We start from the raw sequence: 55754 nt of genomic DNA on the forward strand, positions 1-55754 counted from the left end.
CGCAATTGTGCTGACACCAATCACCAGATTTACCCTCTGGATAGGAAACTACCCTCCAATTTTACAATTTATCCCTACGGTAATTGTTTTTATATATGTGGCCTCATTGATCGTAGTTGCCAGTGCAAGTATCTTACTGATTATATATCGTTTTTACAGGAGTATGGTAACGGAGGAAGGTTATTTAATGCATACCCTGCCGGTTTCTACAGAGAGTCATATATTTTCAAAGCTGACAGTCGCCAGTATATGGACCATCAGCAGCTGGCTGGTAATCTTCTTATCTATATGCGGTATGTTTTTTACACAGGAACGTTTTTCCACTGTAACCCAAAAAATATCCTATGTCTGGTACCAGATTCAGACTACGGTAAACAGCTCCCTGCTGGTCCTGTTTATAATAGAGATTGTTTTTTTGTTATTACTGGGCGTATTTACGGCACCTTTAATTTATTATGCTTCCATAGCCATCGGTCAGGTGATCAGTAAAAATAAAATTTTAGGTTCCATTATTGGATATTTCATTATCCAGATTGTCTCCCAAATCGTTGGTGTCATTATAATGGTTCCCCTTGGTTTTTATGGTGACAGGATCAGCGATACAGCAAATTCCCTGGGATTTTTTGCGAATTTCTTTTTCCCGTTTACGATTCTGTTTGCTGTTATTACTCAATTAATCCTTTTCGGGATCACTGATTATATATTTAAAAAGAAACTCAATCTGGAGTAGTGTTTCAAATTATGTATTTTTTTATGAAAGAAGGCATTGATTCATTTTAGCGAATCAATGTCTTCTTTACAGTGTATCAAGTTTTTATTCCAAATTCTGCAGTTTTAGTAAATAGTGTTGCTTAATCCTGTAAAGTATTTTATAATTAAACTTTGTGATGATTGTTGGTATAATTATGTTTTACAGTAACTTTTCCAATAACACAGACTCTATAATAATGTGCATCTGGCACAATATAAAAAGGAATAAATATGAAAAAATTAGCTTTATCAGATGAAATACTTTTAAGTATTGAAAAGCCTGCCCGTTATATTGGGAATGAGGTAAACATGGCAAGAAAGGATCCTGATCTGGTAGATATCCGTTTTGGTATGTGTTTTCCGGATGTTTACGAAATTGGAATGTCCCATCTTGGAATGCAGATTTTATATGATATGTTTAACAGAAGAGAAGACATCTACTGTGAACGTATTTTTTCCCCATGGACCGATTTAGACAAAATTATGAGAGAGAAAAAGATCCCTCTTTTTGCATTGGAATCACAGGATCCCATAAAGGAATTTGATTTTATCGGAATTACACTTCAATATGAAATGTGCTATACGAATATTCTGCAGATCCTTGATCTGGGCCAGATTCCCCTTCATGCCTGTGAGAGACAGGAGAGCGACCCGATCATCATCGGAGGAGGTCCCTGTGCTTATAATCCTGAGCCTCTTGCAGAATTTTTCGATATGTTTTATATTGGCGAGGGAGAAACCGTTTATTTTGAACTGATGGACCGCTATAAGGAGAATAAGAAAAATGGCGGCAGCCGCAGAGAATTTCTGGAGATGGCTGCTGAGATTGAAGGAATCTATGTTCCTTCTTTTTATGATGTGTTCTACAATGAGGATGGCACCATCAAAAGCATGGCTCCCAACAATCCCCATGCAAAAGCAACTGTTACGAAACAGCTGGTTGTCAATATGGATGACGCTGCCTACATTGAAAAACCAGTAGTTCCCTTTATAAAAGCAACCCAGGACCGTGTCGTTCTGGAAATCCAGAGAGGCTGCATACGTGGATGCCGTTTCTGCCAGGCTGGCAATGTCTATCGGCCGATGCGGGAACACAGCCTTGCGTATTTAAAAGATTATGCCTATAAGCTGTTAAAAAATACCGGACATGAGGAAATCTCATTAAGTTCCTTAAGCTCCAGTGATTACAGTGAACTGGAAGGCATCGTTAATTTTCTTATAGACGAATTTAAAGGAAAAGGAGTCAACGTCTCCCTTCCGTCTCTTCGAATTGATGCGTTTTCCTTAGATGTTATGAGCAAAGTCCAGGACATCCGTAAGAGCAGTCTGACATTTGCACCTGAGGCAGGATCCCAGAGACTTCGGGATGTAATCAACAAAGGACTGACGGAAGAAATCATCTTAAAAGGCGCAAGTGAAGCCTTTAAGGGCGGCTGGAACCGGGTTAAACTATATTTCATGCTGGGTCTTCCTACGGAAACAGTAGAAGATATGGAAGGAATTGCAGAGCTATCGGAGAAAGTGGCGGAAGTTTACTATGAGATTCCCAAAGACCAGAGAAACGGAAAGGTCCAGGTCATTGCCAGTTCTTCCTTTTTTGTACCAAAGCCATTCACTCCGTTTCAGTGGGCAAGAATGTGCACAAAGGATGAATTTTTACAGAGAGCTTATCTAGTGAAAGATAAGTTCCGCACAATGCTCAATCAGAAAAGCCTAAAATACAATTATCATGAGGCAGATTTAACAGTACTGGAAGGTGTTCTTGCAAGAGGCGACAGAAAAATATCGGCTCTGATTGAAGAAGTTTACAAAAACGGGGCTCTCTATGATTCATGGTCTGAGCATTTTAAAAATGATGTGTGGATGAAAGCCTTTGAAACCTGCGGACTGGATCCTGATTTCTATACAGTCAGGGAAAGATGCTTAGATGAGATATTCCCCTGGGATTTTATCAATGCAGGGGTATCAAAAGAATTTTTAAAGAGAGAATGGCAGAATGCCATTGGAGAGAAAGTCACCCCCAACTGCCGCATGCAGTGTATTGGCTGTGGTGCCAAGAGTTTTAAAGGAGGTGTCTGCTATGAAGGTCAGAATTAAATTTACCAAACAGGGACCTGTTAAGTTTATCGGTCATCTTGATGTGATGCGCTATTTTCAGAAGGCCATGAGAAGAGCGGACGTAGATATTAAATACAGCGAAGGTTTCAGCCCTCATCAGGTTATGTCCTTTGCAGCTCCTCTTGGAGTTGGCCTTACCAGCAACGGGGAATACATGGATATCGAAGTCAACTCCATGGCAGACTGCAATACCCTGATGAATCAGTTAAATGACGTCATGGCGGAAGGGATAAAAATTACCGAATGCCATCGTCTGAATGATAATGCAAAGAATGCCATGTCTCTGGTTGCTGCCGCAGACTACACAGTAACCTTCCGGGAAGGGAAGGAACCTGAAGACAGAAAGGGATTTTTTGACGGCCTTCTTGCATTTAAAGATCAGGAACATATCCTGATCACCAAAAAGTCAAAAAAGGGAGAGAGGGAAGTAGATTTAAAGAATTACATCTACCAGCTTTCCGTATGTGACAATAAAATTTTTATGAAAATATCAGCAGGAAGCGCAGATAATTTAAAACCCGAACTGGTCATGGAAGCCTATGACCAGTGGAGAGGGGAAGCCAGTCCTGAATTTGCATTTTGTATCCAGAGAGAAGAAGTCTACGGGAATACAGGTGATGAAGCGAATCCTGTTCTTGTCCCTCTGGGACTCATAGGAGAATCCGTTGAATAAATTGATCATAACCAGATGGAATGGGTGTGTTCTTACACTCCTGCAGTCCGGCAAGGAAACCCTGCAGATTGACATTGAACCGGAAGAAAACCATTCTTTCTTAGGAAACATCTATATTGGCAAAGTAAATAATATTGTAAAAAACATCAATGCTGCATTTGTTGATATTGGAAATGGACAAATGGGGTATTTAAGTCTTACGGATTCAACCGTCCATTTCGCCGATGGGCGGCCGTTTGACGGAAAGCTGCGCCAGGGGGATGAAGTTCTCGTTCAGGTGGAACGGGATGCAGTAAAGACAAAAGCACCTGTTCTGACAGGGAACTTAAATATAACTGGCAGATATTTCGTTCTCACTTCCGGAAAGAAGCAGATTGGTTTTTCCGGTAAAATCCAGGACTCCGGGTGGAAACAGCAAATGAAAGAGTATCTGGAGGGTATAAAAGGAAACTGGGGAATCATTGTCAGAACAAACGCTTATAACGCGCCTGTGGAATCCTTAAAAGAGGAATTGGATCAGTTAAAGGAACGGCTGACCGGCATCCTTACTCATGCCGGTCACAGAACCTGTTATAGTTTATTATACAGTTCCACGCCTTCCTATTTAAACGGTCTGCGCGACAGCTTTCAGTCTTCTCTGGAATCAGTAATTACCGATGAACAGGATATTTACGGCGCAGTAAAAGAATATTTAAATGAACATCAGAAGGAAGACCTGCATCTGCTGGCTTATTACGAAGATCCTCTGCTTCCGTTAAAAAAACTGTACCGGATTGAAAAGACCATGAATGAAGCCCTTGGAAAAAAAGTATGGATGAAATCCGGAGGCTATCTGGTCATTGAACCTACCGAAGCCCTGGTGGTAATTGATGTAAATACCGGCAAATATTCGGGCAAAAAGGCGCTTCGGGAAACGATCATGAAAATTAATCTGGAAGCTGCAGAAGAAATCGGGCATCAGATCAGGCTTAGAAATTTATCCGGCATTATTATTATTGATTTTATTGACATGGATAAAGAGGAGGATAAAAAACTTCTTCTAAAGCGTCTGGAAGAAATTGTTTCAAGAGATCCGGTTAAAACCGCAGTCGTTGAAATAACGAAATTGAATCTCGTTGAAATAACAAGAAAAAAAATCAGAAAGCCCCTTTACGAGCAGGCGTTACAGATGAAGGAGAAGATTTCATTATGAAAATCATTATAGTGGGTTGCGGAAAAGTTGGAACAACCCTGGCAGAACAGTTAAACAAAGAAAACCATGATATCATCGTTATCGATAAGAATGCAGGTGTAGTGAATTCTATTTCAGAAAGAATTGATGTCATGGGAGTGGTAGGAAACGGTGCGGTAAATAAGGTTCAGATGGAAGCAGGGATCGAAGATACCGATCTTTTGATAGCAACCACAAACTCTGATGAGCTGAATATGCTTTGCTGTCTGATTGCAAAAAAAGCGGGTAACTGCCACACCATTGCCAGAATCCGAAACCCGGAGTATGATTCTCAGATCAGCTATATCCGTGAAGAATTAGGCCTTTCTCTGGCCATTAATCCTGAAATGGCGGCTGCCATGGAGATTTCCAGACTGCTGCGTTTTCCATCTGCCATTAAGATTGATACATTTGCAAAAGGGAAAAAAGAAATATTAAAATTTATTGTTCCGGAGCATTCCGTTCTTAATGACATGAAGGTCAGGGATGTTTTAAAAAGGCTTAACTGCAATGTCCTTATCTGCGCCATCGAGCACAACAGCGAGGTCGTTATACCCAGCGGAGATTCCGTTATAAAAGCAGGAGATAAGATATCCTTCATTGCGTCTCCCGTTGAATCCAATGAATTTTTCAGGCAGGTTGGCATTGACAATACGATTATTAAAACTGCCATGCTGGTAGGCGGCGGAAAAATCACATACTACGTAGCCAAGATGCTGGAAAACACCAAAATTAAAGTTAAAATTCTGGAACAGAATGCACAGCGCTGCAACGAACTCAGTGAATTGCTTCCAAAAGCCATGGTGATTCACGGCGATGCCTCTGATCAGGAACTGCTTTTACAGGAAGGAATCGGACAAACTGATGCATTTGCCTCCCTCACCGGTTTCGATGAGGAAAATATTATGCTGTCTCTTTATGCAGCCAGCCAGTCAAAGGCCAAACTGATTACAAAAATAAACAGAATTGCATTTGAAAATGTCATAGACTCCATGAATCTGGGAAGTATTATTTATCCAAAACTGATTACAGCCGAAACGATACTTCAGTATGTCCGTGCCATGCAGAATTCTATGGGAAGCAATGTGGAGACACTTTATAAAATCGTAGCGGACCGTGCTGAAGCTCTGGAGTTTAAGGTGGTTAATGAACCCTGTATTGTGGGGATTCCATTAGAAAAGCTGGAACTGAAAGAGAATCTGCTTATAGCCTATATCATGCGCAAAGGACGCTTTATCAGTCCTCGCGGAAAGGACATCTTGGAAGAGGGGGACCGGGTTATTGTTGTAACTACGGTAACCGGTCTCAATGATTTGAAAGATATACTAAGGTAGAAAAGGCGACATAGCTATGAATAAAAAAATTATCATTTATGTTTTAGGCTGGATCTTAAACATGGAAGCTTTATTTATGCTTCCCCCCTGTGTTGTTGCTTTGATTTACAGCGAAGCAAGCGGCATCTGGTTTCTCGCCGTATCGCTGGTATGCGGAGGAATCGGTTTCTTATGTACCCGTAAAAAGCCCTCCAATATGGTCTTTTTTGCAAAGGAGGGATTTGTTTCAGTCGCATTAAGCTGGATCGTTCTCAGCTTTTTCGGAGCCCTTCCCTTTTATCTCAGCAGAGAAATTCCTTTGTTTGAGGATGCCATGTTTGAGGTTATATCCGGATTTACCACAACTGGTGCGAGCATCCTACCTGATGTAGAAGTGCTCTCCAAATGTATGCTTTTTTGGCGAAGTTTCACTCACTGGATCGGAGGGATGGGGGTTCTTGTATTTATTCTGTCCATTCTGCCTCTCGCAGGCGGCTACAATATGTATATCATGAAAGCGGAAAGCCCGGGGCCGTCCGTCGGCAAGCTGGTTCCAAGAGTCCGGACGACTGCAAAGATTCTATATGGTATTTACCTGTTTATGACAGCATTGGAAGTGGTTCTTCTTATGATTGGCGGCATGTCGTTATTTGATTCCCTGACCATCAGCTTCGGAACAGCCGGTACCGGTGGATTTGGTATTAAAAATAACAGTATGGCATTCTATGACAGTTATTATTTACAGGGAATTGTTACAGTATTTATGATTCTCTTTGGAGTAAACTTTAATGTGTATTATCTCTTTTTAACCCGCCATCCCAAAGAGGCCTTTTATAGCGAAGAAGCCAGAGCCTATTTAGGAATCATCGGTATCTCCATATTGCTGATTACAGTCAATATTTATCGGGGGTTCGGAAGTGTTTTTGCTGCATTTCATCATGCTGCATTTCAGGTGGCGTCGATTATTACAACTACAGGCTATTCCACTGTGGATTTTGATTTATGGCCTGAATTTTCCAAGGGAATTCTGGTTGTGCTTATGTTTATCGGAGCCTGCGCCGGCAGTACAGGCGGAGGTATCAAAGTTTCAAGAGTTGTCATATTATTAAAAGCTGTTAAAAAAGAGCTTGATTCTCTCATTCATCCCAGAAGCGTAAAGGTGCTGAAGCTGGAGGGAAAGCCCATTGAGCATCAGGTGATGAGGTCGATTAACACGTTCCTGGGTGCCTACATAGTCATTTTTATCTGTTCTGTTTTAATTGTCAGTCTTGATAATTTTGATTTCACAACAAATTTCACAGCCATTGCAGCGACCTTTAATAATATCGGTCCTGGTCTGGCAGGTGCAGGACCAGCCAAAAACTTCTCCCTGTTTTCCCCATTGTCCAAGTATATTATGATGTTTGATATGCTGGCCGGACGACTGGAGATATTTCCCATGCTTCTTTTATTTGCACCATCCACATGGAAAAAAAGTTAAGTATATAAAAAATCCCCCGGAATGTTTACTCTATTTTATAAACGAGAGATAACATTCCGGGGGATTTTTATACTTCCTGCCGGAGCGGATAATCAGACTGCTTTTTTCTGATGCCACACTTTGAAATTGACAGCTGAAAGAATAATAACAAATGCCACGTTAAATACCAGAATACTGATTGCTGCAACAATCCCCACACGGTCAGCCACACCGCCTACGATCTGAGGGGTGATAATTCCACCCATGGCAGATATCGCAGTGAGAAGAGACATTCCAAAGGTAGATCCCTGGATCAAAGGTCCTGCGTTCGCAATACAGGTAGGATAAATTCCCGACAGGAAAAAGCCGAGTCCCAGAAGAGAAGCTGTTACCAGAGGTAAGCTGTTTACTTTTATTAAAATAAAAAAGCAGACAGCACTTCCGATCGAATTGATCAGTAAAATCGTGCTTCTATGTATTTTCTTTGACATGGCAGCACAGATTAAACGGCCGCCCATTATAACCAGCCAGGTAAGAGAAACGAGGGTTGTAGCGAATTCAGCGCTCATAACACCTGTATTCTGAAGATAAGTGACAAACCAGCCGTTAATACAGTTTTCAACTCCAAGGTAAAAAAACAAAATAAAGGCAATGCAGTAAAATGCAAAGGAACGAAGAAATCCCTTATTTCCGGATGCAGTACTGTTTAAGCTGTTTTTCCGCTTTTCAATTGCTTTCTGAGCTTCATTGATTAAATCATAATTCATGGTTCCGTATGAGATTGCGGATATAATAGTAAGAACAACGATCATATAGAGCGTCACTCTCCAGCCAAATCCCAGTTTCATCATCATCGCTGTAAGCAGGGGAGCAAGAAATGCCCCGATTGCAAATGAGCAATGAAGAATATTCAGCTTTCCGGTTGCGGTATCACCATAAATATCATTGACTGCCGCATTATTTAAAATTGTAATGCATCCCCTTGTAAAGCCATACAGCAGTATAACTGCGTACATAACGGGGAGAGGAGGTAAAAGGCTTAATACCAGCAGAGACGATGGAACAAAAAGAGTGACCAGGATAATGGATCTCTTTTTTCCCATAAGCGGAACCATAACAGGGAAAATGAAGCTGGAAGAAAGATTCCCGATGGCCATAACTGATAAAAGCCCTCCGGCTGCAAGAAAGCTGATTCCTGCCTCCTTTATAATGGATGGAAGTATGGCTCCTATCACTAAAACAGCCATACCGCTGACTGCATATCCGTAGCAGCAACGGATAAAAATTGAACTTCTTGGATCTGATTTCATTGGTATTACCCCCTTTTATGATCAAACATTGACCATTATACTAAGAGATATGGAAAAATACAAGGATAAGTCATAAAAACGCTGTTTTTTCTGATTATTTTCCATAAAAAAATATTGACATAACAGTTAAGGAATGCTATATTTATACAGTATGCCGCACAATGAGGTTAGAAAGTTTCTGTTTTACAGAACACCACAGTTGGCGAGTAATGATAATAGGAGGTGCCATATGTACGCGATTATTGCAACAGGTGGTAAGCAGTACAAAGTAGCGGAAGGCGATATCATTAAAGTTGAAAAGCTTGGTGTTGACGCTGGTGAAGCTGTCACATTTGACCAGGTACTTGTTGTAAACAATGGTGAATTAGCAGTAGGCTGCCCGACCGTAGCAGGTGCTACCGTAACAGGTACAGTTGTAAAGGAAGGCAAAGCTAAGAAAGTTATTGTTTACAAGTATAAGAGAAAATCTGGATACCATAAGAAGAATGGTCACAGACAGTCTTATACTCAGGTTAAGATCGAAAAGATCAATGCTTAATCATGATAAGAGTAACCGTATTTGTTGATTCAGAACAACGTTATACAGGAATTGATATGTTAGGACATGCAGGTTTAGCTGATGATCATCAGGATGGACAGGAACTGGTCTGTTCAGCTGTTTCAGCTCTGACTTTTAATATGGCCAACAGTGTGGAGCAATTCACAGAGGATTCTTTTGAAGTGAATCAGGAAGAAAAGACAGGATCTTTTCAGTTTCGGTTTACCTCTGACATAAGTTCCGGGTCGCAGCTCCTTATGAATTCTCTGGTATTCGGATTACAGGATATTGAGGAAGAATATGGAGAACCATATATTAAAATCCGATTTAAGGAGGTGTAAGTGATGTTAAAGATGAACCTTCAATTTTTCGCTCATAAAAAGGGTGTTGGTTCTACAAAGAACGGCAGAGATTCCGAGTCTAAGAGATTAGGTGCTAAAAGAGCTGATGGTCAGTTCGTATTAGCTGGTAATATTCTTTACAGACAGCGTGGAACTCACATTCATCCAGGCATCAACGTAGGCCGCGGCGGTGATGATACATTATTCGCTTTAGTGGATGGCGTTGTGAAATTTGAGAGAAAAGGCAGAGACAAAAAGCAGGTTTCTGTTTATCCAAAAGCAATTAACGAATAATTGGACCGGCTTCATACCTTGACGTATGGAGCCGTTTTTTACGATACGCCCATTTGTCTGAATATCGGATAATGGGATTGCGTTTTTTTATCATAAGAAAGGAAACAGGTGAATGAATGTTTGCCGATAGAGCAAAAATATATATAAGATCCGGAAAGGGCGGCGACGGCCATGTCAGCTTCCGGAGAGAACTTTATGTTCCCTGCGGCGGTCCTGACGGCGGCGACGGCGGCAGAGGCGGTAATATTATTTTTGAAGTGGATGAAGGGCTTAATACTTTAAGTGACTTCAGACACATTCATAAGTATACTGCACAGGATGGAGAACCGGGCGGTAAGCGCAGATGCCATGGAAAAGATGGCAGCGACTTAATCATAAAAGTTCCGGAAGGTACTGTTTTAAAAGATTTTGAATCAGGAAAAGTCATTGCCGATATGTCCGGAGAAAATCGCCGTGAAGTTATTTTAAAAGGCGGCAGAGGCGGACAGGGCAACATGAATTTTGCAACCCCTACCATGCAGGCTCCAAAATACGCACAGCCGGGACAACCAGCTCAGGAACTCTGGGTTCAGATGGAATTAAAAGTAATCGCCGATGTAGGCCTGGTTGGATTTCCCAATGTAGGAAAATCAACCCTTTTATCAAGAGTCAGCAATGCAAGACCTAAAATTGCCAATTACCACTTCACTACATTAAACCCGCACTTAGGCGTTGTTGATATAGATGGAGGAAAAGGATTTGTCATGGCAGATATCCCCGGACTGATTGAGGGGGCTTCTGAAGGCATAGGGCTTGGACATGATTTTCTTCGCCATATTGAGCGGACAAGAGTGCTGGTTCATGTTGTTGATGCTGCATCAACGGAAGGCCGTGATCCGATCGCTGACATCAAAGCCATTAATAAAGAGCTGGAAGCCTATAATCCGGATCTGATAAAGCGTCCCCAGATTATAGCTGCTAACAAGATTGATGCCATTTATGAAGACGGTGAGAGTCCGATTGATAAACTGAAAGCTGAATTTGAACCCCAGGGTATCAAGGTTTATCCGATCTCTGCTGTCAGCGGCCAGGGTATTAAGGAACTCCTGTATGCAGTGTATGATCTGCTTAAAACAGTTAATTTAAGTCCTTTGGTCTTTGAAAAGGAATTTGACTTAACGAGTCTGTCAGGCGTATTGCTGCCTTACTCAGTGGAAGTAACAGAAGACGGAGTCTATGTAGTAGAAGGACCTCGTATTGAAAAAATGCTTGGTTATACCAATCTGGAATCAGAAAAGGGCTTCAGCTTCTTCCAGAAGTTCTTAAAAGACAACGGTATATTGGAAGAACTGGAAAATGCCGGCATAGAAGAAGGCGATACGGTCCGCATGTATGGTCTTGAATTTGACTATTACAAGTAACAAGGAGAATAATATGACAAGTAAGCAGAGATCCTATTTAAAGGGACTGGCGATGAATATAGATCCGATCTTTCAGATCGGCAAATCCAGCTTAACTCCTGAGATCACAAATGCGATCGCAGAAGCATTAGAAGCAAGAGAATTAATCAAAATAACCATTTTAAAAAATTGTGCAGATGATGGAACCAGCGTCGCTTCAATACTGTCTGAACGGACCCATTCTGAAGTAGTTCAGGTAATTGGAAGAAAAATTGTCCTTTATAAGCAGGCAAAAGACGAAACAAAAAGAAAAATTGTTCTTCCTAAATAAAGAAGCCTGATTGTTGGGCCAGGGAGTCGATAATTATGGGTAATATAGGGATTATGGGCGGAACATTCGATCCGATCCACAATGGTCATCTGATGCTGGGAGAGCAGGCATATCAGGAATATCAGCTGGATGAGGTATGGTTTATGCCCTCCGGACATCCGCCTCACAAAAATGACCGGCATATAACAAATCCTGAAATCCGCCTTGCGATGACGAAACTTGCCATTCAAGGAAAATCAGGACTGGTCTGTTCTGATTTTGAAGTGAGAAGAAACGGAAGTACCTATACCGCTCAGACCTTAAGACTGCTGCGTAAAGCATATCCACAGCATCAATTCTTTTTTATCATAGGAGCTGATTCGCTTTATGAAATTGAGAACTGGTATGAACCGGATCAGGTTCTGTCTCAGGCTGTATTTTTAGCTGCGAGGCGGGAATATGAAGATGCGCATCCTTCTATGGAGCAGCAGATTGCCTACCTCTATAACAAATACAACGCAGATATTCGTATTCTTCATTGTGAAGAGATGGATATTTCTTCCGCCATGCTGCGGGAACGAATTGCAAAAGGTCTTTCTGTTTCGGAATATGTACCCCAGGAGGTACTGTTATATATTAACGATCAAGGCTTATATCAGGAGAAGGATAAAGCATGATAGATGTTATAATGGAATTGAGAAATGATTTAAAGGAAAAACTGAATCCTTTAAGATATGAACACACCTTAAGTGTTTCTTTTATCTGTACCGCATTGGCTATGCGTTACGGTTGTAATTTAGATCAGGCAGAGCTTGCGGGTCTGCTGCACGATTGTGCAAAGCATTACGGAAACGAAGACATTATAAAAAAGTGCCGGAAACAGAATATTCTACTAACTGATGATGAACTTAAGGCCCCAGTCGTGCTGCATGCCAAATATGGGGCATGGCTGGCGGAGCATAAATATAATGTTACTGACCAGAAGGTTTTAAATGCCGTACGGTGGCATACAACAGGTAGACCAGAGATGTCCCTGCTTGAAAAAATCGTATTTACGGCAGATTATATTGAACCAAGACGGGAGAGAGCGCCGGATCTGCTTCATATTCGTTCTCTTGCATTTACAGATTTGGATGAATGTGTTTATCAGATTCTTAAGAATACTCTTGAATATCTGGAAAGCAAAGGAAGTTTTGTGGATTCTGTTTCTAACCAGGCATATGCTTATTATAAACAGGTTCACAACGAAAAGAAGGGAGAAACAAAATGAATCAATCCATGGATATGGTAAAAACTGCTTATGCAGCTTTATCTGATAAAAAAGGCGAGGATGTCAGCATCATAGATATTCGAAACGTCTCAGTTCTTGCAGATTATTTTATTATTGCCAGCGGTACGAATTCCAATCAGGTACAGGCAATGGTAGACAACGTTGAAGAGGAACTGGGTAAAAAGGGTTATATATGCAAGCAGGTGGAAGGCTACCAGACAGCCAATTGGATTCTTATGGATTATGGCGATATTATCGTGCACGTATTTGACAAAGAAAACCGTCTTTTCTATGATCTGGAAAGAATCTGGAGAGATGGAAAGATAATCGCCGTAGAAGATTTAGATGCAAAATAAATTTAAGATATAATGAGATTGCAGATGAACGGCTTAACAATTATTTTTATTGTGAGCCGTTTTTTATTTTTATAAGCTTGAAGTTGACATAAATTAATTATGTCAACTTCAAGCTTTGTTTTTAATGAATCCCCAAACGGAACAAACCAATCACTTTTCCAAGAATCTCAACATGATCTACAATAATAGGATCCATAGAATCATTCTCAGGCTGAAGACGATAATGGCCGTTTTCTTTAAAAAACCTCTTTACCGTAGCGGAGTCATCTACAAGAGCTACAACAATCTCTCCATTCTGAGCAGTAGGACAGTGTTCCACAATAATCTGATCCCCTTCCAAAATACCTGCATTAATCATGGAATTGCCCCTGACCTTCAACATGAACGTCTCTGCGTTTGGCAGAAGATCGGAGGGTATTGGATAATAATTTTCAATATTCTCTTCCGCATATAAAGGCTGCCCGGCAGCAACGGTTCCCAGTATGGGAACGTTCACGACTTCCCTGCGGGTAAGGTTAAAGCAGTCATCAATAATCTCAATCGTGCGGGGCTTAGTCGGATCTCTTCTTATATATCCTTTTTCCTCAAGAGTCTCCAAATGAGAGTGTACCGAAGATGTGGATTTAAGATTAACCGCTTCACAGATCTCTCTGACTGCAGGGGGATATCCCTTCTTTAAAATAGTCTCTTTTATATATTCTAAAATTTCCTGCTGTTTGGGTGTAATTTTCTCTTGCGCCATAACACAGCCTCCTCATTCCTATTCATTAAAACTATAGTAACATATGTTCGGGGAAAATGCAAACCTTTGTTCGAAAAAATGCAAAACAGATTGACAAACATATGTTCTTAGTGTTATGATAATTTCAGTGAAAGGAACGTATGTTCTTATATTTGAGGAGGTATGCATATTATGAAACAGTTAATCATGTTAACCCTGGCAGTCCTGCTTGGAGCTCATTTTTGCGGACATTCCCTGATGAATGCATTGGCCGGTGAGGTAGGAACACCACTAATAGAGAAGTATTATACCAGTATAGAGATCAGGAACGGAGACAGCCTTTGGAGTATTGCTGATCAGTATGTTGAGAACAGCGGTATGTCTACCGCTCAGTATGTACAGGAACTAAAGAATATGAACAGATTAAGGGAAGATACCATTCATTCCGGTCAGTATCTGACTGTAGCCTATTTCGTTCAGAGCCAGGATAAGTAACCTGTCTAAGAATTATTCAGAACGTCTGTCCTGTATAACGGGATATCCAATAGAGTCAGTACACGACTATTTAATGCCAAATAATTTATGTTGTATATTTAAAAAGCAGGTGGTATACTTATTTGCAAGTTTAGATACGGTATCACCGTGTCTTTTACAGAGTAGGAATTTATGCGTAAAGTGTTTCCTGAACGGGGAGTTGTCAGGAGAACGAAAGGGTAAGCCCTGCGGTATAAATTTTGCATCCCGCTGTTATTAAAGTTTATATGTTTGCGGGATAGGCTTATTGCCTGTCCTTTTTTTATATAGGCTTCTCTGGCTGCGCTACTCTATTTGTAAAATAGAAAGGAATATATTTATGGTGAATTTACAGAAAGCGGAACAGGCCATTGCCCTTTTGCTGGAAGCAATAGGAGAAGATCCAATGAGGGAGGGGCTTGCAGACACACCTGCGCGTGTGGCAAAAATGTATGAGGAGCTTACTCAGGGTTACGATATGAACGCCTCAGAACTTTTATCGGTTGTATTTCATTCAGATAACAATGACGTGGTATTGGAAAAGGATATTGAATTTCATTCCCTGTGTGAGCATCACCTTGCTCCTTTTTTTGGTAAGGTGCATATTGCCTACATTCCAAACGGCAAAGTAGTGGGATTAAGCAAGCTTGCCAGAGTAACTGAAGTATTTGCCCGTCGCCTGCAGATACAGGAACAGATGACAAACCAGATTGCTGATAGTATCTATACGAGTCTTGACCCATTAGGGGTAATGGTAATTGTGGAAGCCACTCACACCTGCATGACCATGCGAGGGGTGAAAAAAATTGGCACTAAAACAGTAACGGTTGCAACCAGAGGCATACTGAAAGGAGATCTTGCACTGCAAAAAAGCATACAGGATTTAATAAAGTGATGGAAAGAATAAATAAAATTATAAATAGTCAAGAATACATTGATTGGTTATCTAAGATTAATCAATCTGAGAAAAACAGAATTTTTTGTGGACACAGCTTTTCCCATTTATTGGATGTAGCCAGAATTATGTATCTGGAAACTTTGACCAAAGGGTATGATTATTCCCAGGAATTAGTGTATTCGGCAGCATTGCTGCACGACATTGGCAGGAGTATCGAATACAGCGCAGGGGCGGATCACGCCCGGGAAGGAGCAGTAATTGCAAAAAAGCTGCTGGAAGACGCGGGATTTAGCCGGCATGAAGTCGATGAAATTACCCTTGCAATCGCAAATCACAACGCGAAAGACACTTCCCATACACTTTCACAGCTTTTGCAGTTTGCAGATAAAAAAAGCCGTAATTGCTTTTTATGCAGCGCCCAGGCACAGTGCAACTGGAAACAACAGGATAAAAATATGGAGGTCACCCTTTGATTATAGGCAATAAAGTATTTGACACGCAAAACAATGTATATATTGTAGGAATATTAAACGTTACACCAGATTCCTTCTCTGACGGAGGCCAGTATAATGCCTTAGATGATGCCCTGATGAAAGCGCAGGAAATGATCTGTCAAGGTATAGATATTATTGACGTTGGCGGAGAGTCAACTCGTCCTGGGCATACAACAGTATCTTCAGAGCAGGAAATTAGTCGGGTTGCTCCTGTGATTGAAAAGCTGAAGGAAAACTTTGACATTACAATTTCATTGGACAGCTATAAATGGCAGGTTGTCCAGGCCCTAAGCAATAAAATTGATATGGTAAATGATATTTGGGGCCTGCAATATGATGATAAGATGGCACAAGTGGTTGCAACATCCGGTCTGGCTTATTGCCTGATGCACAACCGCCGCAGCAATCAATATAAAAATTTTTCGGAAGAATATTTGTCAGACATCAATGACAGCCTTGAAAAGGCAGAGAAAGCAGGCATAGAAAAAGGAAAAATCATTTTGGATGGAGGTGTGGGCTTCGCCAAGGATTACAATCAAAACCTGCATGTTATTAATAATACCGACCGCCTGTGCAGTCTGGGATATCCTGTTATGATAGCCACCTCACGCAAATCAGTAATTGGACTAACTCTTGAAAAACCTACCGATCAACGACTCTATGGTACACTTGCCACAACTGCCGTTGGTGTTATGAAGGGTGCAAGTTTTGTAAGAGTACATGACATTGAACAAAATCTCGACACTATAAAAATGGTAAAATCTATAATGAAGGAAGATAAATGGATAAAATAACACTGACCGGTATAGAATTTTTTGCTTATCATGGAGTATTGGAAAGTGAAAAGCAACTAGGCCAAATGTTTGCAATTGATTGCGAATTGGTCTTAGACACATCCTTTTGCAATGATGAGATTGAAAAAACAGTAAATTACGGAGACGTAGCGCTCAAGATAAAAAGCTTTGCCTGCAGCAATCGATATGATCTCCTTGAAAGCCTTGCTAACAATCTTGTGTCATATTTAATGTATGAGTACCCTTTAGTTGAGGAGATATCCCTGACTGTACACAAACCGCATGCGCCTATTGCTACAAAATTTTCTGATGTTTCACTTTGCATTACCAGGAAACGGGAAATCTGTTACTTGGCAATCGGTTCTAATTTAGGAGATAGAAAGGCATATCTGGACACTGTAAAAGCGGCAGTTGTACAGGATAAAAACTGTCAGTTTATGGCAATTTCAACTTATACTGAAACTCCGCCCTATGGGGTAACTGATCAACCTTCTTTTTTAAATGCAGTAATCAAGATAAGAACTTTTTATACCCCCAATCAGCTGCTGCAGTTTTGCCAGCGCCTGGAGCATGCTGCAGGTAGGGTTCGACTGCGCCATTGGGGAGAGCGTACCCTGGATATAGACATTCTAATGTACGGAGACAAAATCATTTATACAGAAGATTTGATTGTTCCTCACCCGGAAATGGATATAAGAGATTTTGTTCTTGCACCTTTATGTGAAATCGACCCGCATTTGATACACCCAATTCGCAAAATGAGCGTCAAAAGATTGCTTGCAGCCCTTTCATAATCATTATTAATTTAATGTGGTTCCTTAGGGAGCATATTGACTGGTGTGTTGCACTAACAGAAAGGGGGCGTGTTTTTTATGACTAACATGGTAGATATGTCTGTGATGGACAAGCTGAATTCCATTGCAAAATACGGTATAAATTTAGGTCTTGAGCGTATTGGGAAATTGTTAAACAATATGGGAAATCCGCAGGAGAAGTTAAAATTTATACATGTAGCGGGAACAAATGGCAAAGGATCCACCTGTACTATACTGTCCTGTATTTTAAAAGAGAGCGGTTATAAAACAGGGCTTTTTATCAGTCCTTATATTTTGAATTTTAATGAAACCATGCAGATCAATCATCTGCCTATTCCTTATAATCAGCTGGAAAGCTGTGGGGAATATGTATTTTCCTGTTGGGAGGATTCTTGTGTAGAAGGAGAGTATCCAACACAATTTGAGGTAATTACAGCGATAGCCTTTGAATGGTTTTACCGCAGTGGCTGTGATTTTGTTTGTCTGGAATGTGGCCTTGGGGGAAAAGAGGATTCCACAAATATCATTCCTCCCGCTCTTTTGCAAATTATCACCTCGGTAAGTTTGGACCATATGGGGATTTTGGGAAATACGCTGGAAGAGATAGCGGTGCATAAAGCTGGGATTATAAAAGGGGGGATCACGATATGCTATCCACTGATGCAGCCCGAAGCTATGAATATAATTAAACATAGATGCAACGAAGCACATGGCAGACTGATCGTGCCTTCTCTGCAACATCTTAATGTGATGGAGGACACCTTCCCGGAGAACAGCTTTCTCTATATGGGGCAGCAATACATAAAGTCCATGACTGGCAGGTTTCAGATTTATAATTGTATTACTGCAATAACTGCAGCCTTTACTCTTGCAGAAATGGGATTTTCCATTCAGCAGAGAGCAATAACCGAAGGAGTAAAAAACGCTAAAATACCTGCACGCCAGGAGATAATCAGAACCTCGCCTCTTGTATTATTGGACGGTTGTCATAATCCGGAAGGGGCAAAGGCACTTCAGGATAGTCTGTATAAACTACCCAGTCAACGGCTGACGGTGATAATGGGAGTATTAGCTGATAAAGATTATAATGTTATGGTTAAAGAAATTGCCAGACTTGCTCATCATTTTATAGCTGTTACCCCACATAATCCAAGAGCACTGGCATCTCAAAGTCTTGCAAAGACGGCAAAAACTTATTGCAGTAATGTATACACTTTTGATGAGATACAGCAAGCACTTGATTTTGCCACAGAGATCACTATACCTTCTGACCCCATTTGTGTTTGTGGCTCGCTTTATCTTGCACAGCAAATTCGACCTTTGCTTTTGCGGCAATTTGGTAATGGGGACAGTAAAGTGCCAGGAGGCGTGACATAAGTAGAAAAATTGAAAGATACCTTTCAGGCTGGCTTGCCGTTTCATAATAAGAGTGTATTAATTTTCCCGCAGTTTTACTTTATTTCTAGCACTGCGACGACGTTCGTCTTCCAACGCGGCATAATGTTTTTTTGTGGTATTTACATCAGAGTGCCCCAAAACATCTGCCACTAAATAGATATCACCAGTCTCTTTATAAAGGGAGGTTCCATAGGTGCTGCGTAATTTATGCGGAGTAATCTTTTTTAAAGGTGTCACCAGCCTGGAATATTTTTTAACCAGATTTTCTACACTGCGAACAGCAATTCTCTTTTTCTGCATGGATAAAAAGAGTGCATTCTCATTACCTTCATCAGGAATAATTTGATTTCGTTCTTCCAGATAATCCAGGAGTGCATCCTCAACCTCAGTTCCAAAGTAGACAGTTACCTCTTTTCCTCCCTTTCTATGTATGCGTATGCCTCCATTTTTAAAATCAATGTCATTAAGATCCAAACCTACGCATTCGGAAACACGTATTCCTGTTCCAAGTAAAAGTGTGAGCAGCGCCAGATCCCGAACTTTTGTTTTCTCGTGATAGGCTTTTTGTTTCTCTGTTAAAGATTCTCCTTTTTCTACTTCATCGAGAAGCAGCGCAACTTCATCTATGTCCAAACGTATAATTTCTTTCTCGTGCAGCTTAGGAAGCTGAATTAAAGCAGCCGGATTGTTTTGAAGCCTTTCATTTCGGTAATAATAATTATAGAAGCTTTTCAAGCAGGAGATTTTTCGCATGACTCCACGCTCTTTGTTGGTTATTTCCTGATTTTTATCATTAAACCGGTACTTTAAATACTCCATATATTCCTCTATATCTACAACCTTAAGTGTATTCAAAAAGTCCAATGGGATTTCTTTCATCTCAAGCTTACGAATGACCGGATTTTCCTTTTGCAAAAAGTCAAAAAACACCTTTAAATCATAGGCGTAGGCAATCCTGGTACGGGAAGATGTTCGTGGTTCAATGCCTCGGAAAAAATCACCGCAGAAATGGGGCAGTTCTTTGATCAACTCACGCAGATGCTTTACGTTTTCAATATCTTTTTGTTGATGGTAGGAGAGCGTAGCTTTCATGAATTCACCTCTTGTTTATGTATAAATTATTTTATATATGCCATAGTTTTACTTTATCCGGAATTCTTACATATGAATAATTTGAAATAATAAGATCCCTAATTACAGTAATTGCAATTTGAAACCGCATTTATCAATCGAGCAATAGCATAATAGTAATATAACGGTAATGTTAAATATAAATTAAAGTTGAAGCTTTAGTAAACTGTATAAATTTTATGTGAATGTTATTATTCTATAATTTTTCCACAAAACTATTCGTTAAACTAGACTTTCGCGAATAGTTGAAACCGTCACTTACTCTTAAAACCGCCACGCATAATTATATCATAATTCCAACACCTTTTACAAGTTGTTGGTTTTTTTATATTCGGGAGGAAATTTATATGCAGTTCTACATCGCTACTGCTTCGGATGCAGATTCCGCTGACATAGAATGGGAATCTACGATGCAACGTAAGCAGAAAATAACCATTTTATCATCTTCACAGGTGTTTACTCGTGTTGCAAAACCTCTCCGGGAACAATGTTATGACGTTATGGAATGCCGTACATTCTTCGGACGTTGGACACGGGTAAAATGCTATGATGCGGATGACTATTGCTCTGTTATAGATAATTACAGTCCGGAGAAGAAATTCAAGCTTCCGAAACGTTGGGTACGCTCTTTTATCCAGACTGATGATCTTAGGGAATCCTATGATACGTATGAAAAGGTTCAGCGGTTGTCCAGACAGGGATTTGCCCCAAAAGTGGTACGATAGTTATCTCTGTTGGGGGTCAAATTATTATCCGCTCTTCTGCTCTTCTGGGGGGGCTGTCTGCTCATTCATGGAATATGGTCTAGCGTCAGCGCCCCCGGCGCGACGCTAGACCATTACTTGACAGTATAAACACTTAAGCGTAATTTTTGATAAAAACAGGGGTGAAAATCGTTAAATTAGGATTTGATGAATTACTGTACATTGAGAACTTAATATTGATAGTTGGGGAAATTTAATGTAAAATATCATTATAGATTTTATTCTATTTAATTTTATTAAGAATAGAGGTATTTATGAAAATACTCATATTTGGTAGTGTTGCAAGTGGGAAAACAACGTTAGCAATAAAAATATCGGAAGAATTAAGTATAATCTATTATGAAGGAGATTGTATTGCATGGGGATTTCCTAATGAAAAAAGATATAAACGTTCTGATCAAGAGCAAAAAGAAATCATTGATAAAATAGATGAAAATAGTTCATGGATTATAGAGGGAACTTATAGAGAAAGCCAAAAAATCTTATATGATTTAGCAGATAAAATTATTTTTTTAGACACACCATTGTATATTAGGATATATCGAATAATTTTCAGATTTATAAAGCAAAAAATCGGATATGAAAAAAGTAACTATAAGCCTACCTATGATATGCTAAAGCATATGTTTAAATGGACAAATGATTTTGAAAGAAATCGTAATTTTCATAAAAACAGGCTCATTAAGTATGAAAAAAAGCTTATTTGGATAAAGTCTCCAAACCAGTTAAAGGGAAAAATTTAAATTTTATATTTGTATTCCAAGACCTACTAGCTATCAATATTTAATGTTAGTAGGTCTTTTTGTGTGGTTATTTAATCAAGTAAACTGAAATTTGCATGAGTAACCATATTGCCAATGCTGGCAAAATGGTCAAATAAAAGAAAGGAGCCGGAACCTTCCCGGGAATAAGGCGCGCCGGGTTCCTTTTAGAAAAGATGAAAGATTTAATTATAGATTGCTTCGCTGGTGGAGGCGGTGCAAGCGTTGGAATTGAAATGGCATTGGGTAGACATATTGATATTGCTATTAATCACGATCCACAGGCTATACGGATGCACAAAACCAATCACCCAGATACATTACACTTGACTGAGGATATTTTCAAGGTGGATTTGCAGAAATACGTAAAAGGCCGTCACGTTGCTTTGATGTGGGCCAGTCCAGATTGCACAAGCCATAGCAAAGCAAAAGGAGGACAGCCGAGAGAAAAGGGGCTGCGTATACTTCCGTGGGCAGTATATAAACATGCAAAAGCAATTCTTCCTGATGTGATCCTTATGGAGAATGTAGAAGAAATACAACAATGGGGACCACTGGACAGCAGTGGACACCCGATTAAGGAACGCAAAGGGGAGGATTACAACCGTTTTATTACTGCTATGAAATCACTTGGATATGAATTTGATTGTAGAGAGCTTGTGGCGGCTGATTATGGCGCGCCGACAACAAGAAAACGCTGGTATGCAATACTCAGGCGCGATGGGAAGCCAATAATATGGCCTGTACAAACTCATAGCAAAAATGGAGAAAATGGATTTAATTCATGGGTTCCGGCTTCATCCGTTATAGATTGGTCAGATTTTGGAAAATCAATTTTTGACAGAAAGAAACCACTTGCAGAGGCAACGCAAAAGCGAATTGCAAACGGAATTAAAAAATACATAATTGACAATAAAAATCCTTTCATTGTTCCAGAAAAGCAAGCTGCAGCATTTCTGATCCAGTATCACGGTGAAACAAAAGAAGGGGATTCCAGGGGACAGAATTTAGATGAACCACTAAAAACCATTGATACAAGCAATAGGTATGGATTGGTAACTGCATTCATCACAAAATTTTATAAAACCGGAATAGGTCAAGGCTGTGAAGAACCGTTACACACAATAACAACCTCACCTGGACATTTTGGCCTCGTATCCGCTTTCCTTGTTAAGTACTACGGTCAGGGAGTAGGGCAGAAAATAAATTCTCCACTTGGGACAATTACAACAAAGGATCGTTTCGGGCTTGTGAATGTGGTTTTTGAAGTCAATGGAGAACAATACATTATCCATGATATTTTCCTGCGTATGTTAAAAGCAGAGCCGGAGCTTAAACTGGCGCAGGGATTTCCTATGGATTATATCATTGATAAGGATTATGAACGAAAAACATATCCGGTGAAAGAACAGGTTGCCAGAATTGGAAATAGCGTAGTCCCGATAATGGCAAAAGCTCTGGTATCTGCAAACTGCCCGTATCTGAGAATAGGAGAACGGATGCCAAATATGAAAATAGATTATAGCGGATCACAGCTTAGATTTGCATAAAAAGAAAGGGAAAAGATGAAAGCAGTAATGAAATATCCGGGAAGTAAATGGAGTATTGCAGACTGGATTATAAGTTACTTCCCGGAACACCATAGTTATTTAGAAGCTTTCTTCGGTAGTGGAGCCGTACTATTCAATAAGCCAAGGTCAAACATTGAAACAGTGAATGACCTGGACGGTAATGTTGTAAACCTTTTCGAATGGATTCGTAAGGACCCGGAACGACTGGCCAGAGAGATATATTTAACTCCTTACGCAAGACAAATTTATGATGATGCCTTTAAAACGGTACCAAAGGACAGTTTTGGTAAGGCAGTTAATTTCTACATAAGGCTGAATATGGGCCACGGGTTCCGCACTACTGGGGAAAAGGTAGGCTGGAAGAATGACGTACAGGGACGTGAAAAAGCCTATGCTGCAACAGATTGGTGCAATCTACCAGATAAGATAATGAAAGCAGCTGAACGGATCAGAGGGGTACAGATTGAAAATCGCCCGGCTGTAGAACTGATAGAACGGTTTAATAACCAGAAGGTTTTAATCTACGCTGATCCTCCGTATGTACTGAGCACAAGACACGGAAAACAATACCGCCATGAAATGGACGATAAACAGCAAAATGACTTGATAGACGTTTTGCAGGCACATAAAGGCCCTGTGCTGTTAAGCGGATATGACAGTGATTTGTATAATGATCGTTTATCCGGCTGGTACAGGGAAGAAACAACATGCTATTCACAGGTTTGCAGTAAGAAAAGAGAAATATTGTGGATGAATTTTGAGCCTGCAGGACAGACAAATATATATGACTTCATAGGCTAAACGAAGATTTAAGAAGGAGATTGATAAAATGAGAAAAGTAATTCTAATAATAGCTTGTGTTGTTATTATGACATTGGCAGGATGCAGCGAATCTGCAAGAGTTTCATATAATCTATCGAAAGAAGCTGATAACTTTAATGTGATACGGCAACTTACCGTTATTAATTGTATTGAAGGAGATGTATTGTTTCAAATGACTGGAAAAATGTCTATTACGGCAGACCGGGGTGATAATCAACTTGAAATTATCGTAGAAAATGAAAATGGTAAATATGAGAAACACTTTGTGGGATTAAGCGATAATGTGACTTATGTTGTGGAAGATATGGGAGAAAGCAAAGTGAACAAATATAAATATACTCTTAACTTTAATCCTAAAATGTGGATTCCGGTAGAAGCAGATACTATTGACTAAACAGAAACAATGCTTTTCATGGCAGCAGGAGAATACATGAAACTTGAATGGGAATATACAAAAGATGGTAAGCCAGTAGTACCGATAGTTCCAGTAATGGTATTGCCAGAGAAAAGATTCGGTGAATTGATCGGAACCAGTGAAAATCTGATAGGTATTCTTCTTAATACCGGGGAATATGTTGACGTTCCGGGGAACAGGGTTAGGAGGATACATAGACCGCGAAAGGGGTGATGCTATGATGGAAACAGCAGCAGAAATGAAGAATGAGAATGAGTATTTCAGAATGAAAGCAGCTGAATTAGAAAAGGTTGAGATCGTGAAAAATAAAATCATGGATCTCATAGATAATTCAAAACAAAGCTATGGGGACATAGCGGGATTGAGCCATGATGATAAATTGAGAGCAGTGGCACAAAATAAATGGGTTGCGTTAGATGATTTACAAAAACAAATCAATCAACTTGGGTTGTGAGTCTGCCGTAAGGCAGACAGGGCAGCAGGAGAAGGAGGTATTATGGTTGAGTCACCTGTAAGAAAACGGGATATTAAATTGAGTGATTATAATATCTCGCGTGCAAAGTATAATGAATTAAAATACTTCTGTATGCAGTATGGAGAAAAGAAACAGGAACTATATAAAAACTATGGTGTTGGATCAAGTGCTAGTGATGGACTTCCAAAAGGAAATTTACCGGGGAACCCAACAGAAAGGGCAGCAATTAGAAATTCATCACTTAAAAAAGACATTGATTTAATAGAACGGGCAGCTATGGAAGCTGATTCAGAAATTTATAGTTGGCTTATTAAAAATGTTACAGAAGGAATACCATATGAATTTATGCAAGTTCCTTTATCAAGAACAAAGTTTTATGATTCAAGAAGGTATTTTTTCTATCTTTTAGCACAGAGAAGATAAAATTTTAAAAAGTGGGGAACTAGAAGGGGGTACTTCCGTGTTATTATGATATCATGCAAAAGGTAATAAATACCAATTGCAACATGCTTTCTCCCCTCCGGAAAGTTACACAATATTTCCCCCTGAAAGAAAATACCTATTTATTGATAGGTATTTTCTTTTGCGTAGATATGTTATATACTGGTATATAAGGAGGGGAAAATATATGAACGATGAAAAGAAAAAAGGTCTTTACTTGCTTTCAATTGTTGCATCATCATTAATAATTATATTTAGCATCACAACTCTTATCAAAATGTCAAGTCATAAAGTTGATTATGATTCCATGAATAAAGAAATTATGGAATACGTAAGCAAGCTTGATAATATAAAGGATATAAAGTCTAATGGTGACGGAATATACAAGATTATGCTTGAAAGCGATTCATGGTATGCCGGCATGGAAAGAGATAAGATGGTGTTTTGTAAGAATGTGAATGAAACATTGACAGTGATTTGTCAGAAATACAAAGCAATTAGAGATACGCAGGCAGTAGATGTTTATTATTATGACGAGGACGGTATAAAGGTTGCGGAGCCAGGAAAAGGCGTAACACTGGAAAGCAAAATATTACATTAAACGCAAGCACTGAGGTAATTACCTTGGTGCTTTTTATATGTTAAAAATCAAACCACGGGAGGGAAAACGATATGAATACAACAGCAATTATCATAACAGCAATGATATGTGCAACATTGATCATTTTAAACGTGATCTGGATATTTAAAGACAGGTCAGAAAAGGCAAGGATACAAGCCGAGATAAGGGATGAAGAATTATTGCTTGCATTGAAATATCCGGGACCAAAACGATAAAGGAGGATAAGATATGAAATTTTTCGGTAATGCAGATATAAGGGGCGCGAGAATGTGTAATACACCACCAGCGCATCCGCCGATTAGTGGCAGTTCAGTACAAACAATAACAGAAAAAAGAAAAACAGTGACACAAAGCATTCCTGGTATTGCATTTGCAAATGACAATGGCTCGGTAAATGTGGTTCCTATTATATCAGTTGGGACAGAAAAGATAATATTTCGAACAAAATGTATAATGCGCAAGTCAGACATTGAAGATATAGAAAAGAATCTTACTGAAAAGATTGGAATTAAATGTGTAGTTATAGATCCACATACCGAACTGGCGGCGATTATAGATGGCTAAAGAATTCGCCAGAGCCTTTTATGATGGAATGTCATGGCGCAGATGCCGCAAGGCTTACATAGCTGAAAGGATAGCGATTGACGGCGGACTGTGTGAGCAATGCCGTGAAAGACTTGGGTATATGGTACATCACAAGATACCGCTGACACCAGAGAACATCAATGACCCGTTGATATCGTTAAGCCATGATAACTTAGAGTATGAGTGTAAAGAGTGCCACGACAGGGAAGAAGGACACTTCATAAAGCAGAGAGAGAACCGGAGCCGATGCACGTTTGATGCAGAAGGGAATCCGGTTCCTATTATTTTGAGGGAGGAAGAATGATGGAAAGAATATTCATGACTGATAAGATGCGGCAGGCAAGACACGACACCGCAGTTACACGTACAAAAGAGGAAATACAAATTGCAGGAAACGAAATATACGACAGATTGAAAGCTGATGTACTGATAGCCCAGAACAAACAGGGGAGAGACTACATAACGCATATTCTGGAACGTAAGGTTGGAAAGAGTTATGCCCTTATGAGAATTGCAGCAGAGACAGGTTATCCGATTATAGTTCATAATTCAGTGTAGGCTGATTGCGTGAAGAGAGAAGCTAAGAAAAAATATGATTGGGATATACAGGTGATATCATTCAGATCTATACCGGTTCGTACTGATGGCATGAGGTGTGATGTAATACTTAAAGACGAGGGCGTTGACATTGTAGAGGTTAGGGACAGATTGAACGATAACAAACTTAGTTGGGTAAGTGTGGTCGGAATTAATTGATAAGGAGGAACTGGAATGATATCAAAGCTTATTAAACGGTTACGATGCAAGCGTAGCAAGACAAAGTACATAGGTTATTACCTTGATACTGAGAGACCAGGAGTAATGCGCACACACCACATACATGAGTGCAGAGAGTGTGGTAAACGTATCTATCATTAACAGGAGGACTGGACAATGTTTATACATGAAGCTATCAAAGAAGCCGTTGATAAGAAAGCAAGTATAAGGCGAAGAAAATGGAGTATATTCGAATGGGCGTTGATGCCCACAGAACCAATCACGGGAGTTGGTAGGCACAAATCGTTCTGCTGGAATCCAACACCAGATGATCTAATGGCTGATGATTGGGAGGTAATAGAGTGAATACAAACGCAGACATGGTTAATCACCCAACACACTACGCTGACAGTTGCAGTATGGAATGCTTCGATGCGATGAAGATTGCATTCGGTGTAAGGTATGTGATTATATATTGCAAGATAACAGCATTCAAATACTTATGGAGACACAAGCACAAGGGAGGAGAAGAAGATGTAAGGAAAGCATTGTGGTATCTAATGGCTGCAGATGATGTAACAGGTGGAGATATCACAGCTGATGATGCTCAGTATTGTGAATTGTTCAAGCAAGCCAATGCTGCATACAATAAGTACAAACAAAACAAGGACGATTCCGTTCAATAAGTAGCATTTAATGCGGGAAATAAGAAATAAAACCAGACGATTCCGTTCTGACGCATGACCATAGGCCCCCCTTAAACGAAAGTGGGGGTTATTTTGATTTCACCGAGTCCCCAACATTTAAATAACACACAGGTAATTTCCATATGACCCCCACCCCTGAAAGAAGGTGATTTTTATGGCAAGAAAGAGGGAGTTAACCAAAGATGAAAAGATTGACAAGGAGGTAAAAAGACTTAAAGAGATATACAAAGAAATAGACCAACGTAAAACCAAAACTCTTGATGGCCTTATTCAGGAGTGCGCTTTCATGAGAATTACACTTGAAGAATTAAGAAAAAACATAAACGAAACAGGCGTTATTGATGAAATGCCACAGGGTGATTATACGATTTTAAGAGAAAGCCCATATGTGAAGACTTATCATACCATGATTCAGAGATATACAACTGCAAATGAAAAACTGCTTGGATTGCTGCCAAAAGAGACAAAGGTTACCACAACAAATGACGATTTTGACGATTTTGTCGAAGGACGTGAGGATGTATGAAAAAATATCCTTTAACTTACAACCCAATACTTGAATACTGGGAGGAAATTAATTCTGGAAGCGAAATTGTAAGCGACAAAGTAAAAAGAACTTATAAAAAGGTTGTATATGACATACACAATCCCGGTGAATATTTCTATAGTCCAAAAAGAGCAAACCATATTATTGAGTTTTTTGAAAATTATTGCCACCATTCCAAAGGTAAAGCAGGCGGTCAAAAAGTAGTACTTGAGTTATGGGAAAAAGCAATGCTTGCCACTGTGTTCGGTTTTATTGACATAAACGGGTTAAGAAAATACCATGAATCACTCTTAATTGTTGGAAAAAAGAACGGAAAATCACTAATAGCAAGTGGCGTAGGGCTTTATATGCTTGTTGGTGATGGAGAACAAGGCCCGGAAGTATACGCAACAGCCACAAAGAAAGATCAGTCAAAGATTATATGGCTTGAATCAAAACGTATGGTAAAAAAATCACCAGCACTTTTAAGAAGGATCAAACCACTGGTAGCCGAACTTTCAAGCGAGGATTTCAACGCCGGAGTATTTAAACCTCTTGCAAGTGATTCTGATACATTAGATGGGTTAAATGTACATTGCGGTTTGATGGACGAAATACATCAGTGGAAAAACGGAAAAGCTCTTTATGATATTATTGCTGATGGTGTAACAGCCAGAGAACAGCCGTTAATATTTATCACTTCTACTGCCGGAACAGTAAGAGAAGATATATACGATCAAAAATACGAAGAAGCAGAACGCTTAATTAATGGATATTTTGATGAAAACGGGTATAAGGACGAGCATTTCATAGCTTTTATTTATGAGTTGGATAATCGAAAAGAATGGATAAATGAAAAATGCTGGAAAAAAGCAAATCCTGGACTTGGAACGATTAAAAACCGCGCTACTTTAAAAGCCAAGGTTGAAAAGGCAATGCAAAATCCATCACTTGTTAAAAACTTGGTTTGCAAAGAATTTAATATCCGTGAAACATCTTCCGAAGCGTGGCTTACGTTTGAACAAATTAACAATACCGAGTTGTTTGAGGTTAAAAATTTACGGCCTAGATACGGAATAGGCGGGTGTGACCTGTCAAGCACAACTGATCTTACCAATGCAACAGTAATATTTAGAGTTCCTGATAACGACATGATTTATGTATTACAAATGTATTGGCTTCCAGAAGATCTTTTGGAAAGGAGAGTAAAGGAAGATAAAATACCGTATGACATATGGGCTAGTAAAGGATTACTGAGAACTTGTCCGGGGAATAAAGTACATTATAAATTTGTAAAAGAATGGTACGAAGAGATACAGAATGAGTATGACATATATTTGTTTAAATGCGGATATGATTCATGGTCTGCTACATATTTTGTTGAAGACATGGTAAACACTTTTGGTAAAAGCGTAATGGAGCCTATTATTCAAGGCAAAAAAACTTTATCAAGTCCGATGAAATCACTTGGAGCAGATCTTGACAAGAAAAAAATAATTTATAATAACAACCCAATTTTGAAATGGTGCTTAACAAACACATCTGTTGATATAGATAAAAACAATAACATTCAACCTTGTAAGGGAAATCTAGGCACCAGGAGAATTGACGGGCTAGCTGGCTTGCTTGATGCTTATGTTGTTTACGAAAATCACTTAGAAGAATATCTATCAATGATATAAGAAAGGAGGAAGATTTGGGAATCTTAGATAAATTTAAAAATAAGACTGTTACGGTATCAAAATATCAATTAATAACTGATATGGGAGATGGGTTTTACTCTTATAATGGTAATTTGTATCACAGCGATATTGTAAGATCGGCAATAAGACCAAAAGCACAGGCGATTGGTAAAATTGTCGGAAAGCACATTAGAGAAACTATAAAAGAAGATGGATCAAAAGATTTAAAGGTTAATCCAGAGATTTATATGAAGTTTCTGCTCGAGGAACCCAATCCATACATGACAGGACAGATGCTACAAGAAAAACTTGCAGTACAACTGGAACTCACAAACAACGCCTTTGCTTATATACAAAGAGATCCAAATGGATACCCGACAGCTATTTATCCAATTGTTACATCAAGTTGCGAAGCTATACAAAATGAACAGTTAGAATTATTTTTAAGATTTACAACAAATAAGGGTAAAATATTTACCTTTAAATATACTGATGTAATTCATTTAAGAAAAGATTTTAACAGTAATGATATATTTGGCGACAATCCAGCCGCCGCTTTAACCCCGTTAATGGAAATTGTTGTTACTACCGATCAAGGCATTATAAAAGCAATAAAAAACTCTAACATTATCAGATGGTTATTAAAATTTAACCAGACAATAAGACCGGAAGACATCAAAAAGCAAACCAAAGATTTTGTAGATAGCTTTTTGAACACTGAAACATCGGAGACAGTAGGGGCGGCTGCTACTGATGCCAAAATGGACGCAAAGCAAATTGAACCAAAGGACTTTGTTCCAAACGCAACACAAATGGATAGAACAGTTCAGCGGATATATTCGTTTTTCAACACAAATGAAAAAATTGTGCAGGCTAAGTACAGTGAAGATGATTGGATATCATATTACGAATCAAGCATAGAACCTGTTGTTATTCAGCTGTCAAATGAGTATACAAGAAAACTGTTTTCACGCCGTGAAAGGGGTTTTGGAAACAAGATAATGTTTGAGAGCGCAAATCTTTCATTTGCAAGTATGCAAACCAAATTAAGCTTAGTTAATTATGTTGACAGGGGCATACTGAATGCTGACGAGGTAAGAGAGGTACTCAACAAAGGGCCAATCCCAGGCGGCGATATATATGTAAGACGGCTTGACACAAGGCCTACTACAGAATAGGAAGGAGGTGTAAACAGTGAAAAGAATTGATATTAAAGGTGCGATAATCCCAAATGATTACAAATGGTATTACGATTATCTGGAAATGGATTCCACTACTCCAAAAGATGTTTACAATGTATTGGGGGCTGCATTTAATGAACCATTAGAAGTTTATATAAACAGTCCAGGCGGTGTGATTGACGTTGGAAGTGAAATATATACAATGCTTCGATCTCACCAAGGCAATGTTGATATTTACATAGTCGGTGAAGCTTGCAGCGCGGCAAGCATAATAGCAATGGCCAGACATTGTGAAATGTCTCCAACTGCACTCATGATGGTACATTGTGCATCAACAGGTGCGCAAGGAAACCATTCAGATTTTGAAAAAACCGCAGAAGTTTTAAAGACCGCTGATGACGCTTTAGCAAATGCTTATGTTATAAAATCTGGAATGAGCAAAGAAGACGCGCTTTTAATGATGGAAAAGGAAACGTGGCTAACGGCAGATCAGGCTTTAGAAAAAGGCTTAATTGATGGAATTATGTTTGATGAAAAAAATAACACAAACGGTCAACTTGTAGCCGGAAACTTTGCACTACCAAGTCAAGAAAGAATGAACCAAATCAAAAAAATGATTAATGAGCAGGACACCGATCAAGGCGATGCTGCTTTTTTAATGTCAAAAATCAAAAATCTAAGATTAAAAGAGAGGTAAACAACATGGAAAAAGAAAAATATTTATCAGCAAGAGAGGCACTACTTAACGAAAGTGAGCAGCTGACAAACGAAGGAAAAATCGAAGACGCAAAAGCAAAAGTAAAAGAGGTTGAAACGCTTGATAATCAGTGGGAAGAATCAAAACTGCTGAATGCAAACGTAGAAGCCTTAAGAGACAAAACAAAGGGGATCAATATGGAAAACGCAAGCGTTGCAACAGGAACTGTAACGATGATTGACAGCGTATCAATGGAAGCAGTACAAAACAATGTGAGCACTGACGAAAACAAGGTTTACGAAAACGCGTGGGCTAAAACAATGCAGGGTAAACAGCTTGACAGCGGAGAGAAAAAGGTGTTCGACAAAAAGAATTTAGAATTTAACAATGCTTATACTCACGACACAAGCAATACATCAGTTTTAATCCCGGAAACGGTTGTTGCAGGTATCTGGAAAAGAGCGACTGAGATGTATCCATTACTTGCTGACGTTAAAAAGTTCAATGTAAGAGGTACACTAACGATTAAAAAGCATTCTGGAATTGCTGCCGGTGATGCTGCATTCTATGCCGAGGGTACCGCAACTGCAGACGAGCAGAATACATTTGCAGAACTTACGTTAAGCGGATGCGAACTTGCAAAAGCAATTACAATTACATGGAAATTAAGAAGCATGGCTGTTGAAGAATTTATTCCGTTTATTCAGAACGAACTTGCTGAAAGAATTGGTGTGGCACTTGGAACCGCAGTTGCAAAAGGCAAAGGAGCAACAGCTACTCCAAAGGAACCAGAAGGAATTGAAACCGCTTTACTGGCAGAATCAAGCACTCCACAGGTTGTAGAATATGATCCAGAAGCAACCACTCCTATTCCATTAAGCTATACAATGTTTACTTCTGCAATTGGAAAAATCCATTCTTCATATTTATCAACTGCTGCAATTTATGCATCTAACGCTACAATCTGGGGCCAGCTTGCAAACCTGCTTGACGGACAGGGAAGACCTTTATTTATTCCAGATGTGACAGCTGGCGGAGTAGGCAGAATGTTTGGAATGGTTGTTAAACCTGATGCCGGAATAACAACTGGTTCAATTCTTATCGGAAATCCGATGCAGGGTTACGTAATGAATACAAACGAGCCGATGTCTGTTGCTACAGAGGAACATGTAAAAGCAAGAACGGTTGATTATGCCGCCTATACCATTGTTGATGGTGGAGTGCTTGATACAAAAGCATTTGCTCTGATCAGAAACAAACCAGCAGCGTAGGAGGTAATCCATGAATGTTATAACATTGACGGAATTCCGCGATATAAAAGCTAAAAAGATAAGAAAAACAGGTGAAATATTTTCGGCAACTCCTGAACGGGTGGAAGAATTTAATTCCACCCGTTACGGGCAGCTTGTTAAAATAATTACCGATGCGGAAAAACCTCAAAAAAGTGCAAAGTGAGGTGATTATATATGCTGACCATTAATGTAACAATTGAACAGATGCGCAGTATGGTCAGATTCAGCCACATCAAATTAGATGACGAATTAGAAGAACTAAAGGGAGCATGCCTCATTGATCTTAACATTGCTGGCGTTAATTATATACCAGACGGTGATAAACTCTCTTATGCTACTCTAAGACTTTATCTGAGGTGGCAAGAAAACTATAACGGAGAAGCTGAAAGATATAAATTGGCATATGAGGCGGCTAAGACAGCAATGTCTCTTGCAAGCGAATATAAGGAGGTGCCGACACCATGAGAAATGATGTTTGCACCTTAATTGTTCGCGTTGGTTCCGGCAGCCAGATCAATGAAACAAGTAAAGAAGTGTTCTGCGGTAAAACATCTTGCAGCCGAAGCGAATTTTATCAGGCTTACGGAGTGGGATTGCAACCGAAACTTAACATAGACATTGACCCGGAAGATTATGAGTCAATGTCTATTGTATCTGGCGGGAAAATGATAACTCCACAAAGGATTACTTTTAACGGAGCCACTTACAACATACTGCGCACATACCAAAAAGACGAATCAACATTGTCTCTGACTGTGGGGTGATAATATCGAAGTTGAAATTAATTTCAAGGAACAAATTGAATCTATTGACGAAATGTTAAGATCGTTACCTGAATCAATGCAGACAGAAGAAAAAAAGTTTTTGAGAAAGACCGGGGCAGCCATTAAAAACAATGTTGTGAGATATCTTCGCAGATCCGGAATAGAGTCAAGGCTTGAAGAAGACCCAAAAAACTATGACGGATCTCGCCCTTATGTTCATATCAAAGATGATGTGAAGTTTACGGTCAAAAAAAATAAACAGGGTGATAACTATGTCAGCATAAAAGGTGGTAAGTACACCGGTTATAAATGGGGATTCCTTAACGATGGACATATCGCAAGAGACGGACGCACATTTATCCAAGGAACAAAATTTATGGAACGATCATTGCAAGCGTCACAAGGCGATATAGATACTGCCTTGAACGATATCATGAAAAAGGTGGTGCAGTAATGGACATTGAAACTCTTATTAAAACCACTTTAGATATTCCGGTAATTGACTTGTCAGAACCTTTGCTTTTTCCATGTGCTACTTGGTATAAAAGCATGGAGGATACCGAACTTTCTGGCAACGGTAAAGAAACGGAAGCGTCAGAAACCTACGAAATAGATATCTGGTGCCAAGAACGAGAATTAGCATCATCTTACGCATCTTCATTAAAACAGGCGATTGCTTTACTCACTTACTGCACTGCTTCTCAGATAATGATAAGCTATGACAACAACGGTAAGGTATGGCGCGCAAACTTAAATTTTAAATATATAAAGGAGGAATAAAATGGCATCAGCTAAATCAAACCGTATTAATGTAACAAATCCTGTATATTGCTTACTGCTGACCGATACATCGGCAGGAACTACATACGATGCTGTAGAAACACTAGGAAAGGCTATGCAAATACAGATTACTCCACAGATTGCGGCTGGTGAGCAATATGGAAACGGAGCAAAAGAGGAAGACATTGCTTTGCTAAAAGGCCTTGCTGTGGTAATTGATTTAAACAAACTGTTTATTGAAACACGAGCAAAAATCATGGGCAATACGTATGTAGATGGTGTACTGATTGAAAAAGATGGAGACCAGCCACCATACATAGCCATAGGATATGAAGTCGAGCAAACCGGGGGAACAAAAGAACAGATATGGTTGTTAAAAGGAAGAGCCAGACCGGCGAATCAGACTGTTCAGCAATCTGCTGGAAATATCAATTTTTCAAACGATTCTATAACTGTTAATTTTATTCCAAGAGAATCAGATAAGCAAATTAGATTCTTTGGTGATACGGCGAATTCAACTTACACAGCAGCGCAGGCCACGGCATTTTTTGCAACTGGACCGGTTTCTTATCCGGCAGCGACACCGTAATTAAAAGCCCCATAATACGGGGCTTTTATTATATCAGGAGGTATATAAAATGAAGAAAATAGCCGTAAGGCCAGCGAACGAAATAGAAATACAATTTTCAGATAACGTCACAATGTTGGCAACATTTAACATTCGGGCAATGCGGTATATGATGGAATTGCTTTATGAGAAAGAGAAAGTAGCTTCAGATATACCTATTGAAGAGTTCGGGGCAATCATTATTTATTCTGGCATTAAGGTTAACAATCCTGAGTTTACGATTGAAGAAGCGAACGCTATGGCATTATCTATGAATCCGGCAGATCTTAATGAGATTATCCATAATTACAATGAATCAACAGGAATAATGGACCAGGAAACAGAGGAAGCAGTAACAAAAAAAGTGATTGCTCAGATATTAACGGGGCTGGCAAAATCAAACTCGAAAAAATAATAATTGATTTTGATATGCTTTTTTACATTTACTGCGTAGAAATGCATATGTCTGAGCATGATTTTGAAAACAGCAACCCAGCAAAGATACTGAAAATGATTGACATATATCATGATAAATTAAGCACTGAAACGTGCGAAAATTATCAATCTAAATATTTTTCACAGCAAGGCCAGTCAAACGTAATAAGTTCCATGAAAGAAGTGGAGGGTTTCACATGAGCGATAGCGCATACAAAAAAACAATAGTGATTGGGCTTGACTATGCTCAGTTCTCCGGTGGAATTACAGACATGAACCGTAAAATGGGATTGCTTGAAGCTGAGTTTAAGTTAGCAAAAGAGCAGGCAAAAAATTACGGTGATGAAACCGATCAGCTTACTGTGAAAAAAGAAGCTTTATCGCAAATGATTAACTTGCAGAGTAAAATTGTTGATGAACACCGTAAGGCTTATGACAAAGCCGTGGCAAGTGGTACAGCAACAGAAAAACAAACTGATGCACTCGAAAAGAAAATGTTAACAGCCATGACCACTCTTGAAAAACTTAATGGTGAATATCAAAATGCAAGTAAAGAACTTGAAGACTACAAGGATAAAAGTGAAGAGGCTGGAAAGGCGGTTGAAGAATCTGAGAAAAAGCAACGGTCTTTTGGCGACACAATTAGAGATGTTGGCAATGCTATAGGCTTGGAAGCTTCTCCTATGCTTGAAAACTTTGCTTCTAAATTTGACGGTTTAGGCGAACATGTTGGAATAGCCATGGTAGCAATCGGAGCAATGACTACAAAACTTTATGACGCTTCAAAGTCTGCAGCAGAATACGCCGACAATATATTAACTCTGTCAAGCACTACCGGACTAGCAACTGACACATTACAAAAAATGGATTACGCTGCCGAACTCGTAGACGTATCAACCGAGCAAATCAGTTCTTCCATGACAAAAATGATTAAGAGCATGGACGGAGCAAGGGATGGAAATGAAACTTTGCAAAAATCTTTTGCTCGGCTTGGAGTAAGATATAAAGAAGGAAACGGAGAACTCAGGAACGCAGAAGATACCTTTTACGACCTTATTGATGCCCTTGGTAAAATAACAAACGAAACTGAGCGAGATTCAAAATCAATGGAGATTTTCGGAAAATCGGCAAGAGAGTTAAACCCACTGATAGAAGCAGGCAGCGGCAAAATGAGGGATCTTGGGAAAGAGGCTGAAAGCCTTGGATACGTGCTTGATGATACCGCTTTAAACAAACTTGGCGCGTTTGATGATTCACTGCAAAGAATGAATAAATCAAGTGAAGGGTTGCAAAACTCTTTTGGCCTTGCACTCGCACCTATTATGACAGCTTTTTTTGACACTCTTTCAAGCGTTCCGGTTCCCGTTTTGCAGTCTTTAATAACACTTGGCGGAACTGTTGCAAGTATAATGCTTGTTGTTAAAGCAATAAAAGAGGTTACAAACACAGGAAAAGGAATGATAGATTTTTTTAAAGGATTAGACGCGCAATCAATAAAAACAACAGCTATTATAATCGGAGTTGTGGCAGCTTTGCTTGCCCTTGGTGTTATTATTGCAGTCATTGCCGGAAAAGGAAATGAATTGAACAAGACCATGGATGGGGTAGGCAATAGCGTAGGAAACCTGAAAAATACTGTGCAAAAGCAGCAAACCCAGTATTACGCTTCCGGTACTGATTATGCTCCTGGCGGCATGGCTTGGATTGGTGAGCATGGGCCAGAAAAGGTGTATCTGCCAACCGGATCAAGAGTACTTAACGCAGCCGATTCTAAAAAATCATCTGGCGGTGATATATACAATGTAAATGTTACAATAGATGCTAAAAACGCAAAAGACTTTACTGATGCGGTGGATTTTGCACAAAGAATGAAACCAACAATAAGAGCGGGAAGGATCGGGATATAATATGGCAACTCAAATAGTACAAAGCAAAGCAGATACATATGTAGCCTTTAATTCTCCAAGCGGTAATTTTAGCAGCCTCAGTTATATGTATGTTCACAGAGTTGTCACTTCAACCGCTGCCTTGCTTGCTTTCTTGCAATTTGACATTCCGGTTTTATCAAACAAGCAAATCACAAAGGCTGAGTTAAAAATACATTGCACGCAAAAGGGCAGACACAGCACGATAGCTGCAGCGCAGTACGCCATACCAGTAAGCGTAAACACATTAACCGGAGGCACAGTGCAGTCGCAGTACATTGATAGTGATTTAGCATACTCTCCAACCGAAATAACGTCTCCGGTTTATGTTGAAAGCGCAAATGAGTGGATTGTATGGGATATTACCGCTATTGTAACAAACGGACAAGGAACTAATGACGCAGTATTTGGATTAAGTGACTTAACAGCTACACAATCAGACGACACCGAAATATGGAAATTTTCTTCCAGAGAATCAAGCAATATTCCGTACATTGAGATTACATACAATGACGCGGTTCCAGATCTTCCAACTATACTTTATCCAAATGGTGATGTAATTGAAAAAGGCAACGCTTTAACATTTCAGTGGAAACACAACTCTCTTTATGACACTGGTCAAGTAAAGTATGATTTCGGGTGGAGACAGCAGGGCAATGCTTCATGGACTGATGCCCTTGGAGTTGTCACTACTACACAAAGCCGTACAGTAGATACAAACGCTTTGCCAACCGGAATCATTGAATGGCGCGTAAGGACCTACAATGCTAACAATGCGGTTTCTGAGTACGCCTACGGTTCATTTGAACTTACCGGACGGCCCACAGCTCCAATCATTGACACTATGAAAAACGATGCCATTACAGAGATTGCGTGGAGAAGTAATGCTTCCGAAACGGCTATATTTAGGATATGGATTTACCAGGGTGCAACACTTATTCACGACAGCGGAAATATGCCAGGAGGATTAAAAAGTTCTTATGTGCCTAACATGATGTTTCCAAACGGGCAGTATACCGTAAAGATGCGCATAGGAAGCGTATACGGCGTGTTTTCTGACGAAAGTGCAAAGGTGTTCACTATATCAGCCTCAGTACCAAACACGCCAGATATGAAGCTATCTGTTACACATGGCGGCATATTAATAACAACCACTTCTACTGCTGCAGACAAAATTGTGTATCGCTCAGAAGACGATATTACCTTTATTCCGATTGGGCGGTTTTCTGGATCTGAATACACTGATTATGCCGTGAAATCTGATGTTATGTATGAGTATTATATCAGGGCACACAACGGCAGCTATGCCGACAGCGGAAAGCAATCAATCAAGGTAAAATACAAAGGCGCGTTGCTATCAGAGATAAATACTCCGGGCGATTACATTGAAATATACAAATCAGATAGTGACTGGTACAACAGCATAAAATCAAAATTTTCAAATGAGGCAGAACTTGTAAAATACGAAGGGCGTGCTTATCCGGTAAAAGAATCAGGAATACATAAAGAAACAGGAGTAAGTACTTCTTTTTATCTCAGCAATGCAAATGCAGAAAAAATCGGGTTACTGTATGACAAAAATGGAATTTATTTATTCCGCAACTCAGAAATGTGTTTTAGTTGTGAAATCAATGAACTAAGCTATGAAAATACGCTTTTTAACGCTGGCAAAAATGTTGAAATATCATTAAGCCAGATAGATTATAGCTTGGAGGTGAGGTTTGATGTATAGCCTTGCACAAGGCGGATATACGCATGAAGAAGTACTAAAAATGCTTGAATCTGACCGGACAATAAATTTTCGGTATGAATTGCTCGACAAGAACGAGGTAAAGCTGGAAGACCTTGAAAACGTGAGCGGTAATATTCGATTTGACAGTTCACAAGAAATTATGGGAACTGCTTCATTCACAATAAGAGAGATCGGGGACGTAGACCTTAAAACAGTAGATTTGAGGATACGTCCTTTCTTCCGTCTAAAATCGTCTACAGGCTGGCTTGAATATCCACTTGGAACTTATATCATGAGTAGCCCGGAAAGGTCCAGGCAAGAAAGCGGAGTGCTTCAACAAGTAGATTGCTATGATTACGGCACCATCTTAAAAGAAGATAAGATCACGACCAGATTATTTATTGCCGCGGGCACAAACTATGTCACACAGGTTCGAAGCATTATAACGGCAGCAGGCATAAAAAAGACCAACATTGAAACATCTATCCTCACGGTAGGAACAGCCTTGGAATTTGAGATTGGCACAAGCAAACTGGATATCATTAATTCATTGCTGACTGCTATAAACTATGAACCTTTGCATTTTGACAACAGGGGTTATGCGGTCAGCCGTAGATATATTGAACCACTTAACCGCCCAACAGAACAAGCATACCAGACCAACGACAGAAGCATAATAAAAGGCGGAGCAAAGCAAAGCGTTGACATTTACAATGTGCCTAACATATTTGTGCGATATACGGACGATCCAGACGGCGTTGAACTTCGCAGCCAATATGTAAATGACAGTGTAGCAAGCGTGATTTCAACTGTTAGCCGCGGAAGAAGCGTGGTAGATATTGAAAGTGTAAATGACATAGCCGATCAGACAACGCTTAACGATTTAGTACGGCGTATTGCTATCGAAAAAAGCCAGACTTACGATGCTGTCATACTGCCTACGGCTTTAATGCCACATCATTCTTACCGGGACTGCGTTTATGTAGGAGAAGATGGTTTGAGAGTTGGGAACAAATACATTGAATATGCCTGGGAAATGGATTTAAGCGTTGGAGGAACAATGTCGCATACTTTGAAAAGGGTGGTGAAACTATGAATTATAACAACCCAGGTGAACAGATTGACGAAATGAAATTACTGTTTGAGGGTGATAAAGCCTACAGAATGGCGGTGGTAAACAATGTCACAGGTGACAGACCATATATCAGGTTTTACGGCGAAACCGCGGCAAGCCAAAAACCTTATAAATATCTTGCATCATACACGCCAGTAGCCGGAGACAAAGTGCTTTTAGCGCGTGTGGCAAAAACCTATGTGATACTCGGAAAGGTGGTATAAAATGAATTACGACATTGAACTAAACGCAAATGACAGTTCGGTGCTTGAAACCCAGTATGCATTTACTCAGGGCGATTACGGACAGATACAATTTAGCATCAGAGTAAAAGCGGATGGTGCATATGTTACAAACGCACAAAGGGCATACATTGTCTTTACACTTCCGAACGGATACGTTGTCACAGGAGCCGATATGACTAAAAGCGTTGCGACATATACATATCCATTTCAGGGAAGCGAATTGCAAGTTCCAGGAACCATTGTGGCTGATGTTAAACTGGTTTACACAGATGGGCAGATGTCATCTAATAAGTTTTCTTTTATTTGCCGATATGATCCATTGCATGACAAGTCTTTTAATGCCGGCCCTTACATCTCGCAGCTGCAACAGATTGTTGATGATGGTCAAATAAAAATAAATTATTTACAATCTCTTATTGAAATATTGCAAGGAGAAGTAGGAGAAACGGGATTAACTAAAAATGACTTGCAAAGTACAAGAGATCCAGTTGCGGTCGGATTAAAAGCTATTGATGCATATTTAGCACAATATATGTTAATTAAAGGTGATCTTGTAAATAACGCTCTTACGACAATCGCTGGTGTTGCTCCTCTTGATGCTGCAATGGGGAAGACTTTACAAGATCAGATTACTACAACAAATAGCAATTTAACAGGTTTAAGCAGTACAGTTGACTCATTAAGCACAGATATAACCAGCGGTATAAAGCCAGTTACAAACCGAACGGCAAATTTTGTAACAGATGGAACAGATTATGATACTTTAAGTCAGCCTGGGTGGTATTATATCTATTCAACGGTACATGCTCCGGCAAGCAATCTAGGCCGAGTATTGGTTAGAGTTGAAAGTATTTACGTTAGTGGTGTTTGGTATACAACGCAAAAAGCCATTGAATTATATAGCGTAGGAGCAATACAACCAAAAGTATATGAAAGGTGGGTAACTAATATAAATGATACATTTTCATGGACATCATGGATACAGACGGTTTGATAAATGATTATTTACTGACACAAATAGGTTACGGTCGCATAAGCATAATTGGCGGACGTGTTTGTGGCAAGCGTACTAATATAAACTATGTTGTTTGATGCATATAATAATCCAATCATAACACCATTGCTGGTGATAATTGTAGCATATACCGGTACCCTTGGATAAGGTAAATTTGTTATTATTGTTCGCCCAGCAGCATTGCCAGTATTTACAATCAATTCCCACAGTGACAGCGTTACTACATTACCCCTTTTAACCCATCTACACATTCCCTTGACATAATCATCGGTTATATTTATATTGCCGCTTTCAGATGTACTTGTCAAAGTATTTACATTGTTACTTACAGTCGTTAAATTGCTATTTAACGTAGAAACGGGGCTGTCCAAAAAACAGCAGAAAGGAAAAGATATTATGGAAAAAATAATCAAAATGAAATTGGAATGTGATGGAATCAAAGAAACTTTAGAGAAAGCGAACCTGTTAAAAGAAACCTTGTTAGAGGCAAACCAGTTAGCAGATTCGCTAAAGGAAAAATTAGCTATTCCAAATCAAGGCATTTGTCAAAATATTCATCAGTAGCATAAAGAAGTAAATAAACTCAAAAACCAGAGCCATGAGGCTCTTATTTTTATGCCTGAGAATAGGCAGAAAGGAAATTTTATGAAAGACAAATTAATCTTAAAAGATGGAACAACTATTGAACTTGAAGCCGCTGCAAGCCTGACTGGAATCACTACAATTTTTACTGACTGGACAGCCGCCGCCTCCGTATTGCCGAAACTGACACCGGAAAACCTTTCAAGTTTACAGGTACAGACAGGAGAAGGGCTTACCGTTGGAAATTACACTGATCTTGTGCTGCAGCCGGGATCATGGGAGGCAAAAGCGGACGGAGTGCATATCACTATCTCTTTGCGTGAAAAAACTGACATTGAAAAGCGTCTGGAAAATGTGGAAGAGGGACAGCAGACGCAGGACGGGGCCATCACTGATCTGGGAGAAACTGTTGCAAAGATTGCAGAAGGAGGGACGCTGTAATGGGAGAATTTTACGGAAAAAGAATTAGATACAGTATCATGACAATTGAACAGGTGCCGACTTACTGGCTGGCGAAGACCGAAAAATGGTTAAACGAAAACTAGAAAGAGTGAGGAATATGAAAATGGAAAAGATTAAAGCGGGATTTATTACCGTGTTTGGTGCATTGTTTAGCTGGTTGGGAATACTTGCGATCCCAGTATTTATGCTTGTAGGCATGAATTTTATTGACTACTTTACCGGACTTGCGGCAGCAAAATACAGGGATGAAAAAGTCACAAGCTATAAAAGCATTCGTGGAATCTACAAAAAAGTATTTATGTGGGTGCTGATAATTATAGGCTGGGGTATGGATATATTGATTAACTACACAGTAAAATACATAGGATTAGACATCAAGGTTCCTTTCATAGTAGCTACGTTAGTAGCTGTCTGGCTTATCTGCAATGAAGTCATATCAACTCTTGAAAATCTTATTGATATCGGTGTAAATATTCCACCATTTCTTATGCCGCTTGCAAAACTGATTAAGGGTAAAGTGGAAGATAAAGCAAAAATAGAATAAAATTAATGGCCCTGGGATTCCAGGGCTTTTTCGATTGGAGGAATATAAATGAGTGCAACACAGAAAAGACAGGCGGTATGTGACAAATACAGTATCATAATCGGGCGCAATATCTACAATCAGGATTTACGCGATTACTGCTATAAGCCATACAAAGACGGTAAATATTACAGCGATTGCAGCAGCTCTATATGCTACGCATACAAAGAGGCAGGGGAAGGATTTGGAATCCTAAATACAGCGGGGATTTTCACTTCATATAAACTCACAACGGTTGATATCAACATAACAGAGGGCATACCGGATATTTCAAAACTGCGCCCAGGGGATATGTTAGAATTTGCTGGAAGTGATGCAAGCAGACCATTAAAGATCGGTCATGTTGAAATGTACTGCGGTAATGGCATTATATGCGGGCATGGCAGCGGGAACCCGTCTTATAAGGATCTTGTGGCGTACTGCAAGAGCAGATACAACTCATGGGCTACTGGCGGTTGGCGCAAGGGGATTGTGTGCGTACGCAGATACATACAGGACGATGCAGCAGTACAACCTGAACCAGAAAAGCAGTCAGGCTGGAAACAGGAAACAGACGGATATAAATTTTATTTAGGGAACACCGGAGAGCCAGTATGTAATAGCTGGTATCTTGATACAGATGGAAAGTGGTACTGGTTTAATGCTGCCGGAATCATGGTGAAAAATGTATGGTATCAGTATAAGGGTGACTGGTACTATTTGGGACCGGACGGAGCAATGTGCAAATCTCAGCTTGTAGAAAACTCAGGTAAAATATACGCCGTGGATAACAATGGTAAGATGGTTACAGGTGAAGTATTGCTTACGACATTAAGTGACGGAGCATTACAGTACACAGGATTAGCAGCATAAACAGAAAGAGGGTGAGCCGCATAATTGGGCTTACCCTCTTTTTTAGCGTTCGGATTGCCGAACGATTGAATAAAAACACTTAAAGTTTTTCTTAAAGTGATTAAAGTGACAAGGTGGTATTTGATAAAATGATAATTGCAAAAATGCAGTATTTACGGGCATAAAGTGACTATGATATAATGCATATAATAAGGAAATAACCTTGCCAAGGTCGGGGTCGCGGGTTCGAGTCCCGTCTCGCGCTCTAATGTTTAGTAGCGGAAACCTAGATTTTATCAGGGTTTCCGCTATTTTTGAGTGTCTATCAGCCTGTAGACAGTTGTAGACAGCTTACAAAGCCTTTGATATGAGGTCATATGTTTCTTTTTCGGTTAGGGGATTGTAGATATATCCGAGAGTGGTATTCAAGTTGCTATGTCCCAGTAATTCACGGATACAGTCCAGAGGGACACCGTTTGCATTTAGGTTGCTTGCAAATGTTTTTCTCATCTTATGGGTGGACTTTGTGAAAAGGCCCTGACGCTCTGCATACTTTTCCAGTACATAGGCAATCTGCCTTGATGTAATCCGGTTTCCATTTCTCATAAAAATAAAATTGCCCTGAGGGCCAATCCTTTTCAGTATGTCCATTGCCTTTGGTACGAGTACAACGAACCGATCCCAGTTTGTTTTGGTATGCTCTACAACCTCATAATGGTTTGTAGTTTGATTTCTGACTTCCTCACGAACAATATGTAAATGGTTTTCGCTATAATCATCCCACTTCAAGGCCACCAACTCCCCCACTCGTAAACCAAGAAAAAAGTTTAATTTGACAGCCAGATATGCGGTATCTTGCGTTTCGGTATACATACGGTCAAGATAGAGGTTTAGTTCTTTTAATTCATCGGAATTATAAGTTTCTGTTTTTCCTGTTTTTTTTACCACTTGCTTGAACTTTACTAAAATCTGCACCTTATCCATCGGGTTACACGTCAGATATTTCTTTCTAAGAGCGTATTCAAGCATACCGTTTAAGATGGTCTTTACATTTGTCCATTCTTTACGGGAAATATTAAATTCCCGGATTATTCGGTTACATTCTTTTTCCAGCAATAGCTCATCAATCTTTATAACCTTGTGATTATGTAAAATTGATGGTTCAAAGTATTTTCGGTAATGCTGCTCATGCCGTCTAATGGTGTTAGGGCTGTTTGTGACTGATTTTTTATAAGCCAGCCATTCCTCATAGAGTTCATGAAAGGTCAGTTTGTCAATGTGTGAATCGGAAAAATAAATGGAAATCAGCTTATCCAGTAACTTTTCCTCTGTGGGTGCTTTGATATTAATACGCTTTCCGCCTTTGTCCCTATAGCAGGTCTGCCACCGTCCTTTCTCATGAGATGGAGCAGTAATTGCATAGGTATGTAATTTTTCAACCTGTTCTCTTTTGGTAGCCATAATCGTTTCAAGCACACTGTCTGCAATTATAGTACCATTTTCAAGAGCTTCTTTCAATAAGGAAAGTTTCATACCTTCTAAAATTTCTTTGCTCATACTACTCCGTTTTCAGTTCCTTAAAATTTTATCTTTCAAAAGGGGTTAATGCTCTGGTAATCGGCATAAAGTCATTGCTGTAGTTTAAAAAATCATCAACGCTGTCATAGGTAATCACTTCATCTTTAGAAACATAATGCTTCACCTTATGAATTCTGCGAAGAAAGGCGTGCCAGCTTTCTTTATCTGTAACCTGACGCTCTGCATATTGCTTTTCTAAATCCCAATTCGTTACAATAAAGACACGGTTAAAGCATGCGTATTTATTACTATAACGGGCTGGTAAAGTGGCGGGATATATATCAAGATAGTTCAGCATTTCAGAAAGGGTAAGGCTTGATCTGAATTCTTCGAACACAAGAACAGGTTCACAGGAATAATGGTCAAAGGGATGGTTATAGTCTGTCACCCTATAAACGTTTGAATCTTCAAATTCATCTAATATCCCTCTTGATTTCCCGGTTCCTGTGGCCCCGAAAACATAAGTGACCTCTAAATCCAGTCTGCGCTCTCCTTTAAACTTATCCTGTAAATAAGTGGTTCTTATCTTATCCAGTTTATCAATCTGCATGATGTAATCCTGATTAAGGCGAATGATTTCCGCATTGGAAAGTCCTTCGTCTACGATCATATGATATAAGTTTTCTAAGTTCTTATCTTTACCGAGGTTTTCGGGGGGCTTTTCTCCGAACTCTTCAAAGGTTCCGGGAATGGAAGTCTCCGCCTTATCTGTCTCCGCCCATTTTCCTGCTTTCTTTAAGTAATCAGTATTCTGTTCGATTGAACCGACCACAGCTTCTATATGAGCGGTGGGAAAGTGCTTCTTTATCGTGGAGAACCTTACAGGGGAGCGGAAACATATAAAAACATGCGTATGTGTTGTTCTCCTTTCCCCGATTTCATCAGACATGGCTCCATATTCAAAGGATTTGAAGCGTATTACCAAAAGCTCCTTGATTTTATCATGGGTGAAGCCATTATCAGCAGGATTGTTAATGGTTAGCTGATATTTACGGGATTGCTTGTCTTTTGCCATTATTGAAAGATCCTTTCTAATAAAATAATCTATGTAAAAATAAGCGCTTATTGATTAGTTATAAAGGGTATGTCTGTAGAAACAAACACCGTTCTCCTATTGGTATTATCAGTATAATGCAAAATTTGTAAAAGCTGGTTCGTTGTTGGAACAGACGTGTGACAAATTAGAAAATTTGAAAAATACCTTTAAGTTAATTGGAGTTCCCATTATTTTGTATTGCAAAATAAATGAAATATTATTGCTATTTTCAAATTTATAGTGGGTTGCGATAGATGCGATTATGTCTTGTAACAAATGGAAAGGGCGGGAAATCCCATATTATAAGAGGGTTTCTTATGTCCCTTTTTATGCTATCTGTTCCAACGGGTAATACTTTCCGTTGGAAGTTCGCCTTACGGCTCACGGTCAAACACCGCAGGAATGGGTCTTTTGGCTTTGCCACGTCCCACCCCTGCGGTGTTTGACTGTTAGGTATTATATTCTACCGCCCTCTTGATGTAAAAGTCTATTTTCTTTATATTAGTGGCAGTAGGAACCACAATCTTCCGAAAGTCTGTTCCATTGCTAAGAACATATCCGGATCCCATTCCCCTGTCATTCTTAATCTCTTCCCGGAAGTCGTTGAAAAACATTCCGATTACCTCTTTACTGGGATTACCTAAGGTAATAATCGTGTTAAAATTATCACGAACTTTTGGGAAATCTTCTGCTGACAGCCTCTGTTGTGCCAGAAGAACGTGATAGTTGAAGCTTCTTCCCATCATAAGAATGATAGATAGCTTCTTCCGGTATTCTTCCGCTTGTTTCTTGTCTAAATAATTGAGGAATGAACCCCATTCATCAAACATCAAAAGATGAAGGTTTCGGCTGAAATCAGGTCCGGCCTGCCGATGGAGAAAGCTATCATAAAAGGAATCAAATCCGGCCATACATGATTCAAACCGATAATATCGTCCACAATTTTTAAGGAAGGTGAAATCATCTCCCTTAAAGTCGCACAGGGTAATTTCGGAAGTTGGCAAATACAGCCCGATTCTGGCTAAAATCTCCTTGACCAGATAGGTTTTACCCATGCCAGTGACACCTTGTATTGCCATATGTGGATTACTGGTAATATCCCAGTGAATATAAATGGAATGCTGGAGTTTCAGCATGTCCTCATCATAGACCAATGGAATTATCTGCTTATCCATCATTAAAAATCCTTATCCTTTCGATTCCCCGGCTCCTTGGGGCCAGCCTGCTGAAACCTCTTCTGTGTATCTATCATGGCCCAGTTAAAAGCGTTCTCTGAAGTGACGGGCAAGAGAAAGAACTTCAGGAATTGGGAATTTCTCTGGTCAATACTTATCAGGTACAGCCAGAGCCCCTCCTGATTAAAGCGTGTTTGAATCGCTAATTCTAGGTCGGATAGTTCCATTGTGACTGGGAACTTTCGTTCAACCGAGTATATTAGTGCGGGTTCGGCTAGGTTGGTTATCACAGTGCATTTCTCGTAAGAATAAATGGAATTTATGGTTGTGGGATTGATACCCAAAGAAACTTTGTATTCCCTCAATATTGGAAGAAAAACTCTTGCGGTTTCCTCGTAAAGATTTATGAGTGACACCATTCCTTCCGGTTGGGTCTGAATCTGCTGTTCTTTATGGGCAGGAATATGATCGCTGGCAAGGGCCCAGACAAGCAAAGCAGTCACAGCTACGATAGGAAGAACTTTTTCAATAAAAAAATAAATCAGTATTCCTATGATAATAGTGGTAAGAATTATGAAAACTCCTATAATTACTTTTTCCTTTAATGTATGATCATTCCAGTAATCCATAATTTTGTTAACATATTTTTTCATTGATTTTTTCCCATTAGGTGTGGTGGCCTGTTTCTAAAAAACAAACCACCTGATTTTGTAGTTAAGCAAATAAGTCCTGTTCTTCATCAATAATAACGATAGAATCAGCAGAAGCTGTCAGTAAGTATTCGTTTGTCTTATAATTTCGATAAAATCGAGCTTTGAAGCCTTTGAATGTACAGCGGACAGCACTAACGCTCTGTATGTCTTCCAAACTTATGGCAGGTTTTAAATCACCAAGTATTTTAACAAAAAGCTTGTCGAAATTATTGCTATCAAGGACAATCTCATATGCGTGACCGGTTATTTTTTCCGTTTTCTGTTTGCTTTCTTTGTCGTACTCAAAAATGGGTGCGTATCCAATCATCAGGGCCGAATCGGTTCCATTGGTTAATAATGGAAAGGTTATGTTTAAATTTTCTGGTTTCATCAGTTCTCACCTCCTTTTGTTCAGGTTATAAAAGAATGATATAATGAAATACCAACTTATAGGTAAGCAGCTGTCACATGGCTGTGACAAGTAGATATTTGTCACAGCCTGTTAATTAAATTATTTTTTCAACTGGCCTTAATACGTTAAATAAGTCTCTTGCTAAGTCGTATTGCAATTTAGGGTGATATGTACCAAAAGTACCTTTCTTCCATTCTTTAGCAAGATCCAATATTGATTCCGATATAGCTTTGAAATTACTTTCTTCTATTGACAATGTTTTCTTAATTTCTTCAGAGTTTCTTTTTTGACAGTCTGTCTGCCCGTAAAGATATTGAAAGGAAACTTTGAAATATTCAGATATAACTAAGACTTGTCCGGCTTTTAAGCTTCTTTCTCCCTTTTCTAATTTTGATATCTCCGTTCTACTTACGGAAAGTTCTCTTCCCAGTTCCTCTTGAGTCATTTTCTTATCTTCTCTTAATTTTTTCACTCTTTCACCTAATATTTTGTTAACGTTACCTTCGTTAATTATTGTCATGTCTGTTTATCACAGACAAGCGCTTGTCAAATTCCTTTCTTTTGTATTCAGGCCTGATACGTATATCATAGGCTATCTATGGACAAGAGGGGAGAGGATAAATCCTGAAGAAATCTCCCCCTAGAAATTCTGGATTTTTTTTGGTATATTAATTTAAAAAATTAAAACAATATTACGTAGGAGGAATTACCATGGATGCAAATATAATTAAGGAGAAAGCCAGTAGAAAATATGCTGGTTGTAATGAGATTCAAAAGAATATAACGCTTGATATAATGGAAAGGCTTATTCCAAAAGGCTCTATTGAAGCAACAACAGGGGAATTATATAAAGCCAGTATAAAATTACTTGAGGCTGGTTTAGGTAATAGAAAGAGTTCGCCAGTAACTTTAGTTTCTCAAAAAGAAGTGTATCTTGAAGAAAATAAACAAGATAAGACAGCAAATGTGGAGAGAGATTATCGAAGCAAAGATACGTTAAGTAAGTCACATAGAAATTTAAAAGAAGCTACAACGAATAAAATAGAAAAAGAAATGCAAAAAGAATTTTTTGGATTGATGGGTGTTGATGAAAGCCTTTCTAAATATGGGATAGGAAAGCGGAAAGGGTAACGGAAAGATTTCTGGATTATTTAAGCTGTAGCCAAATCGAGAAAATGGTAGAAGAAGTGGCAAATTTATTTGAAGTTGATATGTCAGAACTTATCATTAAAAAAAGATTAATTTATGTGCATGAAAGCAGTTCTTTTCAAGAATGTACCTTTGAATTATTATTTGATAAACTTAGAGAATCAGACCAGTATATTATATTGGATTTAGTAGAGAGTTTTTTGTTGGCGAAATACATAGTATAGAGATGATGCTACTATACAATGAGGTTTAGGTAATAACTTGTAAAAATAAATAACACATAAAACCATAAAAGAGCTTTGAAACGGCTTAGCGGATCAAAGCTTATTTTTTTATACTATATTTTTTCGTAATGACTGTTTTATAACAGTATTATCAATCTTTAACATATTCCATTATATCAGTCAGATCACAATCAAGAGCATGACACAATCTAGCTAATACAGATAAGTCTACTCGTTGAATTTCACCATTCATGTACGCTTTCAGTTGTGTCCTTTGCATTTCAGACCGACAGGCTAATTTATTGATACTTACATTTTCTTTTTCCATAACAGATTTTAATTTAATCTTAATATGTCCATAATCCAAGTCTTTCATGGTGATCTCCTTTTGAATCTATGTTAACAAGTATTGCCATATAGTATTAATGATTATTTAGAAGAACTCTCTATGATTCTGGATAATCTATCACAAAATGAAGCGCAAGCAGCAATAAAAGCGATTGAAGAAACCAAGCAAGCCAACTTAGTTATTGAACAGGAAAATTATGCTAAATGGTTTGATATTGCCATATTGCCAATATTACAAGATTTCAGTGAAATGACATCGTCGGTTTTAGAAGTAGAGAAACCTGGAAAAACACATATAGTTATAACCATAAAAAATGAGCAGGGTTTAGATATTACAGAGAATTGTAAAATGATGAAATATGCGCTGGCATTTGCAAATCATATCGGAATAGATAGCAATGGTGGCATGATGATTTTGATACTTATATTCGATTATTGGTAACTGGCTTAAATCCAGTGAAATCTAAAGTAAATTCATTTTATAAAATCTGGTCGGAATCAGAGGGGATATATCGGGCAATATCTTCTATATTGCAATTTAAGATCCTGCACAGGTCATTGATTGTTTTCATAGAGACAAATTTATTATGTTTCAGTCTGAACAAGGTGCTATCTGATAAATGATGTTTTTTTGTCAACGTATACCAAGTTTCACTGGATTTTTCCAAAGTCTCCCAAAATGGAGAATAGTCGATCATTGAGTTTCCCCCTTGTTTTATCTAAGCATATAGTTAATGTTAGTTGGAAAAATCATGCTTGCATATCTTCGTTAAAACGAATATACTAATAAGAAAGGGGGAACAAAATTATTTTATAGAATTAAATAGATAAAAAAGCAATAAAAGAATTAACTATGAGTAGGATCAACAAGAAATTTTAAACATCAAGTGATAATACAGACAATATCAAATTATGAGTAAGGTTAAGGTGTTTTTATGATCATTTTAGTTGTAATATTAGTTTTATTATTGATAGGTTTAATTATAAGCACAATTATAAATGGAATAGGTGGGCTTATAGATTTAATTTTAAGTCCCGCGAAATTGATGGCACTTATTGTTATAGTAATACTTATTATTGTAATATCAAAGTAAGATGGCTATTTATTTTTTTAAGATTCTAAAGAGAAAGGATAGAGAAAATAAAAATGAAAAGGATTATCAGGGCTTTTTTGATAACAATAGTTGCAATGGGCGTCACTATTTTAGGAAGCATGACAGCTTTTGCAGGCACATGGGGAACTGATTCAAAAGGGTGGTGGTATCAGAATGATGATGGAACTTATCTGGCAAATCAGTGGCTTAAGGATTTAGACGGTAAATGGTATCACTTTAATCAATATGGATATATGCAAAGTGGTTGGATTTTGGATAATAATAAATGGTATTACTTGGGGGGTGATGGAGCTATGTATACAAATACAACCACACCAGATGGTTATTCTGTAGGAACAGATGGGGCATGGAGTGACAAGGTTACACAGAATTACAAAATATTAGGAAAAGCGGTTCTTCAAATTGATAGCTTCAATTATAAAGATGGATATTATGAAGTAAAAGGAAAATTGTGTGATACTCGTTTTCCGGAAGATAAATTAGAACTGCACAGACCCCTGACAGCGTCAGAAGAAGCGATGGGAGCTCAAGTTGCATACAATAGCATTGAGTTTCTATCAAGGCTAGGTAAAAATGTACAAAAGGCTACTGCAAGAACTAGAGACATAGATGGAGACAGTTTTGATTTTGGGTATCAAGGGGAAGATGGCAATGGAGAGTTTTCATGGATTTCAATTAGTAATAATGGTGAAGCATTTGAAGATTGCGTAACTTGGAATGGGGAATTTATTAATGAGGTCGGCCAGGCTTATAGGTATATTTCAGATGTGAATTTTAAAATCAGTGCAAATGTAAATTTCAATTCAAATGATACATCGGTAAGGAGTATCAAGCAGTTTTTAAATTATTCAAAAGAAGGAGGGTGTAAAGCTTATATTGATTTTGATGAGAGTTCTATTAACTCAATAGAAGTTATTCCTTGGGAGTTTGGATAATAATATTAACCAAGGCTAGATTAAAAAAGTGCTTTTAATCTAGCCGTAATCAATCATGGGATACAGGCATTTTAACAACAAACTGTCAAGAGGTAAAATGTATTTTGCTATGCAAAACCTCTTGACAATTTGTATTCTTAACTTGTAGCTTATATGATAGGAGTAATATAAGCAATTGTTTGTGAACAGTACCGGGCATGCCATAAGTAAGGCCAGATAAAAGTATCATACTTTTAATCTGGCCTATTTTTAACAAATTTTAAATCTTATGATCTTATAAGATTATAATTATATATATAATTAAGATATTAAAATTTCAAGTGAAATCTTGGCTATATTCTGGATATTTATTTACAGGTGTGATAAAATTATTATACTATCAGGTATTAAGTGTGGTTATCGTAATAGATATTAGTAAAGTATAAAAATGATGCTTGGGAAGGGGTCCTTTGTATGATGAACATAATTTTATATTGCTTAGTTCAAAAGAATGAATATGGTTTAAAAAAATTAGTAGATGACTTAGAAAAGGTGACACAGGATGATACTCAAGGAATTCATATTCAAGAATATGATGATACATTTTTAAAAGCTACATATTGGCAAAGAAAGTGGAGAAAAGAGTATAGATATAATCTTGATAAAAAAGATTTTGAGTTTATTGAAGAAGAAGTTGTTAATACAGCAGATTTCGGAATACAAATTCCAGAAGGTAAGTTGCTTGTTTTTGGAAATAAGCTGATGGCACAAAAAATAATAACATTAATAGGAATAGCATCTAAAAATTCATATTCAATTACAGAATTTGTAATAAATATTGAAAACTTAGTTAAACGGATTTGTAAGGATAAAAATATAGAGTTAATAAAAATGAAATTGGTTGATATTACCTTAGATAAGGGGCTATTAGTAAATTGTGTTGTGAATTTATTGACGCAAGATAACCCAACGGAAATTGTAATGAGGTATATTAGCAATATTATAGTGATATCTTTTAAATTTGAAAAGATAGTAACTAATGTTACTGTTTATAAATCGGGTAAATTTTCAATTAGTAAGATTGATAGTGATGATAAAGATGAAATGATACAAAAAATTATTAAAATAACGTGTTAGGGGAGAGAATTATGGGCGAACAAGCAAATAAAATTGGTAAAAAGTTAGAAGGATTTGGAGAAAAACTTTTTACAGGGTTTGGGTGGACTGAGTTAGCCAGAGATACTGAAATACAATGTAATAGAAAGTATTACCATGGTAAACAGACACATGGATTAGATTTATTTATGAGATTTAGTAATCCGTATTTGGGAAATAAGCAAGGGATTATTATAGAGTGTAAAAATAGACAAATGAAATCTATTACACAAGCAGAAATCGATAAATGGCTAGCTGAACTGATTAATGCAATAGAATGTGCACAATCAGCCCCGGAATTGGAAAGTATTGATACTGAAGGTACAAATTTGAATACCGGATTATTGTTGATTCATGCTAATGATTCTTTTAATGCTGGTAATTTTAATAAGTATTTATGCAATTTGAAAGTATCAAGTAGAAGAAATCCTATTAATATCTTTATTGCGGGAAATGATGAGATAAATAGATGGAATTCATTGAGAGATAAAATAGAAAAAGATTATAGTAAAGAATTCCGCTTTATATATCCCAGTATTGAAGGTTCCAACATGGAATTAGGAACTTATATTACAGTTAATCAGTTATATTCAAAATACATATTTGCACAGGATGTAATATATGTGGAGAAAGATGAAGATGGAGTAAAATATCCTGTTCCAATGCTAAGGAAAATAATGATTTCATTTGATGATATTTCAATTGGAAATTTTAAATATATGTGGAGTATGTTTAAGGCATTTCAATTTCAGGACGCAAAAGAATTAGTATTTATTTTTTATCCGAGAAGAAGCGATGATGTAGAATTTGTTAAGGCGAATTTTATAAAAATACTATATCAAGCAAATCCTTCAATAACAGAAGAAATGGAGAAAAAAATTAAGATAGATTTTTTTGATAATAGAAATTTGTCACCAGTTGATGGAGGAGGAAGGTAAAATGGTAACGGAGTATATAGATTGTGTGGAATTTAAACGACTTATTGAAGACAAAAAATTAAAGCCTGCAACTTTGAAATACTATTTGCGTAGAAAGGGTATTATATTCACTGCGAGTAATGCAGAACAATTTGCGGAACAGGTATATACTATTTTTTTAGGCGCTGAAGAAATATCTGAAATTCGTGACATGATGAATAATGATACAAGTTATGAAAAATCACTAGTAATGAATTTGGTTTTAAAAGAGGAATCACAAGAAGATATTGTTGATATTTTACTAGATGAGATGAACAAACAAAAATCTATAAAGTCGCAGGACTATTTTATAGAAAACCCAGTAAGAACTCAAGATGGAGCATATGTTCAATTTTCTTATTCTAGAAAGTTACCAGGAAGAAATAAATTATTAGAACATGAAAAAAGATTTTTGAAATTAAACATCCGTAAAGTTTCAAAAAGTGAGGTTGTACTTGATATAAGGCAACAATCATCGATTGACTCTAAAAATGCGTTAGGTTTCATCAATAATCTTGTAAAAGCAGAAGATACAATTAATGT

Annotated in this window: 73 protein-coding genes and 1 riboswitch (2 of these 74 cut by a window edge); of the genes, 62 read left to right on the forward strand and 11 right to left on the reverse strand. The window is 38.5% G+C overall.

Translation table 11 applies throughout. From position 1 onward, the window contains the following. The 6 genes from DS742_RS11600 to DS742_RS11625 all read left to right on the forward strand — a co-directional run. Positions 1–730, forward strand: the 3' portion of a protein-coding gene (locus tag DS742_RS11600; protein ID WP_117417175.1) for a hypothetical protein. 68 nt of this gene lie to the left of the window's left edge; only the last 730 of its 798 coding nucleotides appear in the window; the start codon falls outside the window, past its left edge; its stop codon occupies positions 728–730. Positions 731–981: 251 nt separating this feature from the next. Then, positions 982–2847, forward strand: a complete 1866-nt coding sequence (locus tag DS742_RS11605) for a TIGR03960 family B12-binding radical SAM protein (protein ID WP_117417176.1) — start codon at positions 982–984, stop codon at positions 2845–2847. Then, a complete protein-coding gene (locus DS742_RS11610) occupies positions 2831–3541 on the forward strand; it encodes a TIGR03936 family radical SAM-associated protein (RefSeq protein ID WP_117417177.1) in 711 nt (236 codons plus the stop codon). Before DS742_RS11605 ends, DS742_RS11610 begins: the two co-directional genes overlap by 17 nt. Further along, a complete protein-coding gene (locus DS742_RS11615) occupies positions 3534–4733 on the forward strand; it encodes a ribonuclease E/G (RefSeq protein WP_117417178.1) in 1200 nt (399 codons plus the stop codon). The genes DS742_RS11610 and DS742_RS11615 overlap by 8 nt, the downstream gene beginning before the upstream one ends. Beyond that, positions 4730–6085 carry a Trk system potassium transporter TrkA gene (trkA, locus tag DS742_RS11620; RefSeq protein ID WP_117417179.1) on the forward strand — a complete coding sequence of 452 codons (1356 nt, stop codon included), beginning with the start codon at positions 4730–4732 and terminating at the stop codon, positions 6083–6085. The genes DS742_RS11615 and trkA overlap by 4 nt, the downstream gene beginning before the upstream one ends. A gap of 16 nt (positions 6086–6101) precedes the next feature. Beyond that, positions 6102–7544 (forward strand): TrkH family potassium uptake protein, encoded by a 1443-nt coding sequence (locus DS742_RS11625; protein ID WP_117417180.1) that lies wholly within the window; start codon positions 6102–6104, stop codon positions 7542–7544. Between the two features lie 92 nt (positions 7545–7636). Here the strand turns inward: DS742_RS11625 and DS742_RS11630 are convergent, their stop codons facing one another. Continuing rightward, positions 7637–8833 (reverse strand): MFS transporter, encoded by a 1197-nt coding sequence (locus DS742_RS11630; RefSeq protein ID WP_117417181.1) that lies wholly within the window; start codon positions 8831–8833, stop codon positions 7637–7639. A gap of 229 nt (positions 8834–9062) precedes the next feature. Between DS742_RS11630 and rplU the strand changes: the two genes are divergently transcribed. The 8 genes from rplU (at position 9063) to rsfS (ending at position 13321) form a co-directional block, all read left to right on the forward strand. Then, complete coding sequence (rplU, locus tag DS742_RS11635; protein ID WP_025233053.1) at positions 9063–9371, forward strand: 50S ribosomal protein L21; 309 nt, start codon at positions 9063–9065, stop codon at positions 9369–9371. A gap of 2 nt (positions 9372–9373) precedes the next feature. After that, positions 9374–9712 carry a ribosomal-processing cysteine protease Prp gene (locus DS742_RS11640; RefSeq protein ID WP_104436268.1) on the forward strand — a complete coding sequence of 113 codons (339 nt, stop codon included), beginning with the start codon at positions 9374–9376 and terminating at the stop codon, positions 9710–9712. Between the two features lie 3 nt (positions 9713–9715). After that, positions 9716–10006 (forward strand): 50S ribosomal protein L27, encoded by a 291-nt coding sequence (gene rpmA, locus DS742_RS11645; protein ID WP_104436269.1) that lies wholly within the window; start codon positions 9716–9718, stop codon positions 10004–10006. Positions 10007–10122: 116 nt separating this feature from the next. After that, complete coding sequence (obgE, locus tag DS742_RS11650; protein ID WP_117417182.1) at positions 10123–11406, forward strand: GTPase ObgE; 1284 nt, start codon at positions 10123–10125, stop codon at positions 11404–11406. Between the two features lie 13 nt (positions 11407–11419). Beyond that, positions 11420–11716, forward strand: a complete 297-nt coding sequence (yhbY, locus tag DS742_RS11655; RefSeq protein WP_117417183.1) for a ribosome assembly RNA-binding protein YhbY — start codon at positions 11420–11422, stop codon at positions 11714–11716. 35 nt (positions 11717–11751) lie between these two features. After that, positions 11752–12372, forward strand: coding sequence for a nicotinate-nucleotide adenylyltransferase (nadD, locus tag DS742_RS11660; protein ID WP_117417184.1), 621 nt, complete (start codon positions 11752–11754; stop codon positions 12370–12372). Further along, positions 12369–12965 carry a bis(5'-nucleosyl)-tetraphosphatase (symmetrical) YqeK gene (yqeK, locus tag DS742_RS11665; RefSeq protein ID WP_117417185.1) on the forward strand — a complete coding sequence of 199 codons (597 nt, stop codon included), beginning with the start codon at positions 12369–12371 and terminating at the stop codon, positions 12963–12965. Before nadD ends, yqeK begins: the two co-directional genes overlap by 4 nt. After that, a complete protein-coding gene (gene rsfS, locus DS742_RS11670) occupies positions 12962–13321 on the forward strand; it encodes a ribosome silencing factor (RefSeq protein WP_117417186.1) in 360 nt (119 codons plus the stop codon). The genes yqeK and rsfS overlap by 4 nt, the downstream gene beginning before the upstream one ends. A 121-nt stretch (positions 13322–13442) precedes the next feature. Here rsfS and lexA read toward each other — a convergent pair whose 3' ends face one another. Further along, positions 13443–14063, reverse strand: a complete 621-nt coding sequence (gene lexA, locus DS742_RS11675; RefSeq protein ID WP_117417187.1) for a transcriptional repressor LexA — start codon at positions 14061–14063, stop codon at positions 13443–13445. 171 nt (positions 14064–14234) lie between these two features. Here lexA and yneA point away from each other — a divergent pair, with 171 nt between their 5' ends. The 6 genes from yneA (at position 14235) to DS742_RS11705 (ending at position 18933) form a co-directional block, all read left to right on the forward strand. Continuing rightward, positions 14235–14537, forward strand: a complete 303-nt coding sequence (gene yneA, locus DS742_RS11680; RefSeq protein WP_117417188.1) for a cell division suppressor protein YneA — start codon at positions 14235–14237, stop codon at positions 14535–14537. Positions 14538–14692: 155 nt separating this feature from the next. After that, positions 14693–14791: riboswitch (THF riboswitch) on the forward strand. Positions 14792–14895: 104 nt separating this feature from the next. Beyond that, positions 14896–15450, forward strand: a complete 555-nt coding sequence (gene folE / locus DS742_RS11685; RefSeq protein ID WP_117417189.1) for a GTP cyclohydrolase I FolE — start codon at positions 14896–14898, stop codon at positions 15448–15450. Then, positions 15450–15926 carry an HD domain-containing protein gene (locus tag DS742_RS11690; protein WP_117417190.1) on the forward strand — a complete coding sequence of 159 codons (477 nt, stop codon included), beginning with the start codon at positions 15450–15452 and terminating at the stop codon, positions 15924–15926. Before folE ends, DS742_RS11690 begins: the two co-directional genes overlap by 1 nt. Then, complete coding sequence (gene folP / locus DS742_RS11695; RefSeq protein ID WP_117417191.1) at positions 15923–16741, forward strand: dihydropteroate synthase; 819 nt, start codon at positions 15923–15925, stop codon at positions 16739–16741. Before DS742_RS11690 ends, folP begins: the two co-directional genes overlap by 4 nt. After that, positions 16729–17535, forward strand: a complete 807-nt coding sequence (gene folK / locus DS742_RS11700; protein WP_117417192.1) for a 2-amino-4-hydroxy-6-hydroxymethyldihydropteridine diphosphokinase — start codon at positions 16729–16731, stop codon at positions 17533–17535. Before folP ends, folK begins: the two co-directional genes overlap by 13 nt. A 78-nt stretch (positions 17536–17613) precedes the next feature. Continuing rightward, positions 17614–18933 carry a bifunctional folylpolyglutamate synthase/dihydrofolate synthase gene (locus DS742_RS11705; protein WP_117417193.1) on the forward strand — a complete coding sequence of 440 codons (1320 nt, stop codon included), beginning with the start codon at positions 17614–17616 and terminating at the stop codon, positions 18931–18933. 57 nt (positions 18934–18990) lie between these two features. Here the strand turns inward: DS742_RS11705 and DS742_RS11710 are convergent, their stop codons facing one another. Further along, the gene (locus DS742_RS11710; protein ID WP_117417194.1) at positions 18991–20046 is read right to left on the reverse strand and encodes a tyrosine-type recombinase/integrase; all 1056 of its coding nucleotides are present in this window, start codon (positions 20044–20046) and stop codon (positions 18991–18993) included. A gap of 386 nt (positions 20047–20432) precedes the next feature. Here DS742_RS11710 and DS742_RS11715 point away from each other — a divergent pair, with 386 nt between their 5' ends. The 36 genes from DS742_RS11715 to DS742_RS11880 all read left to right on the forward strand — a co-directional run bounded on the left by DS742_RS11715 (position 20433) and on the right by DS742_RS11880 (position 44478). After that, entirely contained in the window at positions 20433–20810 is a 378-nt protein-coding gene (locus tag DS742_RS11715) for a hypothetical protein (RefSeq protein ID WP_117417195.1), read from the forward strand. 293 nt (positions 20811–21103) lie between these two features. Continuing rightward, positions 21104–21592 carry a P-loop NTPase family protein gene (locus tag DS742_RS11720; RefSeq protein ID WP_117417196.1) on the forward strand — a complete coding sequence of 163 codons (489 nt, stop codon included), beginning with the start codon at positions 21104–21106 and terminating at the stop codon, positions 21590–21592. Positions 21593–21786: 194 nt separating this feature from the next. After that, positions 21787–23160 (forward strand): DNA cytosine methyltransferase, encoded by a 1374-nt coding sequence (locus DS742_RS11725; RefSeq protein ID WP_117417197.1) that lies wholly within the window; start codon positions 21787–21789, stop codon positions 23158–23160. Positions 23161–23175: 15 nt separating this feature from the next. Next, the gene (locus tag DS742_RS11730) at positions 23176–23982 is read left to right on the forward strand and encodes a DNA adenine methylase (RefSeq protein WP_117417198.1); all 807 of its coding nucleotides are present in this window, start codon (positions 23176–23178) and stop codon (positions 23980–23982) included. Between the two features lie 28 nt (positions 23983–24010). Next, complete coding sequence (locus DS742_RS11735; RefSeq protein ID WP_117417199.1) at positions 24011–24397, forward strand: beta-sandwich lipoprotein; 387 nt, start codon at positions 24011–24013, stop codon at positions 24395–24397. Positions 24398–24433: 36 nt separating this feature from the next. Next, entirely contained in the window at positions 24434–24631 is a 198-nt protein-coding gene (locus tag DS742_RS11740; RefSeq protein ID WP_117417200.1) for a hypothetical protein, read from the forward strand. A gap of 4 nt (positions 24632–24635) precedes the next feature. Continuing rightward, positions 24636–24872: a hypothetical protein gene (locus DS742_RS11745; RefSeq protein ID WP_117417201.1), complete on the forward strand. Its 237-nt coding sequence runs from the start codon at positions 24636–24638 to the stop codon at positions 24870–24872. Positions 24873–24914: 42 nt separating this feature from the next. Further along, the gene (locus DS742_RS11750; protein ID WP_117417202.1) at positions 24915–25316 is read left to right on the forward strand and encodes a hypothetical protein; all 402 of its coding nucleotides are present in this window, start codon (positions 24915–24917) and stop codon (positions 25314–25316) included. Positions 25317–25521: 205 nt separating this feature from the next. Next, a complete protein-coding gene (locus tag DS742_RS11755) occupies positions 25522–25935 on the forward strand; it encodes a hypothetical protein (protein WP_117417203.1) in 414 nt (137 codons plus the stop codon). Between the two features lie 71 nt (positions 25936–26006). Then, entirely contained in the window at positions 26007–26171 is a 165-nt protein-coding gene (locus DS742_RS28810) for a hypothetical protein (RefSeq protein ID WP_170313437.1), read from the forward strand. A gap of 13 nt (positions 26172–26184) precedes the next feature. After that, positions 26185–26520 carry a hypothetical protein gene (locus tag DS742_RS11760; RefSeq protein WP_117417204.1) on the forward strand — a complete coding sequence of 112 codons (336 nt, stop codon included), beginning with the start codon at positions 26185–26187 and terminating at the stop codon, positions 26518–26520. Then, on the forward strand, positions 26513–26845 hold the full coding sequence (locus tag DS742_RS11765; protein WP_205692752.1) for a hypothetical protein: 333 nt from the start codon (positions 26513–26515) through the stop codon (positions 26843–26845). Before DS742_RS11760 ends, DS742_RS11765 begins: the two co-directional genes overlap by 8 nt. Then, entirely contained in the window at positions 26842–27099 is a 258-nt protein-coding gene (locus DS742_RS11770) for a hypothetical protein (protein WP_147325772.1), read from the forward strand. Before DS742_RS11765 ends, DS742_RS11770 begins: the two co-directional genes overlap by 4 nt. 375 nt (positions 27100–27474) lie before the next feature. Continuing rightward, on the forward strand, positions 27475–27663 hold the full coding sequence (locus tag DS742_RS11780; protein WP_117417207.1) for a Thoeris anti-defense Tad2 family protein: 189 nt from the start codon (positions 27475–27477) through the stop codon (positions 27661–27663). Continuing rightward, positions 27660–27983 (forward strand): DUF3310 domain-containing protein, encoded by a 324-nt coding sequence (locus DS742_RS11785; protein ID WP_205692753.1) that lies wholly within the window; start codon positions 27660–27662, stop codon positions 27981–27983. The genes DS742_RS11780 and DS742_RS11785 overlap by 4 nt, the downstream gene beginning before the upstream one ends. Positions 27984–28158: 175 nt before the next feature. After that, complete coding sequence (locus DS742_RS11790; protein WP_117417208.1) at positions 28159–28530, forward strand: hypothetical protein; 372 nt, start codon at positions 28159–28161, stop codon at positions 28528–28530. After that, positions 28527–30212, forward strand: coding sequence for a terminase large subunit (locus DS742_RS11795; RefSeq protein ID WP_117417209.1), 1686 nt, complete (start codon positions 28527–28529; stop codon positions 30210–30212). The genes DS742_RS11790 and DS742_RS11795 overlap by 4 nt, the downstream gene beginning before the upstream one ends. A gap of 14 nt (positions 30213–30226) precedes the next feature. Next, on the forward strand, positions 30227–31390 hold the full coding sequence (locus DS742_RS11800) for a phage portal protein (RefSeq protein ID WP_117417210.1): 1164 nt from the start codon (positions 30227–30229) through the stop codon (positions 31388–31390). A 16-nt stretch (positions 31391–31406) separates the two neighbouring features. Next, positions 31407–32090 (forward strand): head maturation protease, ClpP-related, encoded by a 684-nt coding sequence (locus tag DS742_RS11805; RefSeq protein WP_117417211.1) that lies wholly within the window; start codon positions 31407–31409, stop codon positions 32088–32090. Positions 32091–32095: 5 nt separating this feature from the next. After that, positions 32096–33361, forward strand: coding sequence for a phage major capsid protein (locus DS742_RS11810; RefSeq protein ID WP_117417212.1), 1266 nt, complete (start codon positions 32096–32098; stop codon positions 33359–33361). Positions 33362–33371: 10 nt separating this feature from the next. Continuing rightward, positions 33372–33545, forward strand: coding sequence for a hypothetical protein (locus DS742_RS28815; protein WP_170313438.1), 174 nt, complete (start codon positions 33372–33374; stop codon positions 33543–33545). An 11-nt stretch (positions 33546–33556) separates the two neighbouring features. Next, complete coding sequence (locus DS742_RS11815) at positions 33557–33847, forward strand: hypothetical protein (protein ID WP_117417213.1); 291 nt, start codon at positions 33557–33559, stop codon at positions 33845–33847. Beyond that, entirely contained in the window at positions 33844–34146 is a 303-nt protein-coding gene (locus tag DS742_RS11820) for a hypothetical protein (RefSeq protein WP_117417214.1), read from the forward strand. Before DS742_RS11815 ends, DS742_RS11820 begins: the two co-directional genes overlap by 4 nt. 76 nt (positions 34147–34222) lie before the next feature. After that, the gene (locus DS742_RS11825) at positions 34223–34600 is read left to right on the forward strand and encodes a hypothetical protein (protein WP_242996454.1); all 378 of its coding nucleotides are present in this window, start codon (positions 34223–34225) and stop codon (positions 34598–34600) included. Further along, positions 34600–34926: a hypothetical protein gene (locus DS742_RS11830; RefSeq protein ID WP_117417216.1), complete on the forward strand. Its 327-nt coding sequence runs from the start codon at positions 34600–34602 to the stop codon at positions 34924–34926. Before DS742_RS11825 ends, DS742_RS11830 begins: the two co-directional genes overlap by 1 nt. 1 nt (position 34927) lies before the next feature. Beyond that, positions 34928–35515: a major tail protein gene (locus DS742_RS11835; RefSeq protein ID WP_117417217.1), complete on the forward strand. Its 588-nt coding sequence runs from the start codon at positions 34928–34930 to the stop codon at positions 35513–35515. 49 nt (positions 35516–35564) lie between these two features. Beyond that, entirely contained in the window at positions 35565–35948 is a 384-nt protein-coding gene (locus tag DS742_RS11840; protein ID WP_117417218.1) for a hypothetical protein, read from the forward strand. 217 nt (positions 35949–36165) lie between these two features. Beyond that, a complete protein-coding gene (locus DS742_RS11845) occupies positions 36166–37875 on the forward strand; it encodes a phage tail tape measure protein (protein ID WP_117417219.1) in 1710 nt (569 codons plus the stop codon). Position 37876: 1 nt separating this feature from the next. Continuing rightward, the gene (locus DS742_RS11850; protein WP_117417220.1) at positions 37877–39625 is read left to right on the forward strand and encodes a DNRLRE domain-containing protein; all 1749 of its coding nucleotides are present in this window, start codon (positions 37877–37879) and stop codon (positions 39623–39625) included. Between the two features lie 121 nt (positions 39626–39746). Continuing rightward, entirely contained in the window at positions 39747–40721 is a 975-nt protein-coding gene (locus tag DS742_RS11855) for a hypothetical protein (RefSeq protein ID WP_242996455.1), read from the forward strand. Next, the gene (locus DS742_RS11860; protein ID WP_117417222.1) at positions 40718–40963 is read left to right on the forward strand and encodes a hypothetical protein; all 246 of its coding nucleotides are present in this window, start codon (positions 40718–40720) and stop codon (positions 40961–40963) included. The genes DS742_RS11855 and DS742_RS11860 overlap by 4 nt, the downstream gene beginning before the upstream one ends. 1 nt (position 40964) lies before the next feature. Further along, a complete protein-coding gene (locus DS742_RS11865; RefSeq protein WP_117417223.1) occupies positions 40965–41978 on the forward strand; it encodes a BppU family phage baseplate upper protein in 1014 nt (337 codons plus the stop codon). A gap of 417 nt (positions 41979–42395) precedes the next feature. Further along, positions 42396–42563 carry a hypothetical protein gene (locus DS742_RS28820; protein ID WP_170313439.1) on the forward strand — a complete coding sequence of 56 codons (168 nt, stop codon included), beginning with the start codon at positions 42396–42398 and terminating at the stop codon, positions 42561–42563. Between the two features lie 81 nt (positions 42564–42644). Then, the gene (locus tag DS742_RS11870) at positions 42645–43022 is read left to right on the forward strand and encodes a hypothetical protein (RefSeq protein WP_117417243.1); all 378 of its coding nucleotides are present in this window, start codon (positions 42645–42647) and stop codon (positions 43020–43022) included. 124 nt (positions 43023–43146) lie between these two features. Next, positions 43147–43587, forward strand: coding sequence for a phage holin family protein (locus DS742_RS11875; protein WP_117417244.1), 441 nt, complete (start codon positions 43147–43149; stop codon positions 43585–43587). Between the two features lie 48 nt (positions 43588–43635). Continuing rightward, a complete protein-coding gene (locus DS742_RS11880) occupies positions 43636–44478 on the forward strand; it encodes an NlpC/P60 family protein (RefSeq protein ID WP_117417224.1) in 843 nt (280 codons plus the stop codon). A gap of 330 nt (positions 44479–44808) precedes the next feature. Here DS742_RS11880 and DS742_RS11885 read toward each other — a convergent pair whose 3' ends face one another. From DS742_RS11885 to DS742_RS11910, 6 genes are all read right to left on the reverse strand, one after another. Then, positions 44809–46014 (reverse strand): tyrosine-type recombinase/integrase, encoded by a 1206-nt coding sequence (locus DS742_RS11885; protein WP_117417225.1) that lies wholly within the window; start codon positions 46012–46014, stop codon positions 44809–44811. A gap of 28 nt (positions 46015–46042) precedes the next feature. Further along, positions 46043–47050 carry a P-loop NTPase family protein gene (locus DS742_RS11890; protein ID WP_117417226.1) on the reverse strand — a complete coding sequence of 336 codons (1008 nt, stop codon included), beginning with the start codon at positions 47048–47050 and terminating at the stop codon, positions 46043–46045. A 470-nt stretch (positions 47051–47520) separates the two neighbouring features. Next, positions 47521–48249, reverse strand: a complete 729-nt coding sequence (locus tag DS742_RS11895) for a helicase HerA domain-containing protein (RefSeq protein ID WP_117417227.1) — start codon at positions 48247–48249, stop codon at positions 47521–47523. Then, positions 48249–48899 carry a hypothetical protein gene (locus DS742_RS11900; protein ID WP_117417228.1) on the reverse strand — a complete coding sequence of 217 codons (651 nt, stop codon included), beginning with the start codon at positions 48897–48899 and terminating at the stop codon, positions 48249–48251. The genes DS742_RS11895 and DS742_RS11900 overlap by 1 nt, the downstream gene beginning before the upstream one ends. A gap of 61 nt (positions 48900–48960) precedes the next feature. Further along, positions 48961–49329, reverse strand: a complete 369-nt coding sequence (locus DS742_RS11905; protein ID WP_117417229.1) for a hypothetical protein — start codon at positions 49327–49329, stop codon at positions 48961–48963. 115 nt (positions 49330–49444) lie between these two features. Then, positions 49445–49870 (reverse strand): helix-turn-helix domain-containing protein, encoded by a 426-nt coding sequence (locus DS742_RS11910; protein WP_117417230.1) that lies wholly within the window; start codon positions 49868–49870, stop codon positions 49445–49447. Between the two features lie 191 nt (positions 49871–50061). Here DS742_RS11910 and DS742_RS11915 point away from each other — a divergent pair, with 191 nt between their 5' ends. Further along, the gene (locus DS742_RS11915) at positions 50062–50481 is read left to right on the forward strand and encodes a hypothetical protein (RefSeq protein ID WP_117417231.1); all 420 of its coding nucleotides are present in this window, start codon (positions 50062–50064) and stop codon (positions 50479–50481) included. Positions 50482–50874: 393 nt separating this feature from the next. On the opposite strand, the gene DS742_RS11925 is transcribed toward DS742_RS11915, so the two are convergent. Beyond that, positions 50875–51099: a helix-turn-helix domain-containing protein gene (locus DS742_RS11925; protein ID WP_170313440.1), complete on the reverse strand. Its 225-nt coding sequence runs from the start codon at positions 51097–51099 to the stop codon at positions 50875–50877. A gap of 72 nt (positions 51100–51171) precedes the next feature. Here DS742_RS11925 and DS742_RS11930 point away from each other — a divergent pair, with 72 nt between their 5' ends. Next, positions 51172–51513, forward strand: coding sequence for a hypothetical protein (locus tag DS742_RS11930; RefSeq protein ID WP_117417233.1), 342 nt, complete (start codon positions 51172–51174; stop codon positions 51511–51513). Between the two features lie 37 nt (positions 51514–51550). Here DS742_RS11930 and DS742_RS11935 read toward each other — a convergent pair whose 3' ends face one another. Next, positions 51551–51769 (reverse strand): helix-turn-helix domain-containing protein, encoded by a 219-nt coding sequence (locus DS742_RS11935; protein ID WP_117417234.1) that lies wholly within the window; start codon positions 51767–51769, stop codon positions 51551–51553. Positions 51770–52218: 449 nt separating this feature from the next. Between DS742_RS11935 and DS742_RS11940 the strand changes: the two genes are divergently transcribed. From DS742_RS11940 to DS742_RS11955, 4 genes are all read left to right on the forward strand, one after another. After that, positions 52219–53121 carry a hypothetical protein gene (locus DS742_RS11940; RefSeq protein ID WP_117417235.1) on the forward strand — a complete coding sequence of 301 codons (903 nt, stop codon included), beginning with the start codon at positions 52219–52221 and terminating at the stop codon, positions 53119–53121. A gap of 453 nt (positions 53122–53574) precedes the next feature. Then, positions 53575–54237: a hypothetical protein gene (locus DS742_RS11945; RefSeq protein WP_117417236.1), complete on the forward strand. Its 663-nt coding sequence runs from the start codon at positions 53575–53577 to the stop codon at positions 54235–54237. Positions 54238–54248: 11 nt separating this feature from the next. After that, positions 54249–55193 carry a PD-(D/E)XK nuclease domain-containing protein gene (locus DS742_RS11950; RefSeq protein ID WP_117417237.1) on the forward strand — a complete coding sequence of 315 codons (945 nt, stop codon included), beginning with the start codon at positions 54249–54251 and terminating at the stop codon, positions 55191–55193. 1 nt (position 55194) lies between these two features. Beyond that, a protein-coding gene (locus tag DS742_RS11955) for a hypothetical protein (RefSeq protein ID WP_117417238.1) crosses the window boundary here: on the forward strand, positions 55195–55754 show its 5' portion. The gene runs 508 nt beyond the window's last position; 560 of the gene's 1068 nt are visible here — the first part of the coding sequence; the start codon lies at positions 55195–55197; its stop codon lies off the right edge, out of view.

It is taken from the genome of Lacrimispora amygdalina, assembly GCF_003432035.1.
GTDB classification, from domain to species: Bacteria; Bacillota; Clostridia; order Lachnospirales; family Lachnospiraceae; genus Lacrimispora; species Lacrimispora amygdalina.

What these genes read in the sequence shown, in the direction of transcription:
- DS742_RS11605 (WP_117417176.1), top strand. Translation starts at nt 982, where the DNA reads ATGAAAAAATTAGCTTTATCAGATGAAATACTTTTAAGTATTGAAAAG.
- DS742_RS11610 (WP_117417177.1), top strand. Translation starts at nt 2,831, where the DNA reads ATGAAGGTCAGAATTAAATTTACCAAACAGGGACCTGTTAAGTTTATC.
- trkA (WP_117417179.1), top strand. Translation starts at nt 4,730, where the DNA reads ATGAAAATCATTATAGTGGGTTGCGGAAAAGTTGGAACAACCCTGGCA.
- DS742_RS11625 (WP_117417180.1), top strand. Translation starts at nt 6,102, where the DNA reads ATGAATAAAAAAATTATCATTTATGTTTTAGGCTGGATCTTAAACATG.
- DS742_RS11630 (WP_117417181.1), bottom strand. Translation starts at nt 8,833, where the DNA reads ATGAAATCAGATCCAAGAAGTTCAATTTTTATCCGTTGCTGCTACGGA.
- rplU (WP_025233053.1), top strand. Translation starts at nt 9,063, where the DNA reads ATGTACGCGATTATTGCAACAGGTGGTAAGCAGTACAAAGTAGCGGAA.
- DS742_RS11640 (WP_104436268.1), top strand. Translation starts at nt 9,374, where the DNA reads ATGATAAGAGTAACCGTATTTGTTGATTCAGAACAACGTTATACAGGA.
- rpmA (WP_104436269.1), top strand. Translation starts at nt 9,716, where the DNA reads ATGTTAAAGATGAACCTTCAATTTTTCGCTCATAAAAAGGGTGTTGGT.
- obgE (WP_117417182.1), top strand. Translation starts at nt 10,123, where the DNA reads ATGTTTGCCGATAGAGCAAAAATATATATAAGATCCGGAAAGGGCGGC.
- yhbY (WP_117417183.1), top strand. Translation starts at nt 11,420, where the DNA reads ATGACAAGTAAGCAGAGATCCTATTTAAAGGGACTGGCGATGAATATA.
- nadD (WP_117417184.1), top strand. Translation starts at nt 11,752, where the DNA reads ATGGGTAATATAGGGATTATGGGCGGAACATTCGATCCGATCCACAAT.
- yqeK (WP_117417185.1), top strand. Translation starts at nt 12,369, where the DNA reads ATGATAGATGTTATAATGGAATTGAGAAATGATTTAAAGGAAAAACTG.
- rsfS (WP_117417186.1), top strand. Translation starts at nt 12,962, where the DNA reads ATGAATCAATCCATGGATATGGTAAAAACTGCTTATGCAGCTTTATCT.
- lexA (WP_117417187.1), bottom strand. Translation starts at nt 14,063, where the DNA reads ATGGCGCAAGAGAAAATTACACCCAAACAGCAGGAAATTTTAGAATAT.
- yneA (WP_117417188.1), top strand. Translation starts at nt 14,235, where the DNA reads ATGAAACAGTTAATCATGTTAACCCTGGCAGTCCTGCTTGGAGCTCAT.
- folE (WP_117417189.1), top strand. Translation starts at nt 14,896, where the DNA reads ATGGTGAATTTACAGAAAGCGGAACAGGCCATTGCCCTTTTGCTGGAA.
- DS742_RS11690 (WP_117417190.1), top strand. Translation starts at nt 15,450, where the DNA reads ATGGAAAGAATAAATAAAATTATAAATAGTCAAGAATACATTGATTGG.
- folK (WP_117417192.1), top strand. Translation starts at nt 16,729, where the DNA reads ATGGATAAAATAACACTGACCGGTATAGAATTTTTTGCTTATCATGGA.
- DS742_RS11705 (WP_117417193.1), top strand. Translation starts at nt 17,614, where the DNA reads ATGACTAACATGGTAGATATGTCTGTGATGGACAAGCTGAATTCCATT.
- DS742_RS11710 (WP_117417194.1), bottom strand. Translation starts at nt 20,046, where the DNA reads ATGAAAGCTACGCTCTCCTACCATCAACAAAAAGATATTGAAAACGTA.
- DS742_RS11715 (WP_117417195.1), top strand. Translation starts at nt 20,433, where the DNA reads ATGCAGTTCTACATCGCTACTGCTTCGGATGCAGATTCCGCTGACATA.
- DS742_RS11720 (WP_117417196.1), top strand. Translation starts at nt 21,104, where the DNA reads ATGAAAATACTCATATTTGGTAGTGTTGCAAGTGGGAAAACAACGTTA.
- DS742_RS11725 (WP_117417197.1), top strand. Translation starts at nt 21,787, where the DNA reads ATGAAAGATTTAATTATAGATTGCTTCGCTGGTGGAGGCGGTGCAAGC.
- DS742_RS11730 (WP_117417198.1), top strand. Translation starts at nt 23,176, where the DNA reads ATGAAAGCAGTAATGAAATATCCGGGAAGTAAATGGAGTATTGCAGAC.
- DS742_RS11735 (WP_117417199.1), top strand. Translation starts at nt 24,011, where the DNA reads ATGAGAAAAGTAATTCTAATAATAGCTTGTGTTGTTATTATGACATTG.
- DS742_RS11740 (WP_117417200.1), top strand. Translation starts at nt 24,434, where the DNA reads ATGAAACTTGAATGGGAATATACAAAAGATGGTAAGCCAGTAGTACCG.
- DS742_RS11745 (WP_117417201.1), top strand. Translation starts at nt 24,636, where the DNA reads ATGATGGAAACAGCAGCAGAAATGAAGAATGAGAATGAGTATTTCAGA.
- DS742_RS11750 (WP_117417202.1), top strand. Translation starts at nt 24,915, where the DNA reads ATGGTTGAGTCACCTGTAAGAAAACGGGATATTAAATTGAGTGATTAT.
- DS742_RS11755 (WP_117417203.1), top strand. Translation starts at nt 25,522, where the DNA reads ATGAACGATGAAAAGAAAAAAGGTCTTTACTTGCTTTCAATTGTTGCA.
- DS742_RS28810 (WP_170313437.1), top strand. Translation starts at nt 26,007, where the DNA reads ATGAATACAACAGCAATTATCATAACAGCAATGATATGTGCAACATTG.
- DS742_RS11760 (WP_117417204.1), top strand. Translation starts at nt 26,185, where the DNA reads ATGAAATTTTTCGGTAATGCAGATATAAGGGGCGCGAGAATGTGTAAT.
- DS742_RS11765 (WP_205692752.1), top strand. Translation starts at nt 26,513, where the DNA reads ATGGCTAAAGAATTCGCCAGAGCCTTTTATGATGGAATGTCATGGCGC.
- DS742_RS11770 (WP_147325772.1), top strand. Translation starts at nt 26,842, where the DNA reads ATGATGGAAAGAATATTCATGACTGATAAGATGCGGCAGGCAAGACAC.
- DS742_RS11780 (WP_117417207.1), top strand. Translation starts at nt 27,475, where the DNA reads ATGTTTATACATGAAGCTATCAAAGAAGCCGTTGATAAGAAAGCAAGT.
- DS742_RS11790 (WP_117417208.1), top strand. Translation starts at nt 28,159, where the DNA reads ATGGCAAGAAAGAGGGAGTTAACCAAAGATGAAAAGATTGACAAGGAG.
- DS742_RS11795 (WP_117417209.1), top strand. Translation starts at nt 28,527, where the DNA reads ATGAAAAAATATCCTTTAACTTACAACCCAATACTTGAATACTGGGAG.
- DS742_RS11810 (WP_117417212.1), top strand. Translation starts at nt 32,096, where the DNA reads ATGGAAAAAGAAAAATATTTATCAGCAAGAGAGGCACTACTTAACGAA.
- DS742_RS28815 (WP_170313438.1), top strand. Translation starts at nt 33,372, where the DNA reads ATGAATGTTATAACATTGACGGAATTCCGCGATATAAAAGCTAAAAAG.
- DS742_RS11815 (WP_117417213.1), top strand. Translation starts at nt 33,557, where the DNA reads ATGCTGACCATTAATGTAACAATTGAACAGATGCGCAGTATGGTCAGA.
- DS742_RS11820 (WP_117417214.1), top strand. Translation starts at nt 33,844, where the DNA reads ATGAGAAATGATGTTTGCACCTTAATTGTTCGCGTTGGTTCCGGCAGC.
- DS742_RS11825 (WP_242996454.1), top strand. Translation starts at nt 34,223, where the DNA reads ATGCAGACAGAAGAAAAAAAGTTTTTGAGAAAGACCGGGGCAGCCATT.
- DS742_RS11830 (WP_117417216.1), top strand. Translation starts at nt 34,600, where the DNA reads ATGGACATTGAAACTCTTATTAAAACCACTTTAGATATTCCGGTAATT.
- DS742_RS11835 (WP_117417217.1), top strand. Translation starts at nt 34,928, where the DNA reads ATGGCATCAGCTAAATCAAACCGTATTAATGTAACAAATCCTGTATAT.
- DS742_RS11840 (WP_117417218.1), top strand. Translation starts at nt 35,565, where the DNA reads ATGAAGAAAATAGCCGTAAGGCCAGCGAACGAAATAGAAATACAATTT.
- DS742_RS11845 (WP_117417219.1), top strand. Translation starts at nt 36,166, where the DNA reads ATGAGCGATAGCGCATACAAAAAAACAATAGTGATTGGGCTTGACTAT.
- DS742_RS11850 (WP_117417220.1), top strand. Translation starts at nt 37,877, where the DNA reads ATGGCAACTCAAATAGTACAAAGCAAAGCAGATACATATGTAGCCTTT.
- DS742_RS11860 (WP_117417222.1), top strand. Translation starts at nt 40,718, where the DNA reads ATGAATTATAACAACCCAGGTGAACAGATTGACGAAATGAAATTACTG.
- DS742_RS11865 (WP_117417223.1), top strand. Translation starts at nt 40,965, where the DNA reads ATGAATTACGACATTGAACTAAACGCAAATGACAGTTCGGTGCTTGAA.
- DS742_RS28820 (WP_170313439.1), top strand. Translation starts at nt 42,396, where the DNA reads ATGGAAAAAATAATCAAAATGAAATTGGAATGTGATGGAATCAAAGAA.
- DS742_RS11870 (WP_117417243.1), top strand. Translation starts at nt 42,645, where the DNA reads ATGAAAGACAAATTAATCTTAAAAGATGGAACAACTATTGAACTTGAA.
- DS742_RS11875 (WP_117417244.1), top strand. Translation starts at nt 43,147, where the DNA reads ATGGAAAAGATTAAAGCGGGATTTATTACCGTGTTTGGTGCATTGTTT.
- DS742_RS11880 (WP_117417224.1), top strand. Translation starts at nt 43,636, where the DNA reads ATGAGTGCAACACAGAAAAGACAGGCGGTATGTGACAAATACAGTATC.
- DS742_RS11885 (WP_117417225.1), bottom strand. Translation starts at nt 46,014, where the DNA reads ATGAGCAAAGAAATTTTAGAAGGTATGAAACTTTCCTTATTGAAAGAA.
- DS742_RS11890 (WP_117417226.1), bottom strand. Translation starts at nt 47,050, where the DNA reads ATGGCAAAAGACAAGCAATCCCGTAAATATCAGCTAACCATTAACAAT.
- DS742_RS11895 (WP_117417227.1), bottom strand. Translation starts at nt 48,249, where the DNA reads ATGATGGATAAGCAGATAATTCCATTGGTCTATGATGAGGACATGCTG.
- DS742_RS11900 (WP_117417228.1), bottom strand. Translation starts at nt 48,899, where the DNA reads ATGAAAAAATATGTTAACAAAATTATGGATTACTGGAATGATCATACA.
- DS742_RS11905 (WP_117417229.1), bottom strand. Translation starts at nt 49,329, where the DNA reads ATGAAACCAGAAAATTTAAACATAACCTTTCCATTATTAACCAATGGA.
- DS742_RS11910 (WP_117417230.1), bottom strand. Translation starts at nt 49,870, where the DNA reads ATGACAATAATTAACGAAGGTAACGTTAACAAAATATTAGGTGAAAGA.
- DS742_RS11915 (WP_117417231.1), top strand. Translation starts at nt 50,062, where the DNA reads ATGGATGCAAATATAATTAAGGAGAAAGCCAGTAGAAAATATGCTGGT.
- DS742_RS11925 (WP_170313440.1), bottom strand. Translation starts at nt 51,099, where the DNA reads ATGAAAGACTTGGATTATGGACATATTAAGATTAAATTAAAATCTGTT.
- DS742_RS11930 (WP_117417233.1), top strand. Translation starts at nt 51,172, where the DNA reads ATGATTCTGGATAATCTATCACAAAATGAAGCGCAAGCAGCAATAAAA.
- DS742_RS11935 (WP_117417234.1), bottom strand. Translation starts at nt 51,769, where the DNA reads ATGATCGACTATTCTCCATTTTGGGAGACTTTGGAAAAATCCAGTGAA.
- DS742_RS11940 (WP_117417235.1), top strand. Translation starts at nt 52,219, where the DNA reads ATGAAAAGGATTATCAGGGCTTTTTTGATAACAATAGTTGCAATGGGC.
- DS742_RS11945 (WP_117417236.1), top strand. Translation starts at nt 53,575, where the DNA reads ATGATGAACATAATTTTATATTGCTTAGTTCAAAAGAATGAATATGGT.
- DS742_RS11950 (WP_117417237.1), top strand. Translation starts at nt 54,249, where the DNA reads ATGGGCGAACAAGCAAATAAAATTGGTAAAAAGTTAGAAGGATTTGGA.